The sequence below is a fragment of the Paenisporosarcina sp. TG-14 genome (assembly GCF_000297555.1).
Classification (GTDB): domain Bacteria; phylum Bacillota; class Bacilli; order Bacillales_A; family Planococcaceae; genus Paenisporosarcina; species Paenisporosarcina antarctica.
In genome coordinates this window covers 1-48,350 of record NZ_AMGD01000041.1, presented here as the reverse complement: position 1 = coordinate 48,350, position 48,350 = coordinate 1, and the positions used below count along the sequence as shown (strand labels likewise).

Annotated in this window: 42 protein-coding genes and 5 pseudogenes; 26 read left to right on the top strand and 21 right to left on the bottom strand. The window is 35.8% G+C overall.

Annotated elements, in window-relative coordinates:
- Together C406_RS0112960 and C406_RS20770 are read right to left on the bottom strand one after the other, a co-directional pair.
- A pseudogene (locus C406_RS0112960) lies at positions 1–577 on the bottom strand (HTH domain-containing protein); the annotation flags it as partial.
- 119 nt (positions 578–696) lie between these two features.
- Positions 697–897, bottom strand: coding sequence for a hypothetical protein (locus C406_RS20770; RefSeq protein WP_017381064.1), 201 nt, complete (start codon positions 895–897; stop codon positions 697–699).
- 37 nt (positions 898–934) lie between these two features.
- Here C406_RS20770 and C406_RS0112950 point away from each other — a divergent pair, with 37 nt between their 5' ends.
- The 12 genes and pseudogenes from C406_RS0112950 to C406_RS0112895 all read left to right on the top strand — a co-directional run bounded on the left by C406_RS0112950 (position 935) and on the right by C406_RS0112895 (position 13,272).
- The gene (locus C406_RS0112950; RefSeq protein WP_017381063.1) at positions 935–2,719 is read left to right on the top strand and encodes a sensor histidine kinase; all 1,785 of its coding nucleotides are present in this window, start codon (positions 935–937) and stop codon (positions 2,717–2,719) included.
- Positions 2,720–2,726: 7 nt separating this feature from the next.
- A complete protein-coding gene (locus C406_RS0112945) occupies positions 2,727–3,905 on the top strand; it encodes a response regulator (protein WP_017381062.1) in 1,179 nt (392 codons plus the stop codon).
- 50 nt (positions 3,906–3,955) lie between these two features.
- A complete protein-coding gene (locus C406_RS0112940) occupies positions 3,956–5,236 on the top strand; it encodes an ABC transporter substrate-binding protein (RefSeq protein WP_017381061.1) in 1,281 nt (426 codons plus the stop codon).
- Between the two features lie 129 nt (positions 5,237–5,365).
- The gene (locus tag C406_RS0112935) at positions 5,366–6,832 is read left to right on the top strand and encodes a glycoside hydrolase family 68 protein (RefSeq protein WP_017381060.1); all 1,467 of its coding nucleotides are present in this window, start codon (positions 5,366–5,368) and stop codon (positions 6,830–6,832) included.
- A gap of 175 nt (positions 6,833–7,007) precedes the next feature.
- Positions 7,008–8,501, top strand: a complete 1,494-nt coding sequence (locus C406_RS0112930; protein WP_443146802.1) for a glycoside hydrolase family 32 protein — start codon at positions 7,008–7,010, stop codon at positions 8,499–8,501.
- Positions 8,502–8,821: 320 nt separating this feature from the next.
- Positions 8,822–9,097, top strand: a complete 276-nt coding sequence (locus C406_RS19945; RefSeq protein ID WP_026045698.1) for a serine hydrolase — start codon at positions 8,822–8,824, stop codon at positions 9,095–9,097.
- 147 nt (positions 9,098–9,244) lie between these two features.
- Positions 9,245–9,505 (top strand): annotated as a pseudogene (locus tag C406_RS21345) (nucleotidyltransferase domain-containing protein); the annotation flags it as partial.
- 1,242 nt (positions 9,506–10,747) lie between these two features.
- Positions 10,748–10,873, top strand: coding sequence for a hypothetical protein (locus C406_RS21270; RefSeq protein WP_017381057.1), 126 nt, complete (start codon positions 10,748–10,750; stop codon positions 10,871–10,873).
- 12 nt (positions 10,874–10,885) lie between these two features.
- Complete coding sequence (locus tag C406_RS0112910; protein ID WP_017381056.1) at positions 10,886–11,314, top strand: GatB/YqeY domain-containing protein; 429 nt, start codon at positions 10,886–10,888, stop codon at positions 11,312–11,314.
- 288 nt (positions 11,315–11,602) lie between these two features.
- The gene (locus tag C406_RS0112905; protein WP_017381055.1) at positions 11,603–12,007 is read left to right on the top strand and encodes a hypothetical protein; all 405 of its coding nucleotides are present in this window, start codon (positions 11,603–11,605) and stop codon (positions 12,005–12,007) included.
- Positions 12,008–12,215: 208 nt separating this feature from the next.
- Positions 12,216–12,398 (top strand): hypothetical protein, encoded by a 183-nt coding sequence (locus tag C406_RS0112900; protein WP_017381054.1) that lies wholly within the window; start codon positions 12,216–12,218, stop codon positions 12,396–12,398.
- A 343-nt stretch (positions 12,399–12,741) separates the two neighbouring features.
- The gene (locus C406_RS0112895; protein ID WP_017381053.1) at positions 12,742–13,272 is read left to right on the top strand and encodes a D-glycero-alpha-D-manno-heptose-1,7-bisphosphate 7-phosphatase; all 531 of its coding nucleotides are present in this window, start codon (positions 12,742–12,744) and stop codon (positions 13,270–13,272) included.
- 429 nt (positions 13,273–13,701) lie between these two features.
- On the opposite strand, the gene C406_RS20765 is transcribed toward C406_RS0112895, so the two are convergent.
- Together C406_RS20765 and C406_RS20760 are read right to left on the bottom strand one after the other, a co-directional pair.
- Positions 13,702–13,944 carry a hypothetical protein gene (locus tag C406_RS20765; RefSeq protein WP_017381052.1) on the bottom strand — a complete coding sequence of 81 codons (243 nt, stop codon included), beginning with the start codon at positions 13,942–13,944 and terminating at the stop codon, positions 13,702–13,704.
- A gap of 27 nt (positions 13,945–13,971) precedes the next feature.
- Positions 13,972–14,229 carry a hypothetical protein gene (locus tag C406_RS20760; protein WP_192812607.1) on the bottom strand — a complete coding sequence of 86 codons (258 nt, stop codon included), beginning with the start codon at positions 14,227–14,229 and terminating at the stop codon, positions 13,972–13,974.
- 334 nt (positions 14,230–14,563) lie between these two features.
- On the opposite strand from C406_RS20760, the gene C406_RS19605 reads away from it, so the two are divergent.
- On the top strand, positions 14,564–17,659 hold the full coding sequence (locus C406_RS19605) for a cell wall-binding repeat-containing protein (protein ID WP_017381051.1): 3,096 nt from the start codon (positions 14,564–14,566) through the stop codon (positions 17,657–17,659).
- Between the two features lie 189 nt (positions 17,660–17,848).
- Here C406_RS19605 and C406_RS0112880 read toward each other — a convergent pair.
- Both C406_RS0112880 and C406_RS20755 read right to left on the bottom strand, forming a co-directional pair.
- Positions 17,849–18,070 (bottom strand): annotated as a pseudogene (locus C406_RS0112880) (CAP domain-containing protein); the annotation flags it as partial.
- A 643-nt stretch (positions 18,071–18,713) separates the two neighbouring features.
- A complete protein-coding gene (locus C406_RS20755; RefSeq protein ID WP_017381049.1) occupies positions 18,714–18,863 on the bottom strand; it encodes a hypothetical protein in 150 nt (49 codons plus the stop codon).
- 685 nt (positions 18,864–19,548) lie between these two features.
- On the opposite strand from C406_RS20755, the pseudogene C406_RS20535 reads away from it, so the two are divergent.
- Positions 19,549–19,704 (top strand): annotated as a pseudogene (locus C406_RS20535) (YitT family protein); the annotation flags it as partial.
- Positions 19,705–20,850: 1,146 nt separating this feature from the next.
- Here the strand turns inward: C406_RS20535 and C406_RS0112865 are convergent.
- The 3 genes from C406_RS0112865 to C406_RS20250 all read right to left on the bottom strand — a co-directional run bounded on the left by C406_RS0112865 (position 20,851) and on the right by C406_RS20250 (position 23,402).
- Positions 20,851–21,843 (bottom strand): NADPH:quinone oxidoreductase family protein, encoded by a 993-nt coding sequence (locus C406_RS0112865; protein WP_017381047.1) that lies wholly within the window; start codon positions 21,841–21,843, stop codon positions 20,851–20,853.
- Positions 21,844–22,030: 187 nt separating this feature from the next.
- The gene (locus C406_RS0112860) at positions 22,031–22,642 is read right to left on the bottom strand and encodes a TetR/AcrR family transcriptional regulator (protein WP_017381046.1); all 612 of its coding nucleotides are present in this window, start codon (positions 22,640–22,642) and stop codon (positions 22,031–22,033) included.
- 589 nt (positions 22,643–23,231) lie between these two features.
- The gene (locus tag C406_RS20250) at positions 23,232–23,402 is read right to left on the bottom strand and encodes an aspartyl-phosphate phosphatase Spo0E family protein (protein ID WP_017381045.1); all 171 of its coding nucleotides are present in this window, start codon (positions 23,400–23,402) and stop codon (positions 23,232–23,234) included.
- A gap of 1,252 nt (positions 23,403–24,654) precedes the next feature.
- Between C406_RS20250 and C406_RS0112850 the strand changes: the two genes are divergently transcribed.
- Entirely contained in the window at positions 24,655–25,068 is a 414-nt protein-coding gene (locus C406_RS0112850; RefSeq protein WP_017381044.1) for a VOC family protein, read from the top strand.
- Positions 25,069–25,440: 372 nt separating this feature from the next.
- Here C406_RS0112850 and C406_RS0112845 read toward each other — a convergent pair whose 3' ends face one another.
- Entirely contained in the window at positions 25,441–26,310 is an 870-nt protein-coding gene (locus tag C406_RS0112845; protein WP_017381043.1) for a GNAT family N-acetyltransferase, read from the bottom strand.
- 264 nt (positions 26,311–26,574) lie between these two features.
- Between C406_RS0112845 and C406_RS0112840 the strand changes: the two genes are divergently transcribed.
- Positions 26,575–28,029 carry a DUF2157 domain-containing protein gene (locus C406_RS0112840; RefSeq protein WP_017381042.1) on the top strand — a complete coding sequence of 485 codons (1,455 nt, stop codon included), beginning with the start codon at positions 26,575–26,577 and terminating at the stop codon, positions 28,027–28,029.
- Positions 28,007–28,549 carry a GDYXXLXY domain-containing protein gene (locus C406_RS0112835; RefSeq protein ID WP_017381041.1) on the top strand — a complete coding sequence of 181 codons (543 nt, stop codon included), beginning with the start codon at positions 28,007–28,009 and terminating at the stop codon, positions 28,547–28,549. Before C406_RS0112840 ends, C406_RS0112835 begins: the two co-directional genes overlap by 23 nt.
- Before the next feature lie 297 nt (positions 28,550–28,846).
- Here the strand turns inward: C406_RS0112835 and C406_RS0112830 are convergent, their stop codons facing one another.
- Positions 28,847–30,259 carry a hypothetical protein gene (locus C406_RS0112830; protein ID WP_017381040.1) on the bottom strand — a complete coding sequence of 471 codons (1,413 nt, stop codon included), beginning with the start codon at positions 30,257–30,259 and terminating at the stop codon, positions 28,847–28,849.
- 128 nt (positions 30,260–30,387) lie between these two features.
- Between C406_RS0112830 and C406_RS20900 the strand changes: the two genes are divergently transcribed.
- Both C406_RS20900 and C406_RS20895 read left to right on the top strand, forming a co-directional pair.
- Positions 30,388–30,534: an ADP-ribosylglycohydrolase family protein gene (locus tag C406_RS20900; protein ID WP_202802083.1), complete on the top strand. Its 147-nt coding sequence runs from the start codon at positions 30,388–30,390 to the stop codon at positions 30,532–30,534.
- A 389-nt stretch (positions 30,535–30,923) separates the two neighbouring features.
- Positions 30,924–31,277, top strand: coding sequence for an ADP-ribosylglycohydrolase family protein (locus C406_RS20895; RefSeq protein ID WP_081503767.1), 354 nt, complete (start codon positions 30,924–30,926; stop codon positions 31,275–31,277).
- 74 nt (positions 31,278–31,351) lie between these two features.
- Here the strand turns inward: C406_RS20895 and C406_RS0112810 are convergent, their stop codons facing one another.
- On the bottom strand, positions 31,352–32,542 hold the full coding sequence (locus C406_RS0112810; RefSeq protein ID WP_017381036.1) for a M14 family metallopeptidase: 1,191 nt from the start codon (positions 32,540–32,542) through the stop codon (positions 31,352–31,354).
- 340 nt (positions 32,543–32,882) lie between these two features.
- Positions 32,883–33,698, bottom strand: coding sequence for a MerR family transcriptional regulator (locus C406_RS0112805; RefSeq protein WP_017381035.1), 816 nt, complete (start codon positions 33,696–33,698; stop codon positions 32,883–32,885).
- 474 nt (positions 33,699–34,172) lie between these two features.
- On the opposite strand from C406_RS0112805, the gene C406_RS0112800 reads away from it, so the two are divergent.
- Positions 34,173–34,445 (top strand): DUF1292 domain-containing protein, encoded by a 273-nt coding sequence (locus tag C406_RS0112800; protein WP_017381034.1) that lies wholly within the window; start codon positions 34,173–34,175, stop codon positions 34,443–34,445.
- A 374-nt stretch (positions 34,446–34,819) separates the two neighbouring features.
- Here the strand turns inward: C406_RS0112800 and C406_RS0112795 are convergent, their stop codons facing one another.
- The 3 genes from C406_RS0112795 to C406_RS0112785 all read right to left on the bottom strand — a co-directional run bounded on the left by C406_RS0112795 (position 34,820) and on the right by C406_RS0112785 (position 37,966).
- Positions 34,820–35,791, bottom strand: a complete 972-nt coding sequence (locus C406_RS0112795) for an NAD(P)/FAD-dependent oxidoreductase (RefSeq protein ID WP_017381033.1) — start codon at positions 35,789–35,791, stop codon at positions 34,820–34,822.
- Between the two features lie 359 nt (positions 35,792–36,150).
- Complete coding sequence (locus C406_RS0112790; protein ID WP_017381032.1) at positions 36,151–36,546, bottom strand: hypothetical protein; 396 nt, start codon at positions 36,544–36,546, stop codon at positions 36,151–36,153.
- A 751-nt stretch (positions 36,547–37,297) separates the two neighbouring features.
- On the bottom strand, positions 37,298–37,966 hold the full coding sequence (locus tag C406_RS0112785; RefSeq protein WP_017381031.1) for a peroxiredoxin: 669 nt from the start codon (positions 37,964–37,966) through the stop codon (positions 37,298–37,300).
- A gap of 330 nt (positions 37,967–38,296) precedes the next feature.
- Between C406_RS0112785 and C406_RS0112780 the strand changes: the two genes are divergently transcribed.
- Positions 38,297–39,808 (top strand): multicopper oxidase family protein, encoded by a 1,512-nt coding sequence (locus tag C406_RS0112780; protein ID WP_017381030.1) that lies wholly within the window; start codon positions 38,297–38,299, stop codon positions 39,806–39,808.
- Between the two features lie 298 nt (positions 39,809–40,106).
- Here C406_RS0112780 and C406_RS21340 read toward each other — a convergent pair whose 3' ends face one another.
- The 4 genes and pseudogenes from C406_RS21340 to C406_RS20245 all read right to left on the bottom strand — a co-directional run.
- On the bottom strand, positions 40,107–40,268 hold the full coding sequence (locus C406_RS21340; RefSeq protein WP_337471558.1) for a four-helix bundle copper-binding protein: 162 nt from the start codon (positions 40,266–40,268) through the stop codon (positions 40,107–40,109).
- A gap of 364 nt (positions 40,269–40,632) precedes the next feature.
- The gene (locus C406_RS0112770) at positions 40,633–41,313 is read right to left on the bottom strand and encodes a hypothetical protein (RefSeq protein ID WP_017381028.1); all 681 of its coding nucleotides are present in this window, start codon (positions 41,311–41,313) and stop codon (positions 40,633–40,635) included.
- A 21-nt stretch (positions 41,314–41,334) separates the two neighbouring features.
- Positions 41,335–42,762 (bottom strand): MATE family efflux transporter, encoded by a 1,428-nt coding sequence (locus C406_RS0112765; protein ID WP_017381027.1) that lies wholly within the window; start codon positions 42,760–42,762, stop codon positions 41,335–41,337.
- Positions 42,763–43,120: 358 nt separating this feature from the next.
- A pseudogene (locus tag C406_RS20245) lies at positions 43,121–43,421 on the bottom strand (IS3 family transposase); the annotation flags it as partial.
- Positions 43,422–43,530: 109 nt separating this feature from the next.
- On the opposite strand from C406_RS20245, the gene C406_RS0112760 reads away from it, so the two are divergent.
- The 5 genes from C406_RS0112760 to C406_RS19930 all read left to right on the top strand — a co-directional run bounded on the left by C406_RS0112760 (position 43,531) and on the right by C406_RS19930 (position 47,893).
- Positions 43,531–44,184: an ArsR/SmtB family transcription factor gene (locus tag C406_RS0112760; protein ID WP_017381026.1), complete on the top strand. Its 654-nt coding sequence runs from the start codon at positions 43,531–43,533 to the stop codon at positions 44,182–44,184.
- 134 nt (positions 44,185–44,318) lie between these two features.
- Positions 44,319–45,533, top strand: a complete 1,215-nt coding sequence (locus tag C406_RS0112755) for an MFS transporter (protein ID WP_017381025.1) — start codon at positions 44,319–44,321, stop codon at positions 45,531–45,533.
- Between the two features lie 274 nt (positions 45,534–45,807).
- On the top strand, positions 45,808–47,115 hold the full coding sequence (locus tag C406_RS0112750) for an MFS transporter (RefSeq protein WP_017381024.1): 1,308 nt from the start codon (positions 45,808–45,810) through the stop codon (positions 47,113–47,115).
- 116 nt (positions 47,116–47,231) lie between these two features.
- The gene (locus tag C406_RS21410) at positions 47,232–47,501 is read left to right on the top strand and encodes a DUF695 domain-containing protein (protein WP_081503766.1); all 270 of its coding nucleotides are present in this window, start codon (positions 47,232–47,234) and stop codon (positions 47,499–47,501) included.
- A gap of 125 nt (positions 47,502–47,626) precedes the next feature.
- Complete coding sequence (locus C406_RS19930) at positions 47,627–47,893, top strand: ribonuclease E inhibitor RraB (RefSeq protein ID WP_192812606.1); 267 nt, start codon at positions 47,627–47,629, stop codon at positions 47,891–47,893.
- Between the two features lie 146 nt (positions 47,894–48,039).
- Here C406_RS19930 and C406_RS0112740 read toward each other — a convergent pair.
- Positions 48,040–48,350 (bottom strand): IS3 family transposase (locus C406_RS0112740; protein WP_017381022.1); only part of this gene is annotated, 311 nt, incomplete at its 5' end.

The following is a 48,350-nucleotide window of genomic DNA, read 5'->3' as shown; positions in this document are numbered from 1 at the left end:
TCTTCACGAATCGCACGACTCTCAATATTTTCGATCCACTCATAATATCCACTTCGGCTGACATCGGCCATTTTACAAAGATGAGAAACCATATTCTTCAGCTGATATTTTCGAATGACATGATTTATGATTTCGTATTTCTCATGTGATTCTAGAACTATTTCTTCACCTTCCCTTCTAGTTCTTCTAGCTTTTTTAGCAGCTCCAGTTCGGCCTCAAGGTATTTGATCCGCGCTTCTGCCTTCTCTAACTGTTTTTCTGCAGATACGTCTTTAGTAGAAGGTCGACCAGTACTAGCTTTTCCGCGGCGCTCCTCCTGAAAACCCAATTCCCCATGAGTGTTAAATATTTTTCTCCAACGAGCTACTGATGATTGAATCTTCTTGGTTCCAATAACCTCAAGGTCAAATCCATTTTCAGTAAAGATTTGAACAGGACCTTTTCCAGCCAAATTTTCTTTCACTGCACGAACTTTAAAGTCATAAGTGTATTGGATTGTACGATCAGACACAGAGGTCACATTAGGATTTGATTCAATTTGTCTTACTTGATGTTCATTGAATATAATTTTGCTCATCTGAAAAGCTCCCGTCCATAATAGGTATCTTCAAGTATAACGGGTCTATGAATAGAAAGAACCCCGGATAGAGTCACTTTTTTTAAAGTGTCCACTATTCGGGGTTCAGTTCATACCTATCATTGGGGTGTTTTTTTCATGCCTATTTTAAGGTCAAGCACCATACTTCTAAGACTACTAGCATTACAGTTGTATAAACTCATCACGTTTGTCCATGTCCGAAAGGCTGAATAATTACTATTATGTTCAGAATTCCAATCGCTAGATAGTGGATCATTTAATGTCATCCATACTTCTATTTCTCTTTCGTAAAAAGGCATGTTAATTTGGCTCCATGAACGAAAGGAGAATCTTCACTTGAAAAGCATTCAAAGTCGCTTATTTCTTATGCTGCTTACTTTTATCATCCTACCGTATTTTTTATCTGTTCTATTCATTTATGGATATACGAAAAATAGTGTTGAACAGCTTGAGCTCGAAATCAGTCACGATCAAATGGATAATTTGTCTGAAGAACTGGAGCTGTACTTTAAAGATATGATCAATCTTCCGTATATTTTATACAGGAATCCTGATTTATTCCGAATTTTTAACAATGGTTTTGAAGACTCGATTTATTTCAACCCAATTGCGATAGAAAAAAGCATAGAAACTTTTTATCTGATGAGAAACGAAATCCGTCAGGTTCGCTTTTATCTTGATAAAAATAAAGAATCGTTTACAGTTTATAATGCAATGATCAGTGCTCGTAAGTCTCAACCAGATTTAATGAAGCAAGATTTGATGAAAAAGCTTTATAACTCTAACTTAAAGTTCATAATTGAGCCTCCCAATCAGCTTGAGAATTATAATAATGCTGCGATTGTTCCCCAGTCGGACAACACAATGGTTATGACGATTCACCATAAAATAGTAGATGTGCCTTCAAACGAATTTCTTGGAATAATTACTATTGATATCGATTTGGATGCATATGCTTGCATATGTAACAGCCTTGTTCAGGAAGATGAAGAGTCTGTATTTCTTATTGATTCAAATGATCGTATCATGTACGCGAGTGATTCAGCCCTTATCGGTAAATCCATTAATCCTGATTTACTTAAGAGGATCAATGAGGCAGGCGGTGATACGAGTGAGGAAATTATCATATCCAAAATGTTATCAGGACCACTAAATCAATGGAAATTAGTTAAGATAACCCCTAGTCAGGTATTATTTAATGATGTCAGGCAGACCGCATATATAAACATATTTGTTGGGATAGGGGTAGGATTTCTAGGGTTATTAATGATTGGTATTATTTCGTACAGAATTACTCGTCCAATTAAACTTCTTAGCATGAAAGTGCGATCAATTGAAGGTGGAATTATGGATGTCCCCTTTGTTGACAACAGAGAAGACGAAATAGGTCATCTGGAAAAACATATGAAGGAAATGATGAACAGAATCACCCTTCACATTGACCGTGAATATAAATTGGAAATTGAGAATAGGGCAAATCAATTCAGAGCGCTAAAGTCTATTGTTAATCCTCACTTCTTATTTAACGCATTACAATCCATAGGTGCAGTTGCCTTACGATCTAATACTCCAAAGGTCTACCAATTGTTAACGTCCTTATCCAAAATGATGCGATACTCCATTCGGGCGGATCAATGGGTCTTGGTTCGAGATGAAGTGGATTATATAAAAACATACTTATCCCTTCAAATGGAACGTTTTGGAAACAATATAAACTATTCTATTAAAATAAACGACACGATTCTTGATATGACAATTCCAAGTATGATTCTTCAGCCGCTCGTTGAAAACTTCTTTAAACATTGTTATGAAGAAGGTTTCTATGATGCTCATTTATACATTTATGGAGATATAAATGGAGAATTTTTAAACCTTGTTGTAGAAAATGACAGTTCTAGTATGACACTCTTAGAGCTAAAAACACTAAGAGAAAATATCTATACAACTCCTTATGAAGGAACATATGCACAAGAGCATATAGGTCTAAAAAATATTCGTGATCGATTAGTTCTAAATTATGGACCAGGTGCTGGTTTAGAACTGGATACGAAACAGGGACAAGTTTTTTTGGTTCGTATCTTTATTCCTCTAGACGCTAATGACCAAATAAAAGGAGGATGAAGACTGTATGAAGACTTTAATTGTAGATGATGAATTTCATGTGCGAGATGTCATAAGGCATTTGGGACAGTGGAAGAAATACGGTATTACCGATATCTTAGAAGCAAGAAATGGAGAAGAGGCAAAAAGAATCATCGAAAGGGAAAATCCTGAAATCATCTTTACAGACGTAAAAATGCCTGGAATGAGCGGTATAGAATTAATCGAGTGGTTAAATACCATTTCTTATCCTGGCAAAGTAATCTTAATCACAGGGTTTGACGACTATTCGTTTATGCGTAAAGCAATTCAGTGCGGTAGTTTCGATTATTTATTGAAACCGATTGAAGCTGATGCATTTAATAAAACATTGGAGGAATCTGTTAAATCCTGGACAAATGAAGAAGAGGATCGCTGCTACAAAGAGGCAGGCGTTTATGAAGATGTTAAGAGGTTGCGTATGAATCAGGTAGTTACGAATGCTTGTATAGGGGAACCTTTCGACACGAACGAAATTACTTCATGTCTTCCCCAAACTGATGAATACGACCTTACACTAATTTCCTTTTACCAAATGCACCATTCTGATCCCTACATTCAGTTACTAGCTGACGAGCTTGTTGATCGGGGATTGGGAAATGCATATGCGCTTCAGAACGATCATAGTCTTTGTCTGGTCATTACAACACAAAGACTATGGTTATCGGTTGAGGAATGGATTAGTCATCAATTTGATATCCCTGTTCATATTGTTAGCTGTGATCCATTGAAATCATTGGAAGAAATCCCTAAATCTTTTCAGTCTTTGCAAAAAGCAGTGAAGAATCAAAACTTCAGATCCATACACAGTTTGAACAATTTGGATGATGCACGTCGTATGCAGGACATTGTTTCCTATGTAGAAACGTATTACATGGAGGAATTGAGTTTGGAAAAACTGTCAACCCGGTTCTTCTTGAGTCGTGAACATATCTCAAGAAAGTTCAAACAAGAAATTGGTATGACCCTGTCCAAATACATCATGAACCTAAGAATTGACCAGGCAAAGTATTGGTTAAGTGAACAAGACGAAAGTATTTACTCAATATCCTTAATGCTAGGCTATCGGGATGAAAATTACTTCTCAAAGCTATTCAAAAAAGTAGTTGGAATGACACCTTTTGAGTACCGAAACGGTGAGAAAAAGTTGCAAATCGAAAGTAAATAATATATATACTTTTCTGCCTTATATCATATGAAAATTACTGGGGTGAAGAGATGAAAAAAAAGATATTATACATGGTTTTGGTCGGAATAATGAGCCTATCTCTTTCGGCATGTCAAACAAAGACTGAGACGCTAACAAAAGAAACGGAGATAGCCGAGCAAAAAATCACGTTGAATGTGCGAAACCCGAAAGTTGAAATTTCCACGCAGTTCGAACAAATGGTAATAGCTTATGAAGAGGGAAATCCAAACGTAGATATTCAGATTCACACAGTAGGAGGAGCTGCTGATGACCTTGCCGATCTGAAAGCACAGATTGCTGCTGGAACAGGCCCTGATATTTTCACGAACAGTGGATACGAATATGCCAAACTGTGGAGTAAATATCTGGAGGACCTTACGGACCAACCCTGGATTGAACATGCATATGAAGATGCGTTATTACCGATGGAAATCGATGGGAAAATATATGGGATGCCGATTAACCTGGAAGGGTATGGATTCATCTATAATAAGGATTTATTTAATAAGGCAGGCATTGAAACGTTACCAAAAACGCTAACTGAATTAATAGAAGTGTCAGAAAAATTACAAAAAGCAAGCATTACTCCTTTTGCAACTGGCTATTATGAGGAGTGGAAATTGGGTGTCCATCTACTGAATATCGCTTTTGCACAACAAGAAGATCCATCTACTTTTATAGAAGGCCTAAATGATGGGACGGAAAAAATCGATAGCAATCAAAAATTCAAAGACATAATCAAGTTGTTGGACGTAACAATAAAATATGGAAACGATAATCCGTTAACAACGGATTACAATATGGAAGTAAATTCGTTTGCCACGGGAAAAGCAGCGATGATTCAACAAGGTAATTGGATTCAGCCGATGATTGATCAAATATCACCAAATATGAACATCGGGTTTCTGCCAATACCAATTAATGACGAACCTATGAATGATGCCTTGATGGTCAGCGTACCGAATTATTGGGTTGTAAACAAACAAACTACACCAGAGAAGAAGAAAGAAGCAAAGAAATTTTTAAACTGGATGGTTTCTTCAGAGCAAGGCCAAACGTTTATGACGGAACAGTTCAAGTTTATTCCTGCGTTTGAAAACATAGAGGCTAACAATTTAGGTCCGCTCTCGAATGAAACGATCCGGTACTACAAAGAAGGGAAAACGTTGTACTCTAACTGGTTTAATTTTCCTGTTGGAGTACGAGAAGAGTTTGGATTTGCCATGCAATTGTACGTGGGAAAACAACTTAATCGCGATCAATTACTACAAGAATTTCAGAAGTCTTGGGAGAATGCTTCAAGCAAATAATTCTGAAAACTAAAGGTCTCCCCCTATATCAATAAAAAACTAAATTCCAATCAATATATACCATATCCATAGAATCAAGACTAACCTATAATTTAATTTGTTACTAAAACACATTATAGGAGGAAAATTATGAACTTTAACAAACTTACCAAAAAAGCAGCAGTATTAACGCTTAGTACAGCTATATTATTAGGTGGCAGTGGATCGCAAACTTTTGCGAAACAAAAAGATACATTAGATTACAAAGAAACGTATGACACTTCACAAATCACTCGTTCAGACATGCACAACATGATTGATCAAAATGGCGATGCAAAATATACGGTCCCCGAGTTTGACGCATCAACAATAAAAAATATTCCTTCAGCAATAAAAAAAGATGAATCAGGTAACTTAATCGATTTAGATGTGTGGGATACTTGGCCATTACAAAACGCTGATGGAACAGTGGCAGAATATAATGGCTATCATATCGTTTTTGGATTAGCTGGAGACCCTAAAGATGCCAATGACACGTTTATTTACATGTTCTACAAAAAAGTAGGCGAAACATCTATTGATGCTTGGAAAAATGCTGGCAGAGTATTTGATGATAATGATAAGAATCAGCCAGACGATCCTTATTTAAAACATCAAGCAGAAGAGTGGTCCGGTTCTGCAACTTTCACATCTGATGGAGAAGTTCGCTTATTCTATACAAACCGCGAGCCGTACACTCCAGATTCAGGGCATTACGGTAAACAAACTTTAACAACAGCTCAAGTAAATCTATCAGAGCTAGATGCTGGGAAACTCCAAGTGGATGGTGTAGAAGATTACAAATCAATCTATGAAGGCGGAGACGGCACGATCTATCAAACAGTTGATAAATTTGCCGCTGATGGCGCTTCCGATGATAATCATACCTTAAGAGATCCACATTACATTGAAGAAAATGGCCGTAAGTACCTTGTTTTTGAGGCGAATACTGGGACCGAATATGGTTACCAAGGAGAAGAATCGCTATATAATCAAGCTTACTATGGTAAAAGTAATAAATTTTTCCAAGATGAAAAAAACAAACTGTTGCAAAGCCCTAAAAAGGATCTAGCTACTGTAGCAAACGGTGCAATAGGTATCATTGAAATAAATGATGATTATACATTGAAAAACGAAATGAAACCCTTGATTGTTTCGAATACAGTAACAGATGAAATTGAACGTCCGAACATATTTAAAAAGGATGGGAAATGGTATTTATTCACAAGTGCAAGAGGGTCAAAAATGACCATTGATGGACTTGATGATGAAGATATTTACATGTTAGGTTACGTGTCAAATTCCTTAACTGGAGAATACAAACCTTTAAATAAAACTGGAATTGTATTACACCAAGATCTTGATCCTAATGATATTACTTGGTCATACGCTCACTATGCTATCCCGCAAACGGAAAGTGATAATGTAGTTATAACAAGTTACATGACAAATAGAGGTTATTTTGAAGACCATAAATCTACCTTTGCACCAAGCTTCTCACTTAACATTAAAGGGGGAAAAACATCGGTGGTAGAAGATAGTATTCTTGAACAAGGCCAAATAACGAATAACGAATAATCTAATTAAAAAAAGAAGAAAATGCCAGTGGCATTTTCTTTTTTCTTTTATTACAGGAAGTTTTACTTTTAAAAAAATTGGAAAAGCGCGGTGAGTCTACTTGGCTAAAATAGTTTTTAATAAGAAAGGATATAAGTTGTTGGGTTTATTAATAGTTGGATTATTTTTAGTTATTATTATCGGAGTATTGGCCCATCTAGTCACAAAATCGGGGGAATCAACAGTGGAGCATGAAGAGCAATCGTATCGAGCTAACTACCATTTCACTACGTCTGACAAATGGAAAAACGATCCTCAGAGGCCGATTTATTTGGATGGAAAGTATCATTACTTTTACCTCTATAATGGGGATTATCCGAATGGAAACGGAACAGAATGGCGGCATGCAACATCAGAGGATTTGGTTCGCTGGAATGATGAAGGGATAGCCATTCCGAAATATACAAATGAAAATGGGGATCCATGGTCGGGATCAGTCGTTGTAGACGAGGAAAATACAGCAGGCTTTGGAAAAGACGCTCTTGTGGCGATTGTGACACAGCCCTCTATGGATGGCGGTAAACAGGAACAATTTCTATGGTACAGTACTGACAATGGAAATACGTTTACTTCCTACAGTGACGATCCTATAATGCCAAATCCAGGCACAAAGGATTTTAGAGACCCGAAAATCATCTGGGATGACAGTAAAAATAAATGGGTAATGGTTATGGCAGAAGGAACGAGAATAGGTTTTTATGAGTCTTACAACTTGAAAGATTGGGATTATACGAGTGGTTTTTCTACGGAAAATATCGGACTTGTGGAGTGCCCAGATCTTTATTTGATGCGTGCAGATGACGGGACATTAAAATGGGTACTAGGTGTCAGCGCAAATGGGAAATCGATTGGTAAGCCAAACACTTACGCCTATTGGACTGGAAACTTTGATGGAATGGAATTTTTCCCGGATCACAATGAACCGCAATGGTTAGATTATGGCTTCGATTGGTATGGTGGAGTAACGTTTGAAGATGGAACAGAAAGCGATAAATACAACAAACGTTATGCTCTCGCTTGGATGAATAATTGGGATTATGTCCATAATACCCCGACACTACAAGAAGATTTTAACGGAATGGATTCCATTGTTCGTCAAATTGAACTAAAGCATGAAGGCGACGAAATATATCATTTAGTCTCACAACCAATCGATGAATTGAATGAATTGACAAATTCAACGGACACTTATGAACAAATCGAAGTGAATGGTTCCGAAACACTTGATGTAACAGGTGATGTTTATCAATTAGAGACAGATATATCTTGGTCAGAGACCAATAATGTAGGCTTAAGACTTCGAGAATCAGCAGATCAAAAACGCCACGTTGACGTAGGAATCTCTGTAGAAGAAAAATACTCTTATGTCAATCGAGCTTTTACAGGACACCCTGATGAAAGCAACCAATATGTTGAAAGTAATGCACCATTTGACGCTAGTAAGCAATATGTTCACTTGAAGATCCTAGTTGATAAAACAAGTATTGAAGTCTTTGTGGATGATGGAAAGATAACTTACTCAAGTTTGATATTCCCGGAGTTTGATGATAAAGGAATTACCATCTTCTCTGAGGGCGGCACAGCAATCTTTAACAATGTTAAGATCAAACACCTTGGTTCGATTAATTGAAGTTCATTGTGGCGCCCAGATTTCGTAGATCAATTCAAAACAAACAACAATCGAATAGATTAAAAGGAATCTATAACTATACAGACTTATGAGATTCTTCTATATAGAGTGGAGCCATATCCAACACGACAAAATTAGTGCTGAATGTTTTGTATGGTCATTAATCAGAAATTAGTTACGATATTAGGGAAGGGAATTGTCGTAACCAACCTTACTTAGTCGATTTGATGCTTCTGTAGTTTAACAAAAGCTGTGGGATAGTCAGTGAAATACGTAGCTATGGATGATTGATATTTCCAATAATGAAAGACAGATCATGATTGAACCACATAATCAAACCTTATACACAATTCCATATTGCGTCAGTTAGGAAAAGTTACATCGGCTTTACTGTTGCATACGCTATTTATAAAGGATACATAGAATCTATAGATGATTTAGTAACAAAATATTATTCTACAAGTGAGCCGCAATTATTCGAAGATACAACTCTTAGACATCTGTTAACTCATACACATGGACTAAAATATGGTGAAGGGAAAATACTGCGAGAGTTCTTGCCGGGGAAAGTTGGGCTTATCGTGGTATTGGAATAGATACGTTGACGAAGATTGTAGAAAATGTAACTGGAAAAACAGTTGCAGAAATTAGGTTTTTAGGGAATCGAATTTCAGAGAGACTGGCTAATACGCAGAAACGAACAAAAATCTAGTTGAGGTAATTAGAGATCCCAATGATTCAATAATGATTGGAAATTCAGAAGAGATTTAAGAATTGCCTACCCACTCAATTCAGTTTGGAGTTATTCTGAAACAGGTATTCCCTATCTAAATCCAGAAATTGTACTTTTATATAAGGCGAGGAACGCAAGAGAAAAAGACCAAAAAGACCAAAAAGACTTTATGACGATTAAGGACTATCTAGATAGTGAGAAGAAACAATGGCTTCGATATGCACTTGAATTACACGAACCAGAACATAAGTGGCTTAAATATTTGTTCTAATGTCTACTCAATTAATGGTCTTATTCCCTAAAAATAGAAAATTTAAACTGGGATTGCAATATTCCGAAATACTTCAAGTATTTAGTAAACCTAAAGGAATTTAATGTGGGTCACTATAAGTGGGAATGCAATAGCAGCTATATAATCCAGTCCAAAAATAAGGGGATTAAATTGTAGGACATATTGAATTCCTATGAAAATTTAAAAAACTTTTTTATAAAAGGCTGAGCCTTGTAAGATTTAAAAGCTGTTAGCTGATCTGATCAAAATTCTCCCCTAGTAAAAAGTATAGGGTAAAGAAATTAAATGAAAAAATATGATGAAAACGTATCATTCAGTTCAGCGGATTAATCAATGTTTCTGTAACAAAAAAACCCCTATGAGAAGGCATTAGGGGTTACAAATGATATACACGGTAAAAGAAAATGAACTTTATAAGATGTACAGCTAGTTAATGTTTGGTTATACGCTTACTAAGGATGGATCATCCGAATTCTAATATCGAAAGTCTTACTTTTTTGTTTTTCTCTTTTCCATTTCTTTTTTCACCAATGGGAGAACCTTTTCTTTGACTGTCTTTTGTATTTTTGGATTATTTATTAATTTCTTGAATTTATTAAACACTTTCATCCCTCCGATTTATAAAATTTGGACCTAATTAATATGGAGTTTTTAAAAAACCTAATTCGTCTTTCATTGCTATTGTATATAAAATGATGGATTAAGTCTTGTATGTTGACCAGTAACTCGTTCGGCATTTCAAGATATGGCCGTGTTTTTTATTATTGTTATTTTCCCTTAGTGTAACGTCTGTGGGAGCCATACAGTGAATAGTGTTGATTTTAAATAAAGTCACGATGCTTATAACACGTTGTTTCATATCTTGCAAAAGGGTTTATATAATCCCATTAATAATGGGAATAGATTTACTCTGGAATTGAAGGAGGCAGTTCTTGCAATACACTTCTATGGCGTTAGATAGGTTATTACATCTACATCGTCAAATCTTTGTGGTGCGATTACAGATAAGATTTCAATATAAGCAGTTAAAATTGGTGAGGCATGGATTAGTAAAGATGGAATCAAGAAGTTAATTCAATAAATGGATCAGTAATATCCTGAAATAGAATCAGGCTTTTTTTATGTGTGGCGCCAGACTCGAGCGCATTAGATGTTCCATGATTCGCCATCCTGTTCGAGATTACAAGAACTTCTGGTTATACCAAAAGGATGCAACAGGCAATGCACATTACTGGAACTACAAACAAACGAAGAAGTGAAATTCGTCGTCTATCAGGAGCAAAGTATCCTCGAAATGGCGAAACAGGCAATATTGGCTTAAACTTAAAACTAATAAGTAGGGAATAGGACGTGATACAGATGTTAAAAGAAAAACTAAAAGCAGAATTCAAGTCTGCCATGCGAAACAAAGAAGTATTGAAAAAAGGAATTTTGACCATGATAATTTCCAATATCACTACCGCTGAAAAGGAAAAAGGAACGGAATTGACGGAAATTGAAGTGTTGGCTATCGTTCAAAGAGAACTCAAGCAGACAAAACAAGCGTTGGTAGATGCTGAAAAAGTTGAACGCCAGGACAATATCGACTACGGGAAAGAAAAAATCGCCATCATCGAAAGCTACTTGCCACAAATGATGACTGCTGATGAAATTCGTGCGTTGCTTGTTGAGAATGGTATTGGTTCTGGTACGAACATGGGTGAAGCCATGAAGGTCATCAAACCACTTGTAGCTGGTAAAGCAGACAATGCGTTGGTTTCAAAAACGGTCAAAGAAGTTATAGCTTAATCAAAAACAAAATGGGATTGAAGTGTGAAGAAGGACGGGGCTAAACGCCCTGTCTTTTTTTGTTTTCATAGAGCAAAAAATCTTGTTTTTCTTCATAATGTGTAGCCGAAGGTCGTATCAATTAAGTGCACACTTAGAAGAATTAATAGTTAAAGTTAAAAATTTTAAATATAAAGTATATTTTTTTCATACTCCACAAGATATTGATGATTTAGTAATGATAGCAAAATTAATTGAAAATATCAGTATCATTAGAATTCATCTATCGGATGTCAATTCTTTTATTACATGCTTGCTAGCGCAGAACATCAGAAAGCTGTATCACTCCAAGGAAAAGTTGGATCTATTAGCGTTAGTTTTGAATCTGCTGTTCAAAAAACACAAAAGATGCTTGTAAGAAAAGATCAGAATGTTTGGAAAGCATTGGTAGATACTGATGTATTAAGCAACTATAAATTCATATTAAATGAATGGCGGCAAAAAGGTCGATTGCAATTAACTGAGTATGAAGAGAATTTAGTGTCTGATCTAATGGCTGATGGTTATCATGCCTGCGGACAGTTTTATAGTGCACTTGTTAATGATATAAAAGTGGATGTTCCAATCAACGGTGAATTAAATAAATTGTCAGTAGGTCAGGTTCTTGGATGGAGAAAAGGGCTGAATGTTTTTAACTGTATTTCGTTAAATTAATTTTTTTAAAAGTATGTATAAAAGTCAAATTAGTTGCTAATAATAAAACAAATGACCATTTTCTTCATTATTGAATTAATAGTTTTATTAATAGACTTGTCCTTAAACTTATCAAATAGTAGATACAGTATATAAATTAAATATGTAATAGGGTTATTTATTGAGTTGCTATATGAAAGAGAAAAGAAGAAAGGAGGAAATAACTCTTATGAAAACGTTTATAAACAAATTTGCAGAAGCAATTGGCATAGGTATCATTTTACTATTATTTAATCCTGAGTTAATGGTGTTAGGATCTAGTATTAGAGAAAATGCATATGAGACGATTGTAGTTAGCCTATTAGTAATAATAATCGTTTTGATTTTAAGAAAACCCAGATCACGAGCATAATGATTGAAAAAAATAAAAGTCGTCTATTCTAAGCGAACATAACCCAACTTATTATAGGGTTAATTAATATGGAATGCTTGGGATATCTTCAATATAAGGAAACAACAATTTTAATGCTGAGTTCGGTTCAGAATTCGTACAAGAGAAAAATCCATTCAATTTCATTTTAAAACAGGATCCAGAAATGAAAAAATTCTCAAAATTAATGGATGGTAATAAAATAGAAGATTAAAAAAGTTGTTCATCAAAAAAGTGATGGACGAAATTTTGGAGATATCCCACGAAATCGCCTAACCTTGTTCATATTTGAACGGGTTTTAATATATAAAAAGGTGTGATGTTAATGAAGAAGGCTTTATTTTTGGATCGTGACGGAGTAATAAATGAAGTGCTAACGGAAAGGGTTAAATTTGTAAATAAGCCACATGAGCTATACTTCTTACCAGGTGTTCCAGAAGCAATTAAAAAATTGAATCCTTTCTTTGATTTCATATTTGTAGTAACTAATCAAGGCGGTGTTGGATTGGGATTCATGAAGGAAACTGAGCTCAATAAAATACATGACCATATGATTTCTGAATTAAAGAAGGAAGGGGCAATTATTCATGATGTGGCTTATTGTCCTCATAAACCAAAATCGGGCTGTGCCTGTCGCAAGCCAAACAGCAAATTAATTACTGACCTCAGTAAAAAGTATGATATTGATTTATTCCAATCCTACATGGTAGGAGACACCGATACAGATATTATCGCAGGGAAGAAGGCAGGTACAAAGGGAGTATTTTTGGGTAAGAGTGATCCGCTTGCAGATGCTGTTTTCCCTGACTTATTAAGTGCAGTGGATTGGATTATAGAAGATACAACAGCGAAGTAGAGCGTGCCTATGGTATTCTCTTTTTATTAAAGCCTATAATTGGTTCTTTTAAATTAACGGGTGAAGCAAAGGCTGCCTTTAAAAGGCAGCTTTTCACATGGGGTAAGAAAGTTGAATACTTCCTAATCCGTGGGTTATGTCAACCTAGGAGGAATAAGTGACACAATTACATTAAAACTATGATTAGACTGTAGGGATAGGAATGACAAGATTTAATAATGATTTTGCAGGGGCTATAAATGTTATCTTGAAATTTATTTTCACAAGTATTTGTTACCTTTTATCAGGGGCGTTAATTGTCGGTATCCCGTCTAATTGCGTTAGTGTTTGATAAACTTAATTAAATGTGAATTATTGTACTTAAATTAACAAGGGACAGTTTAGTGGAACAACAGGCTGCCTTTACAAGGCGGATTAGAAACTAATTATTTAAATACAAGAATGGTTGTATGATATAATCAGATGTTTTTCAATCACTTCACGTAGATAATCAATAGAAAAAGCGCTCATGAAAAGCTGATCTACTAGCTCTTTCATGGGCGCTTTACAATCTTTTTTCTTATATTGTCCACGCAAGTAATCGATGACTGAAAACGTAATTTGTTCTTCAAGAATTCCGTACTGCAAATAGAAATCCAATATATTTTTGTTATCAAGAGGTAAATGGTCCATACAATCCTGGATAAATCGCTTCTTAAATTAGTAACGAACTTCCCAAATGTTACGGGAAGTGATTTGTTGCCACATGTCGATACGTCTTTCTTCTAGGTACAACTCGATATCTCCAGTGCTATAACTTGGGATTTCAATTGGTAGAACGTTCGTAGGTAAGTAAAGAGCTTCAGGTACACGTTCTTTTATAAAGGCGTGTAAATCTCTTATTAAATGCTCCACCCGTTCTTTTGGGGTCCACCGCCTTAGTGTCCTATCAATTCCCTCTGGGCCATCGTTTGACACATTCTTTATGGGATGTGGGGAGTGTCTATACCTACCTTACATAGTCAATTTGGAACTGTCCCATGATTACAGGAAAGGTTACAAATTAAATAGGTGAGACGTGGATTTGCAATGAGGGAATGAAGCAGTTAATTTCAATATATAGAGCAGTAAAAGCCTAAACCTATCGGTCTATAATTTATTAGGCTAAGTCCGTCATTCCGCTTAACCTCACAGTCCATGAATTGTATGGAATTATAGTTCATGAATTCAGAAAAATTGATTGACATATATTAGTCTTTTATAGTTTAATGGAAAATGTAGGTATTTTAATATGCTAAGTGGAGGTTTTCATATGAACAAAAGAAAGTTTACAAGATTAATGGTTTTCATTTTAATTTCAGTATTATTCTTCAGCCAAATTCCGTTGAAGGAAATTAAGGCAGCTGAAGCACCTGTGCCTAAAGAGGAAACAACATTAACTAACTCAACTCCAGTAGAAGGTGTTTTTGAATCTTCAGAACAAATTCATTGGTATACAGTAGACCCAACTGAAGGTGAAATTACTGATTTTACCCATTTACGCATGAAGCTTCAATCTGAAAAAGAGTTAAACATAACAGTTTTCTCTAGTCTAGAAAATGCGATAGAAAATCAAGCATTTGATAGATACATGGGTTATTCATATCAAAATCAACCTGCAATTATTGATTTTCCAATTGCATGGATTGGACCTTATTACATAAAGGTTGAATATTATGGTGAAGAAAATAGTGAGGGTGAAATAGAACAGCTGCAAGATGTGATTACCCCTTACACGATTAGCTATGATGGCGTTACACTCCCTCCAACTAATCAAGTCGCAGAAGGCACAGAAGAGTGCCCTGTGGAACTAAGCACTAAACAAAGAGAAAATGGCGAAAACATATTAAAAGATTTAAGAACTATCCGTGAAGACATTCTAGCAAAAACAGATAAAGGAAAAGATTTGTCTGCTATGTACTATAAAATTGCTCCATTCTTAAGTTCAAAAATGGTATTCAGTAAAACGATAAGAGACAACGTTTATAATGATTTAATGCAATTGAAAGGATTATTTACTGACGTTTCAACAAATGGCAGTGCGAGTGCCTACAAAATTACAAAAGAAGATCAGAAATCAATCAACAATTTGTATTCAATTTCTCTAGATTCTGTTCCAAATTTCTTAAAAGATCAAATCTTGAAAACTGGAAAGAGCATAGATATTTCGAATTTAACAAATAAAACGGTCTCTTCGATTCTGACAAAGGGCGGATTTGCTAAATCAAATGTAAGTAGCATTGAAAATCGTTTAATTGTCAAAATTAAAGATGGTAAAAAACTAAGCAACATCCTACCGAAAACGAAGTCATTTGGTATTGAGTCAATTACTCCTTTTGAAGCGAAGGGTTCAGTCTTCCCGAATATGTATGTGATGGAAGTTGAAGGTAGCTCATCTGATTTTAATGTATCATCTAACTCTTTAAAAGCAACATCTGAACAGGTTTCAAAGCTTTCTGATGTAGAATTTGTTGAACCTGTTCAGCAATATCATGCATTATCAGCAGATTCACAATACCCTTATCAATGGTCATTAAAGAACGATGGAAGCAGTCAAGGAATACCAGATGCTGATATTCAATTTGAAAAGCTTCAGGAATCATTAAAAGGAAAGCAAATGAAAGATTCGATTATTGCAGTGTTAGATACCGGGGTTGATCATACGCTTTCAGATCTAAGTGGCAGTGTATTAGCAAATTCTGGCTATAATTTTATTAATAATAGCTCAAATGCAATGGATGGTAATGGCCATGGTACTCATGTTTCAGGCATCATTGCAGCTGAAGCAAGTAATCAGTATTCAATGGCTGGCATCAATGCATACACTAAAATTCTACCTGTTAAAGTGCTTGACGATAGTGGTAGTGGCGACACGGAACAAATTGCGTATGGCATTAAATATGCTGTGGACAATGGGGCTAATGTCATTAATCTTAGTCTAGGGGGATCGTACAGCAGGGTGCTCGAATATGCGCTCAAATATGCAAATGATCATGATGTAACCGTTGTAGCAGCAAGCGGAAATGATGCATATGAAGAAATCTCTTATCCTGCATCTTCTCAATATGCTATTTCAGTTGGAGCAACTAATCGTCTTGACATTGTTTCGGACTATTCCAATTTTGGAAGTGGACTAGACCTTGTTGCACCAGGTACAGAAATACCGAGTCTTATGCCTGATGGCAATGTCACAATTATGAGCGGAACTTCTATGGCAACTCCTCATGTGGCTGCAGTAGCAGGACTTCTTCTCTCGCGAAATTTAGATTTATTACCAAGTGAAATAGAAAAGATTTTGTCAAAAACTGCACATGACGTTACATTTGATGAGCAAGATAATCCGGGAGATGACATTGGTGATTATCCATATGATGAAGAGGATCCTTACCCCATTGAACAGCCTGTACCAGGATACGATAATGTTTCCGGCTGGGGGAGACTTGATGCCAACGGTGCAGTAAGTTATCTTGATAAAAAGGAAGTCTCAATGGAACGTATTTTTGGGTCAGATCGTTATAAAACAGCAGTAAATGTGTCAACTAAAGGCTGGGATAAATCAGACGTTGCGGTCATTGCGACAGGACGAAATTATCCGGATGCATTAAGTGCAACACCGCTTGCCTATAAAAATAATGCACCTCTTTTATTAACAAATACAAACGCACTTCCAGCTACTGTGAAGGCTGAGCTTAAACGTCTAAAAGTTAAAAAAGTAATATTAGTTGGCGGAAAATCCGCTATTACAACTAATGTTGAAAAAGATATTAAAGGATTAGGTATTACGAATATCTCAAGAATCAGTGGGGCCAATCGATATGAAACATCTGTCAATATCGCTAAACAACTTGGAAGTACAGATCAGGCAGTAGTAGTGACAGGTGAAAGTTTCGCAGATGCTCTTTCAATCGCACCAATTGCTGCATCACTTAAAATACCGATTCTTTTAACGAAGAAAAATGAAATTCCAGATTCTGTTAGCCAATATGTGAAATCAAGTAAATTTAAGCAGACTTTTGTTATTGGTGGGACATCTGTTGTTCCAAATAAGATTGCCAATGGTTTCATAGACCATAAACGAATTAGTGGTACAACTCGTTATGATACGAATAGTAGCATTATTAATTATTTTGCTGATGAACTTGATATGTCCAGTCCATTTATTGCAACTGGTTCAAATTATCCCGATGCATTGTCTAGCTCTGCTTTAGCAGCTGTTCAAGGCAATCCGTTGATTTTAACAAATCCATCTGTTGCTCAGCAAACAACGAAAAACACAATTTCTAAGTATGCTGATTTAGCTGAAAAGTATTACATCATCGGGGGAGAAAAGGCTCTTCCTAAATCTTTAGTAGAATCATTATTTGAATAACATGTAGCAAAAAAGCCTGATTTCTTTCAGGAATTTAGCTCTAGATTGTTTGGGACAATTTGATAAAGGTTTTACAATGTTTCCATTTATTTCTTTACAATCATAGAATATTCTTATGTATATAAGGTTGCAAAAATATAGAAAAAACGGTCATCTCTAATAGTGAGATGACCGTTTTTTCTGATTTTATCATTTTTGAATAAATTGTTGTGTCCAGTAATGACCTTGTGCATCGTATCCAATTCCAATATGAGTGAAATTAGCATTCATGATATTTTCACGATGACCAGGTGAGTTCATCCATCCTTTTACAACTTCATCAGCTGATTTTTGACCGATTGCAATATTCTCTGCAGCTGCTCGGTAATCAATTCCAAGTGCTTTCATGCGATCGAATGGTGAGCCAAAAGAACACCACAAATAATGTAAATACCATTTTTGCACCAACGAACTTGTAACCGTTGAAAAAGAAGGGAATTATGCAAGCTTGATACCTGTCAAAGCCAATAAAGTAAAGGGGGCATTAGGGGTAACGAAATTACGTTTAAAGAAATATTAGAAGATGTAGATTTTCGTTATGGTGTAAATGGTAGCGCTGTAAAAGAAAATATTATTCTCAATCAATATCTAAATGAAAATAGATATTGAAAGCGAACAAGCTTTAGAGCAATTCATAGAGAAAAGGGAAAAACAATTTATGTAAGGAAAGCTTGCGGGAGGATTTCTATGACCATCAATAGACATTTGAAATCATTTATATATTATTAGATAGAAAAATAGTCACCGAAAAAGAATTAGCAGTTCATTTTGAGGTTTAGACACGAACCATATGTAGACTTATTTAGTGGGGCTGGGATTCCTATTTATTCCAGTAAAAGGAAAGGAGGAGGTATCTCTTTGCTAGAGGGGTACTCTTTTCATTACGAGATGCTATTATCCATCAATTTGTGATTCATTTTAGTTTGAATCGGTAGTTAGATCCTAATATAAGGCTAGAAGGCAAAAAAGCCGAGCGTGGCCAAGGCCCAACGCTCAGCTCTTTTTATTCAAACATTTAAGCAAATAAAGGATCATTATAATAGATGATTTGGGAAAGAATCTTGCTACTACCTTTAATATTCTTTAAAGCGTTCCTTGCTTCTTCTTCTTTATTAAATTCGTACATCTTAATATCATTCTTTAAAAAGAGTGTAATAACCCACATGAAAAATCCTCCTATTTTTTTACTTTGAAAATTATTTTATTCTTGTGTTCTCCAATAATTCTCAGAAGAATTAATTGATGCTAACATGTGGGATATCTTATAGTTTTTCTTTATAAATTCACCCCCCTTCCAAAATCAAATTCAATAAAGAAGACAACATGAGCAGTGTTTAGATGAGCCTTTTATAAGAATACTAAAAAAAAAGATTGAAAATGTTACATTCATAAGGCCTATTAAACGTATTATGATGATTTGGTTTACAGGAGTGTCTCCAACAAACACTATTTATTAAGAGCTTTTTCTACTCCTTTAAAACTGAATATAATAAATATACAGAATATATTCCGGGAATGCTAGTAATTGTGAAAAAATTCACAAAATAATTTATTGTTTGGACAAATTTTTGAAAATGGAGGGCAGATAACAACTTGTGATCAATGAATTGGTATTTAACACCAAGCTTGGACAGTCTCTACGATACCGAAAATGGATGAAGAGACTGATTATTTAACTGACATTATAAGGGGTATGCACTGCGTGTTGACATTACAACTGGAACAGAAAGTAATCACCATCGGCCCAAAATAAGAGTACATGAAAATAGATGGATGAATTAGGAGAGTTCATAATGGCAAAAAAACCGATGGCGCTAGAACGCCAACGGTTTCCAAAAATAGTGGGGTGCCACAGCAAAGCGGTTTGTTTTGGAATCGGCTTGGTTGTGATAGGATTAGGGACTGCAACTTATTTACACACGAATGTGGCTCCGTTTACAGTGGATCGATTAACATTGATCATACAAGAATTAACTAGGACCAGATGTCGAATGGACCGTCTGTTTAGGAGGGATGATACTAAGCAGCAACTGACCAAATCTATACAAATGAAGAACCCAGCAATCTTGTGTAAGAAAATTACTGGGTTTCTTCATTCAAATATAAAAATAAAGTTGTAAACTATCGAATAGATGGTGATCATCTATCAGAACTTTATGCTAAATTAGGATTAGAGATAAATTTAGAAAATATTAAAGTTTCTGAGATAACGGGTGATGTAGACGGTGAGTATGGTAAAAGCTCAAGCGAACCAATCAATAAGAGATAACCTTTTAAAATCTAAAAACCATCGTTTTTGAGATAGAGTATATATGAAAAATGGCAACCTCCAGATTCACTGAAGGTTGCCATTTTACTTTTGAGGGAGCAACTCTTTTGTAATGCCTTCATAGTTTAGGAAGACCTACTTATTATTTTTTCAAATCTTACAATAGGTTAAATTTTCTTTATATAGAAGAGGGGGAATCGGTAGTTGGATCCTACATCTAAAGGCTAGAAAGCAATAAGCAGAGCCAACATTGATTGAGTAATACGTCGAGTTCTTGACTACATAACTTTCTTTTTTGCCCTAATAAGATGTTGTCTCGTATTTTTATTTTTTGTGCGTTAGGTAATCTTAAATATGAAATGAGTTTCTTCTATTATATAGTTATAACAATAATGATTCTTCATACTCCCTGTAATAATAGTTGCCTTTTTATTCTCTAAATGACCACTAATCAGTAAAGAACCCATTAGATGTTAGTAAAATATTTGACACTCATATCCTAACCTCTTTTTATTTTCTATATTCTCTATTCAAGTAAATGATAAAAACACACTATTAAAGAAGAATTAATTTATAGCTTCTAATAGGTGAGTATAAAAAAGTCTTTTTGATGAGAAAAGGACAATGATTGGCTTATACAATTTGGCAACTCTGTGTTCACACTCAGGAACAAATAACCTTCCAATGACATTTAATTGGAAGGTTATTTACTATTTAGTTCGGTTCACGTATATATTTGAATTAAGGAAAGTTGTTTTTTGTAGAAGCTAATTGGTAAGCTAAGCACTTCACTTATAAAAGCGCCCTTAGCTGTTACCCATTCAAGCTGCGAGATAATCAAATCATGTTATTCTCGTAAAATAATCGAGGTGTATTATCCCTGCTACAGTTTCAATATTGTTCTTCCTTTTAATTTCCCCTCAATGATAAGTGACAATGTTGTTGGTAATTCATCTAACGTTGTTTCACTTGTAATTTTATCTAGCATATCCGGTTTGAATTCATTAGCCATTCGTTCCCAAAGCGCGACACGCGTAGTCATAGGACAATTCACTGAATCAATTCCAAGTAAATTAACTCCTCTTAGGATAAATGGGAAGACAGTAGTAGGGACACTGATTCCGCCTGTTAATCCGCTGACGGCAACGGAACCTCCATATTTCATTGTACTTAATATATATGAAAGAGTTTTTCCTCCAACTGGGTCAATTGCGGCAGCCCAACGCTGTTTATCAATTGGTCTTATTTTTTCGGGTTGCAATTCTTGACGTGAAATGACTTCCTTCGCTCCAATGCTGTATAAAAACTCATGTTCTGATTCTTTTCCAGTACTAGCAACTACATGATAGCCAAGTTTAGATAGAATGGACACCGCGGAACTTCCAACACCCCCAGTAGCTCCAGAAACCAGAATCGGACCTTTGTCGGGACCTACGCCATTCTCTTCTAATCGTTGAATTGAAAGAGCTGCTGTAAAACCTGCTGTTCCATAAACCATTGCTTGTTTCATAGTTAGCCCTTTAGGCAAGGGAACAATCCAATCGGACGGAATGCGAGCGTATTCACTAAATCCCCCAAAATGAGAAACACCAATCTCATAACTTGTCGCAATTACTTCGTCACCTTCCTTAAAACGAGCATTAGTAGATGAAACGACGGTACCAGCCATATCAATACCTGGTATATGAGGATATGTGTTAACAATTTGTCCATTAGGAATGACAGCGAGACCGTCTTTGTAATTGACGCTAGAATAAGCAACACGAATGACGATATCACCCTGAGGCAGATCATTTAAATTTAGACGAGTAACGTTTACAGAAATATTATTTTCATTATTATTTACTACTAATGCACGAAAGCTAGTATCTTTCATAGGAATTACCTCCAGTTTAATTGTATTCATTGTCTCTAAAACGGTTGTTCAAGTTGATATTGCCTGATTTGATAGCTGGAACTACGATTTATTCCTCATTTCATCAAAGTATTTTAAATTACTATATAACAGTAAGCAGTTATACGCAATAATAAAATGACCAGTCAATCTTTTTTATTTAAAAAAATTATATTTTTGAATCATTAGTAGGTGCTTTGTTTAAATAAGCAATGACTGTTTCATAACAATTCTCCCGGTACAAACTATGTAACTGTTCTTCATTTCTCATCAACCATTGAAGAAGATAGCCATCAATTGATGAGCGTATCATATAGCTTCCTTTTTCAATATCCACATTTGTAAAAATACCTTCAGATTGTCCTTTTTTAATAATTTCGCTTCCTATGAACCAACAATTTTTATAAAAATTGTTATTTATACTTCGTAATCGCTCACTTTGATTCACTTGCGCAAGAAATTCGAGATATACTCGGTAAAATACCCGATTTTCTTCAGGACTTTTGAATGCAGTGTTTACATAGGCTCGTAATTTGTCAACTGCTTTATCTTCTTTGTTAATTGCTGCATACTCATTCTGATAGATCTTCTCTGTCATCCAATCAAGCAGGTGATAAAAAACATCCTCTTTATTAGTAAAGTAATAACTAATTACTCCTTTACTAACGTCAGCATAGTCAGCAATTTCTTGAAGGGTAACAGCAGAAAAACCTTTATCGCAAATCGCATTAAGAGTCGCGCGCAATATTTGTTTTCGACGCTTTTCTGCTCGATTATTCATAAAATCACCATCCTAATTCAATATATAGTAGGTATGTTTAATAACACAAATACGTTTTAAAGATAATACCACAAACACCCCGGCAGTCCAAGGAGTTAAGACTAATGTTGTTCACGTATACATGGAGTGAAACAATAAGACGGCAGGCATCATCAGCTATGACTCTTCGGGCGGTGTACAGGAAGGCGAATCACTGGGCATCATAATATTAGCGGAGATGCAAGGTGGCTTCCGTCAGAACCCATTCCCCAGTTACCTGCACAGTACGAGTCACGCCGGGAGCGGTTGGTCAACTATCTTATTCCGGTAGAAGTCCGACCGCTCGATTAATAGAGATAAGTTTGCGAACTGGATAATCTGATGCTGCCCAATCTTTTCTGAAAAGGCTTCCTGATATGTCTGCACTTGAATTGCTCCTTATGATGAACGCCCAAGAAGACTCAAGTGAATCAGAAGTAGGATTTCTTTCATAGCAAAGTATATTTTCACTTACCTATTCCTGTGTACTCACTTAGATAATATAAAAAATCGCATTCACCCTGTTGTATGGTTGCGATTTTAGTTTATATTTAGTTAAAACTTAATCAACTCAATAGAATCCTTTTATTTCTTGGTATTGATTAAGTAATACGTCGAGTTCTTGACTACATGCAACTACATTAGCGTGCGTAAAACCAAAATGCTTTGCTCTATGGTACATAACTTTCTTTTTCAATATTATTCGCCCTAATAAGAACATTTTACTGTGCATATTTTTCATCATTCCTCTTTTTTAAAATCCAGCATTAAATCAATAGAACATATTATATCAACATATTATAACATTGGTATTGTAAAAAAATGTCGAATTGTGTACAAATGAAAAATAATTTAAATTTCTGTACTAGGGGTATCGGTTATTCAACTAAGTAACCGTTAGCCAAAACAAGGGATAAGTTTACTACATTAATCTTTCCGTCCGTAAAATCTCGATTCACATACTCAACTTGCATGCAACGCAGGTTGACATAACATACCGATTAGGAAGTAAACACCTTCAGAATTAATGATGAAATAAGGGAAATCAAAGCTTTGTTGAGAAAACTAGGAGTTAATGAACACCCTACATTTATAGTGTTCTGTGCGTGTCACTTTAGTTGGTATTTTACGCATTTAACGTTAAAACCCAGCTATCTTGAAATGAGAGGATTAGCTGGGTTTCTTCATTATTTTCGTCCAATCACCAAGCTATTCCGTGCAGCTTCTACGACTTCTGTGGTAATTGATTTCTTGAATACCATCCAGTCAAAAATGGAACCCCCTAAGACATTGCTTAGCAGAAGCTACATTTAACATTTTATAGAGAGAAGAAGTTGAACTATATCTGTTAGCAGAGTTCATTGCTTGAGAAGTCCATATCAGTCTACTAAGGTAGTTCAGTTTAAACAAACTAAAGAAGGTTATTTAAAGGCTTCGACTTGTTCGCTCATCACTTTTGTCATATTTGAAATCGTCTGTGGGTGGAGGGAAGCTCCATTTCTGTATTTTCCGCAACCTCTAGGTGTAAAGGAACACTTCTGTAATGTCTTTTTTTTACTAGAGCTTGCATGATATCTTATATAAAATGGTTCATAGGGAAGGCATCTTTTCTATGAATTGGTTGTGGTGACTTAATTCTAAAAGAAAAGGTCTTCCTTTTTCTATTTATTCATTTAAACAAGATAATTTACGCTCTCTCACTGATTCTTCCTGTGTAGATTTAGAAGTGTTAGAATTAAAAACAAGACTAACCGAATTGACACGAATAAGAAATCGTGGATTCTATAAAAGAATAAGTAAAATTTATGTAAGAGCGAAAGAAGAGGGAAAATGTTAATATAGCCGATATAATATTATAACAATGATTGTTTGTCTAAAAAAGAATGTGACAATAAAATACTGATAAATCTGATTTTTGTTCTTACAAAATTAAATTAAAGAATATTATTGTATCAATAAAAATAAAAGGTTATAGGGCAAAAGGAGGTACTAAATTGGAATATGTTTTAGATCACGTTGGAATTGCCGTTAGAAGTATTGATGACGCTCTTCCGTTTTATATTAATGTATTAAATGGTGTATTAGAGGACCGTTATACAAGTGATACATCTGGTGTTGAAGTGCACGTTGCTGTTGTCAGAACTAATGATAAAGTAATTGAATTACTGGCACCAACCAATAAGAACTCTCCAATGGCTCGGTTTATAAAGCAACGAGGAAAAGGGGTGCATCATATTGCATATCGAGTTGATGATTTGGACAAAGCAATACTCGAGGCAAGTAAAAGTGGAGTTCGTTTTCTAGAAGACACGCTACGTACTAACACACGTGGAAGAAGACTCATTTATGTAAATCCCTCATCAACTGATGGGACTTTAATTGAACTTTGTGATTATTCAAATATTTAAAGGGGGCCTAATTAGAATTATCATCAATGGTAGAAGTAAGTCGAAGAAAAACAATATGGAGAATTAACGTAAACGTTACATCAACTTTAAAGTTCTTCAACTAATGTGGAATGCATAAATAATAGTACAGAACTTAGTTACATTTAGTGCAACGGCTTACAGTGTTACAAGGTTAATTGAACTACTTATTATTATGAGCAAGCTACGAAAAAAAGATTACTTTTTAATACATGAAACGAAGGACACACATCACCGCAGGATGGCCAGTAAAAAAAGAGGATGAGCAGGGATTTTTGTCTCGCTTATCCTCTTTTTTAAAAGTAAATTTGGTTCAGACCTGGAAACCTGACCGGCTCAGAAAAAAGTCACTTGTTAGGTCTTTCTTTGCTCTCGATTTATTCCATATAAAATCCAGGGAGAGGGGAGTACGAAGGGATGGTCACTTGGTAGGGACTGTGTTGCTTCCTTGGTTAAATCCATCCAAATATAGGTTTCATACACAACATAATCAGCTAACTTTCGATATGCTGCAGCTATCGTTTCCCATAGCCCTTCCTGTTCCATTAGGTCATTCCACGGGTAGACCGTATGAAGGTAATAATGGTCTTTTAAATCGGATTTCGTAATCAGTACCCTTGTTGCAGTTTCATTTTCATAAAAGGACCACTTCATCAGCTTTTCCTCAGGAAATAATTCCTCTGAAGCAGGGAAAGCGTAATAGCATTCATATGGAAAAATAGCACCTGTTTTCACGTATAACTGATTAATCCATTTCTTCTTCCGATCAAGATCGTACACTTCCTGCCACGCACGTGCACCATTTTCAAGCGAGGAAACATTCTTTGTGGTGGCTTCCTGGAGAGTTGCAAGCTCTATAAGTCCAAGTTTTTGCAGGACACGCTGAGCTGGAAGATTTTCCTCCTGAGTATTCGCCCCGACCCACTGAATATCCGGTAGTTTAAACACGTCTTCTATGACTTGGACCATCAATTGTGAAGACAAACTGTTTCCTCTGTAGCGCTGGTCACTGCGCATTCTTCCAATCATGGCATATCGTTTCTCAAAAATCGTATATCCACCAATACTGACAAGTTTGTCACCCCAAAACAATCCATATAGTCGATTGTCGCCTGTTACGAGTTTATTGAAAATTCGTATGACGTAATCATCTTTTATTCCAGTTTCCATTGCTTCGAGATAAGACAAATCATCAATGGTTAAAAGTCGGATCAACTTATCCATTCGCTGACACTCCCTGTACGTGCTAAATTGTATGTATTTGCTTTACTATTATAAGCGTGTAGGGGTTTATTTGCATGTGATTACTAGTGAAATCAGTAATTACATAACTAGATACAGAATGTATTCCCATACTAATTACAACTTTTACTGCACAATTTATGAACCCACCATGGTTGAGAAAACATCAAAAGAATCTGAGCTAATAAAGTATATGAATATTCTCTAAAAATGGTAATATTATCATATGAGTAAGGAGGGTGTCATTTGAAGAGAAGAGTTTCAAGATTAACCTATGAGTTTCTTAAAAAGGAGTTTATTTTTCTAGAGAAAACAGGCCATTTAGATAAAGGGCAATCGAATAAATTGATTGATTTATACGAATCTCCAACAAAACAAGTGCAACCACAACTGGTTAAAATGAACGCAGTACAGATTCTATCCATCATTGGAGGTATCCTAATAGGTTTAGGCATTCTAAGCTTTGTGGCGAGTAACTGGTCAGAGCTTACGAAGACATTCAAATTTTCAATATTATTAAGTACGCTTATCGTGTTCTATGTTGTGGGCTTTACTTTAGAAAAGAAAAAACCGCATCTCTCTAGAGCCTTTTATTATATAGGGGCATTTGCATATGGTGCTGAAATATTCTATATCGGACAGATGTTTCATTTAGGTGGAAATTTAGAAGATGCCTTCTTAATGTGGGGAATCGGTATTCTGCCATTAGCGTTGTTTTTAAAAGATAAAATATTAAAAGTAGCAAGTCTAGTATTTGTTTATGCATTTATTGAAATAAAGTTTCTTTTTGCAGATGGGTTATTAGAATATGCACCTATTCTCATCATTCCAGCATTATTTGCATTTGGTTACTATTTCACGCGAAACAACATGTATGTAAAAGTGGTAAACTTCATTATTCTCTATCAATTTATTGAAATGACCTTCATGTTTGCAGATGACTGGACCAAGTATTTACCAATCGCCATTATTCCAGCACTTTTTGCACTAAATTATTTTGTAATGAATAAATCAGTTGAACTAATGATTGCAAACTTTGTTTTACTCTATCAATTCATTGCCATGCATTTTTTATTCGAACCTATATTCGAACATAACAATTTTCCTTATGTAGCTCTATTAGCGGTACCGATTCTTTTCTATATAGGACATGTAATTATGCATAAGTCACGACCATTATTCATCGTCAACTTCACATTTACACTAATATTATCAGCACTCTTATTTTATCACTTCGAGTATGAAAATTTTGCAGCCATAGCACTTTTCTACTTCACACTATGGATGCTCATAACTTATATACAACATACGGATTATAAAGATTTTATGAGGTTAACAGGGACATTACTACATTTCCCAACTGCTTTAATATTGTCAATTCCTGATGTATGGTTTCCTATGTTTTACAAGGGGCTAGGCAATTACATGGATGCGCCAGACTCCAAAGCTTTAATAGCGTCAGTTGTTTTCTCAGTCTTCTATCTAATCTATGCACTGACACTTGTTAAAAAAGAGAATCTGTTCGGAGTAGCAATTGTCTGTGTGTTCGTCTTACGTTTCTATGTAGATCTATCACTAGCATTTATGGACAAATCAATTGCTTTCATCATAGGGGGCTTATTATTACTAGGTCTAGGCTACTGGTTTGAAAAGACGCGGAGAAAGGAGATGGTTAAGAGTGAAGAATCTCTCAAAGAATAAATTATTTTTAATCTCTCTTCTTCTTCCAGTCATACTTTTGTTAAGCATGACAGTAAAACCATTGATCACAATCTATTATGGCGAAACAGTAAGGCTACAAACAGTGCCGGTAGATCCTAGTAACTTGTTCTACGGCGACTATGTGGATTTAGACTTCGAAGCGGAAAACATAGCGATTGATGTTGTCGAAAAGTCTTTACGCAAAAGACTTGAGGACAACACAACCGGTAGTTACCCTCAAGATGACTTAAAAGTGTATATACTCTTAGCATATAGTAATGAAACGGAAACCCACAAAGTTACTAGCTTAACAGTTAGTAAGCCAAAATCAGGTACCTACATTAAAGGCATACTAACCCCATACATTAACGAGGGTAAAGTGAGAGTGTCAATTCCTATTGAGCAGTACTATCTAGAGGATGACACTGGATCAAAGTTGGAAGACCAAGCACGCAAAGGGGAGCTAATAGCAACAATTAAAGTACACAAAGGATACGCAATCTTAAGGAGTGTAGATTAATTTCTGTTATTTAAAACTCAACTTAATCTGGATTGATATCAAAATTTAACATGGCTGACACCAATTAAGAAGGACGCACATGACGCGGCACGATTCGACATAGTAAAAGAGGATGAGTGAAGGCTTTTGCCCCGCTCATCCTCTTTTGTTATTTAGGTTATATTGCTTCAGATTGAGTTCGAGTGCGCCCTAAAAACATGATAGATTAATTGTCAATCAATTACTATAATGATTGTGAATTTGTAGTTTAAATTCGCCATTGCAGTCACTTGACTATTATATCCTTCAACTCAAAAATTATAAAAGAACTATCGTTTGAATAAACACCTGCACTAGAAAATAAAATGCGATAGCAAATTTCAAATTGAAGCGGAGTCCATTTTTTATGCCACTGAGTCCATTGACGCTGCTTAAAATAATAACCGGCATGACAAAAGGCGATAGAATAATTGAAATGACGCTTCCAGAAGTGATGGCTAGCACAATCAATTCAGGTGGATAAGGCAGTTCAACTCCATTTAATATCCCCGCTACTAAGACGATGACAGGCAACGGGCCTAACCCAATGAATCCAAGGAAAATAACGATAAATGGAATCAAGAAAAGAATATTGATTACCGGCACGATATCAGTCAAAAAGTTCATGCCACCAATCACGTAAAGTCCGACAGTAGTCTGATTCAAGGAATAAATTAGTAAGCCAGCCGACAGTAAAATACTGAATTGCTGAGCCTGTTTTGCAATCCCTTGAGACAAATAGAATGTATTATTAGTAAGGAAACTCTTTTTTCGTCTTTTGATGAGAAAGTAAAGACAAGTCCAAACAAGAATAACCATTGGAATGACCAGTAAAAATTCCAGTCCTGAAATTTCATGGGCAAGAAAAATCGTTCCAAACAGTGAGATAAAAAGGAAAATAAATTCTGCTACATCTCGATTCCAATAGCCTGGATTGCGAGAGTTTTTTACTGCTTTGTCAATTTCCAACTGTAAAGTTGTTGTAAAATCGGCGTTGTAATCCTTTTCCTTAAAGTAGGAAAAAGCAACAGCAAGCAGTGTTCCAGCAAACGCGAAAATGAAGCCCAACAGCATCGACTTCCAAAGAGTTGCTCCAAGTGCCTCTACAGCAAAGATAAAACTTGGAATACTAATGACCCACATTGTAGATAAAGCAAAGCCACGCAAAATGGCGGTTCCTTTAAAGTTTTCCCATGCTTCATCTTTATGTTCACTCAAAAAAGAATCGATAAAACGATACATCATCGGTACTGCTCCGAATAGCAAAAAGTGAGAAATTACTTGTGTCATAGCCATCAATCCAAAATAAAAACGTTGGCTTTTATTAAGCAGGTTATGGAAAAAGCTCATAATTTCTTCTATATATGGCTCTTCTTTTAATACCCAACTGATCATTGGCACAATGAGCAATAGTCCAATTAATTCTCGCATTTGTGTTAATCCTTCAATTAAATCGTTCCACATTGAATCACTAGTAAAAAACAGCACAAGTAAAGACATTATTATCAAAAATAGCTGCAGTTGAAAATTTTTCACTGGCAATAACCAATAGGCAAAAATCAAGGTAAGGAAGCCGAAAACAGAAAGCAAAAAAACGAAAAAGGCAGCATCATCATAGAAATATGTAATGAAGTGCAATAAAGCATAAAATGATACGGAAAAGGTAAATCCTCTAGCTGCGAATAATTTCAAATGGGATCCTCCTCTTACTAAGCCTTTCCGCTTTTGTTTTCTATTTTACACCTTATTGTACAAGCAATGAATTAAATTGTTCTAAAATCATAAAATCTTTAAAAGACAAGAGTTTATAATTTCAAGACTTGCAACTATCATCATCAGGGATTTCGGAAATTACAGACGACACACAAATGACTCTATTCACAGTTGAAGGAATCTTAAAAGCTGAAAATAGAGGAATGTCAAAAGGGGTTTGTCATCCTCCGTCAGTCGTATCAGATGGCTGCTGAAACAGGGGAACCCAAGAATCGAAGAATATGAATGGGTTTATGATGGTTGGCTGCTGGGGTAAAAAGAACTTCATGCAAGGAGAGCTCCTGGAAATACTTGTTTATTTCGCTCTTTCAAGCGGGCAACATGGGACTATAGATGAACAGCAAGGACTGTGGCGGGGTTATGCGGGTTGCGCCTACAGGAATATTTTATGAAAAATCACTTGCTTTTAATATGGCAGTAGAGTTTGCTGCTCTCACTATGGACATCCATCGGGTTATCTTTAAGCCGGGGTTCTATCATTTATGATTTCTTCTATTATAAAAGGTCAGAACATTGAACCCGCGGTCAAAGATACACTAATGGAGCTTGAAAGACATAAAAATCTTGAGAGTGCGGAGAAAGCATTGAGAAGGCTCTGGAGCTTTCTCACAATGATATTTCTGATACTGAGGCGATTACACAAATTGGTGAGGGGTGGGGTGGGGGAGAAGCACTAGCGATTTCAATTTATTGTGCATTGAAGTACAGGGGGGATTTTAAGAAGGCATTAACTACAGCAGTAAATCATAGCAGGGACAGCGATAGTACTGGTGCTATAACGGGTAATATTCTCGGATTTTTTTTGGGTTTGAACAGTATTCCTTCTGAATGGGTAGAGAATGTTGAATTGAGTGAGAGTATTCTACAAATTGCTGATGATCTGCTAATAAAGCATCAAGATACTCAAGAATGGTGGGAGCGTTATCAGTGTTATTAAGAGGTAGTAGAAATACAGGAGCGGCAGAAATTGCATCTTCGGCCGCTATTCATTTTTAAACCAGAAGCTTCACTTCACATATATAAACTAGCTAGAAAAATGCCGAGATTTTCTTGATATATTTCATAAAATTGATCAATCGGTAAAGGATTTATTCCTCTACCTAATTCGATAGTGAATCCCGGTCTTCGCCATTCTTGGATAAACCAATCTTTATAGCCAGCATAGCTATCGACATATTGAATAGGGAGGTAACCGCTCACTCTAGAAAATTCATTTACAATCGTTTCAGACTCTGTTGGTTCAAGCCCTTGGAAGCCCCAATAAATCTCTTTTCCTTGTGTATGGTATGTTAAAGCACGACCAAAATTTGATTCTGTTGTTAAGTTCGCGATAGCGATTGATTCTGGCTCTGTTAAAGGACTTTCTCCTGGAAAGTCTCTTGGTGAAGGCTTAGTAGGTCTCCCTTGAGCTTCTTCTTCCCAAAGAGCTGGGAATTGATTATTTAAGTCAACACCTCGTATATTTGCTTTCCATCCGGAAAAATCCATACTGCCATTATTGATGGCTAATACATCACTGCGAAACGGCTCCTCATCAGGGGCACCGTTAATCACTAAATCGACACCATCAGGATTAATCATAGGTACAATCGATAAAATAACAGAATCATAAAAAGGGGATATATCAAGTCCTCTTATGTCTTCTGAATTTGTTAGTGCTAACAAATATTGATTTAATGTTTGCATTAATATAGGTGTCGTCATCCATTCATTTGCATGGATTGAACCATTCAAGTGTACTCTTTTTTCTCCACGACCGATTCGTAACTCAGTAATTTCCTTCGCCATAACTGAACTTCCTATTGAACGTGCCCATACAAACGGATAAATCTCAATGAGATGACGAATATCATTCATTAACGCACTGTAAGTATAATTTCTATTTCCTTGAACGATTGAACTCTGTACTCTAAAAGGAACATTAATGGACTGTCCAATCTTTAGGGAGTTAGGGGTTATTGTTGGGTTTAAAATATAGAGCGTATTAATATTGAAACCTAATTGATTAGCGATCCCCCACAGGGAGTCTCCAGGTTTAATGGAAAAAAAATTAACGTAATATCCTGGTATTCGAATATTTTGACCTACTTGTAACTTGGATGGATTTACATCTGGGTTAGAATCCGCAATCAATTTTAGAGGGATATTAAAAAGCTGGCTATAACTCCAAAAGTTATCGCCTTGTCGTACTTGAATATTCATTCCTTATATCTCCCTTATTAGAAGTTATTAATAAATGTATGATGTAAAAAGTGAGATTATCATTTAGTCGTTAAGGAAAAGTGAGATTGTTTCATTTGAATGACTCATCGTTGGAGGGTGGCAACCAATATGAAGGGAAAGTTTACAAAGAAACGAAGGACGGACTTTCATCGGAGGCCACAAAAAAGAGACGAGAGGTTGCCTGCTCGTCTCTTTTGCATTTAAGGTTATGGTACAAGTGGTTGTGTTCGTAAGACGAACTGTAAACTTGATTGGTAAATTTCAATCGACTCACTACTAATAAGTGGGTATACGCATTTCAATCCGTAAGGACATTAATTTATTGGGTGCTTTTCTCAACGGGAACTTGAAGTTCAGTTAACCAGTCATCTTCGTTGTCTTTATTCCAAATGCCATCAATGTAGCTTTCTCTCGGGTCACCGCTAACGGAGAAGTTATTGTCCTCAATCCATTTAAACACATAGGAATATGCTTCGCTAAGTTTACTGTAGGATCCTTTATGTAGGACAGTTACGGCCTGGTCACTTTCAATTTTTTTGAATGTAATTGAGTCAGTTTCAACTCCAAAGTGGTCTACTGCCTCACAGAATTCTACATGAAAATCCTTTTCTTTATATTCACCATCCAGATAGACGATAAAGGAGTACTCAGGTTTGGACAGCTTCATTAACGGGTTTGCGGCCATCACTTCCACTCCGAGGGCTGGAATTAACTCGAAGTAGTCGTCATAACTAGAGATGTGCATTTTTTTCGAGTAAACGATGCATTCGGGTAAATCTTTGATTACTGCCTGATAACTCATAGTAAAACCCCTTTTAAGTTCGTTCTTATAGTTTTTGATACGAGAGAGCTTGTCAGCGAAGGCCATTATTTCTCTCTCTAGTTCAGCTTCTTTTTTGTCGAGGATCTGATGAAGATTATTCCGGCCTTTCACCGACGAGATGTCGTCAATCGAAAAGCCCATCTGCTTCAAAGCGATAATCTGATGAAGCTGGATTAGCTGTTCGGAAGTGTAGTATCTGTAGCCATTGGTCACATCGATGTGGTCCGGTTGTAAAAGCCCAACTTCATCGTAATACCTGAGTGTTTTGATGGTCGTTTTTGAAATCTTAGAAAATAATCCAATTCGATACATTTACTTGACCTCACATTCTCTCGTTCTGTTCAATCATAAGTACTCCCCTAACTGGAGGGTCAACATTAATTTAACTAGTTTATTGTGAGCTATGAATTATTTGCCATGAAGACCTTCATGACCTTTTGTACATTAGTTTAGCTGCTACAAATTGTATTGGAAAGTGCTTCGGTAAACTTGAAATTAAAAGTAAGGGAAACATTTAAGGGTTGTTAACGGAAAAAATGACAGGAATATGAATGAAAACCTGTTTGTATGAAATACTAGGTAAGTCAATTTACTTATACTACATGAATAATCAATTATTGTGACTAAAACGAAGATGGAGTAAGATTGCAATTAGTGCACGTGTCTTTCTATTATAAGCTTATTAAACCAAACATAAGTAAGGAAAAGTGGTTTTAAAAAGCTTATTAGTGGTATTAAAGGAAATAGGAAAACTTGAGTGTAAAAAGATATGGAGGGGAAAGTAATATGGAAAAAATAGAGGTTGGTAACATATTTACGTTGATTGATGATAAAGACGAGGAACAAGAAATTGAAGTACTTGGCTTGTTAAGCATCGATGAGATAGAATACGCTGCTGTCAGTTTCGCAGAAGAATCTCAAGAAGAATCGGAAGAAGACATTGATGTCTTCTTTTTAAGAGTTGAAGAAGATGAGGAATTATCTATTATCGAGAGTGACGAGGAATTTGAAAAGGTATCCTTGGCATTTCAAGAAGCACAAGAAGCACAAGAAGAGTAAAATGTTGATCTGAAATGATGCCGTTTTCCGTTGAAAAGAAAAATACTAAAAAGAGACCCTCAAAGTGTACGCTAATTTGAGGGTCTCTTTGTGAATTTAGTCTAATTCATTACCTGCAATGGTTAGAGGGGAGGGGAGAGAAGATCGTACACTTCAACAAAATTACCTACAGAAAAATAGAGTCGAGCCGTGGCAGTGCTCAACTCTATTTTTCTTTAGTTATGGTGCTACAGGTTGCGTTCTAAAGCGACTCTATATCTCAAATTAAAGATGAGTTAAATGTAGGAATAATATAAAATGAAATTATTAATTAACTCTGTATTTATCTTGGTTCATGTCCCGAAATTGCAGGGGTATTGCCTCATTTTTTAATCTCATTTTAAAAACTCACGGTGAATCGCTTCCCCAACATTAATTCCAGATAAAATAGCACTTTCAACTCGCGTTCGGCCGCTAGTGTCCTGCTCAGTCAAAAAACTGTCGCCCGCAAGGAAAATAGGTAAGTTTTCAAGCTGCATAAACGGCTTTTTATATACATGAGTTGCTTCTGCATAGCGCCAACGCTTAAGCTGTTGACCCACGATGAGTGATGTATCAATCACATCATGTGTTAGTGCGGCAAAGATTTGTTCAAGCACTGTTTCGTCTTGCTGCTCAAAATATTTCGCACTCCAGTCTCCAGTCATATAAACTGATAGAATAGGACAAGCAGAAATACCTTTTTGGTCATTAGCTATAATCTTATCAATTCCAGGTGGTAATCCTTCTGAAACGATACCATCTTTTTCAATCGATAGTGGTTTAATAAGAGTGAGTAGGGCGACAAAGCATGGTTTAAAGCTTGAAGCAGAGAGCGTTTCTTTCAATTGATTAGATAAGATGAGTGGAGATTCTTGAAGCAATTGAAGCGCTTGTGGAACTGGAGCTGTAATCACAACAGCGTCGCTGAAATAGGCATTGCCATTTTGAGTCGTGATGGTTACCCCTAGTTCACTTGACTTCACTTGAAGAACTTGTTCTTCAAGCTTAATATTCAAGCCCTTAGCAAGATTTTTGACAAAAGAATTCATTCCATCTGTTCCCGAATATCTTGGAAAGTCATCTCCAAACCAGCGTTTGATCAATTTTTGCTCTAGCCATTCGTTCGTCAATGTTTGTAATTGTGGAGAGCGCACAGTGAAGAACTGAGCTCCGTGATCAGCACGTCCATTTCCGATTCTTCTAGTAGCCATGCGTCCACCGGTACTTCGACTTTTTTCTATAATCGTAGGATTGTGGCCTAGTTCAAAAAGTGTTCTAGCAGCAAAGATACCACTAAGACCTCCACCTATAATTGAAATATTCATAGTATGTAAATCTCCTCTCGTTAACCTATGTTCCTATTTTAAACTTTTTTTAATCGTTGAACACTTTCTGGCTCTAAAAAAGTCGATAAAGTTAATAATCGATACCTAAAACAGTGTGAAAAACGCTATGTAATGGATTAGTAGTTTATTATATTTATTCCTTTTTATCTTAGTGTGGTTGTAGGGGAACGACGGACGCAGTCACACTAAAGGATTGCTTACATAAAAAGAGGACGATCGGGGGCTTTTGCCGCGCTCGTCCTCTTTTTCCTTTAGGTTAGGTAATGGCGCTAAGAGTTGCGTATAAAAATAACCCGGAATTCTGTTCGATAAGTTTAAAAGGTCGATCTTGATACACATTACATTTCATCTTCTATATCAGTGTAATATTGCTTGTCCATGCTCCTTTTTACAAAACTTATTAATGACGCTAAAATGAATCCTATGATACCAATAACATATGATAATGTAATTTCTCCACCAGTAATGCTAACTAAATATTGAAATAATTGAAAACCTACAACTCCCCAAGCTACTGAAAATATGACAATAAGCAAATGATTAAGACGAGTATAAAATAGAATCATTGAAATAATAAAAGTAACAACAAACGTTGCAATTACATTTAAGTTAAATTTCTCAACACCAATCCATGTGATAAAACCACATAATATTAATAATAGTTCAAATGTATTACAATTGGAAAACCTTTTACTCTCTTGATAACTACCTTTTTTAAATCCCATTGAGCTCATTATTCTCCTCCTTTTTTACTGCTTCCTATTATCTATGTTAATAGGTCTTCTATTATTCCTTTTATACAATATAGAACTAGCGACTTATCTATCGATTTAAAATTAAGTTAGTAATACTGATAGTGACTGAACTTGTATCTTCATTTAAGTAATCGGTCGATATGAATCGGAAGATAGTAGGGAAGCGATGGACGTAGGATTGGAGTGAGAAAAAGAGGAAGAGCAAGGGCTAAATGGAACAATTAAGTTTCAAATGAAATCAGGTATATGCTCCACGATGTCAGAACCTTAACCTGGAAATTAGAAAAAGTCGAAATATTTGAGAGATTTCGACTTTTATTATTGTCTTCCCGTGAAAGATTGACTATTTTTCATGTCTATCTAAGAGAAATTCAAATTTCTTTCACTGCGATGCCATCATTGAGGTTAATCTTCAGCTTATACGAACCAATATTGACGCCTTTTGTACTCAAGTTTAAAAAATACTGGTAATCTGTTGAATCATATCTGAATTTATTTCCAGTAGATGCTAAGCATATGTCATCAATATAACTATATACTACTCATCATTAATATTTTTTTATGATACGCATTATAACTATTCCATTTCATAATAAAATAATCCTGCCTTTTAATCTTAAGGCTAGTATAGTGATTATGGATATAACTAAAGTTATAGCTTACAAAAATTTCTCTTTCTTTTTATCGGAGAATTTACCGTATTACAGTTATTCCAATCATTCCAAAATCTCTATTTTTCTAGTGATTTATAACAGAACCACCAATCCAAACATTGAATATCGCCTTGTTTCGCTTCCTCTAAACGCTTCTCTACAGCCATCACATTTCGTGGGGGTGGAATGATGACTTTATCACCTAAGTAAGCGTTTTGTGGCCAGTCTACTGGAGTAGCCACTTTAAATTCTGCAGCAACTTGCAATGCACGAACAACTCTCAATATTTCTTCGATGTTTCTACCTACCACAGGAGGGTAATTCATCATTAATTGGATAGTCCCTTGAGGATCTATGATATAGACTGTTCTAACAGTTGAAGACCCTAGCTCTGGTGATATCATACCTAATCTCAGAGCCACTTTCCCAAGCTGATCTGCAATGATTGGGAAAGTAATCAAGACATTAAAATTATCCCTAATCCATTCAATCCATTTCATGTGAGCAAAAACATCATCTAATGATAATCCAATCAATTCCGTGTTCAACGCTGTAAATTCTTCACTTCTTCTTTGAAACTCTACAAATTCCGTTGTGCATACAGGCGTAAAGTCTCCTGGATGTGAAAACAACACAAACCATTTTCCTGCGTAATCACCAGGTAACATCTTTTTACCTAACGTAGTTTCGACCTCTACAGTAGGGAATTTTCCCCCTAAAAGAGGTGCACAATCTTGCTCCTTCATACTCAATATTTCCTCCTCGTATGTGAACAGATTCTTAAATATGTATATGCACGCAAGTATCCTTAGGTGAAAGACAAAAATTTTACGAATCAAATCGAAAAGTTCAGAGAAAACACTTAACAAACTAGGAGCAAACTGATGATATTTGTATGAAAAGATTTTTTTCTTCTATTATAACTAAAAATGTGAGGTGTTCTATAAGGTTGAGGGAAGTTAATCCTATAAATTGTGGAGATTCATAAAAATAAAAGTCTCTATCAAATTATCTGCACTAATTCTCCATACTTTGGGTGTAGTCTTTAGTTAGTAATTAAATGGAGGTGTGTAACTATGATAAAAAGATTAATCCAGTTCATTAGCATTGCCTTATTCATTTTAATACTTGGTGCATGTTCAAATTCAATGAATGGCATGAATTATAATAATATGAATATGGATGAGGAACGAGAAGTAACATCTGAAGATACAACGACTAAGGGATTGCAACAAACCGTCTCCACAGAAAAAATAGAATTAAATGAATTCACCCTAGTTGCACAAGAACGTAAACACACATTAACAGAAGGAATAGATATACAGGCATGGACTTTCAATGGTTCGGTTCCAGGTCCAGAGATTAGAGTTCAAGAAGGGGAAGAAGTCAAAATAATCCTTAAAAATGAATTGAAAGATCCTGTTACAATTCATTGGCACGGTATTCCTGTTCCAAATAATATGGATGGAATACCTGGAGTAACAATGAATGCAGTACAACCTGGGGATAGTTTTATATATGAGTTTAAGACTACTGTTCCAGGAACATATTGGTACCATTCCCATCAAGATGGAGTTAATCAATTAGACAAAGGACTTTATGGTTCATTTATTATTGAGGGTAAAAATGACGAGGAAGTCGATAAAGACTACACACTAGTATTAGATGAGTGGATGAGTGACACTGACTCCGATCGTTTTAGAATGGGACATGACATGGGTAACATGTATGATATATTTACTGTAAATGGAAAAAACGGAAAAGATGTTCTTCCTTTACTTGTAAATGAAGGTGATAAAGTGAGACTACGTCTAGTTAACGCTGGTTTTATGTCCCACAAGATTCACTTACACGGTCATGAATTTAAAGTAACCGGTACAGATGGTCAAGAAATTAATGATCCAGAATTAATAAAAGATCAATTAATATCAATAGCACCGGGTGAACGGTATGACATTGAATTCACCACAGATAACCTGGGTGAATGGCTTCTAGAGTCTCATGGTGATATGGAAGGTACTGATGGAATGAAAGTGCCTATCAAATATGAGAGCTTTGATGGAGCTTCAACAGACAAATCAAATCAACAGGAAAAACTGAAACTATTCGATTTGACATCTTATGGCAAGGAGGGAAGCGGGGGATTTACATTAGATCAAGAATATGACTTGTCTTATACGATGGACCTGAATACGGGGATGTCTTCACGCGGTATGGTATACACCATCAATGACAAGACTTTCCCCAAAACAGAAAACATTAAAGTAAATGAAGGGGATCTCGTAAAAGTGAAACTAGAGAACAACTCAACGATAGATGATCACCCGATGCATTTACATGGACACTTCTTTCAAGTACTAAGTAAAAATGGAAAACCAGTCCAAGGGTCACCGATTATTAAAGATACATTGAATTTGAAACCTGGGGATGAATATGTTGTAGCTTTTAAAGCAGACAACCCTGGTAACTGGTTGTTCCACTGTCATGATTTACATCACGCGAGTGCAGGAATGGTAACGCAAGTAACTTACGATGGATTTAAGCCGCAGTTCACCCCTAATCCTAATGCCAATAACCAGCCAGAATAGTCGCATTTGTTAATGAAATAGCCTTTACTATTCAAACAATAATGACAAATAGGGTTAATTGTCTCAGATGTTCGAGAAATCTTTGTGTTATATTTGAGCTCACTTTTATAAATTAATTTTACCTAAAGGGCAAGTCTAAAGCTTTAATAGGGGGATCTTTAAGATGAAAACCACTATGCATTATAAATGCATAGTGGTTTTTATGTTTTGGTACTTATATGTCCAATAACTTCGTATGAATTTGGGTTTCTTCTATTAAGAAGAAATCTTAAATCCAATTATTAAATACTGATTTATTCTAAGATGCCATTTTTCTGCATATTTCAGCACATGAACGGCAAATCTTAGCACATTCTTGGCAATGATCATCTTTGAATTTTTCGCATTCAACAGCACACGCTTCGCAAATTGATGCACAAAGTGCGCAAAGTGCTTTTGAATTTGCACTGTTTCTAGCCATATACCCTGCTGCTTCAAAGCAAATGTCAGCACAGTCGTGTAAGTGTTGCAAACATGCAATTCTTGCTTGAACATCTGGTTCCTGCAAGCAGGCCGTATTGCATTCTTCACATGCACGGGCACAGCGCAAACATTCTTCGATGCATTGATCCATCGTTGTTGGAGTAGTTGAAAGAATCCCCATTTAATCCATCTCCTTATAAATTTTTTTGTACTAACATATTGTTTCCAACCAATCCATTTTTTATTCTTCTCAATTGTTCTACCACGGAGAGTGCTCCAAAACTTTAAATAGTATTTTAAAAATAGTCGATTGGAGGATTATATGATTTTTTGTAATTTACTTAATAGTGAAATTATTACTGTTAAAATACTTTGATTACAAACGGATAGACTGTGACTGCTCCATCAAATTTAAATTCAGCCCATAATTTATATAATCCCGGCTTATCAAATTGTGTTTGAAACAATGTACTCTCATCTGAAATGGGGTGAACATGAATAAATTTTTCTACTTTTTCATCAATAATTACCACATGACCTAATGCTCCTAAGTAAGGTTCAGCTATAGCGTTTTTGATGTTAAAATTAAGTTTAATATCCTTTCCAGTCTCAAATGAATCATGCTGGAATTCAACTATTACCCCGTTAATCTCTTTTCTCCCTTGTTCATCTATATTTAAACCAGTACTCATGTTATGACGAGTATCAATGTTATCACCTGTTGGCACCGAAATCCCTTTAATAGTGTAATTTTTCCTTTTAGGTTTAATGTCCACAAAAGCCTTATATGAGTGACCTGTTAATTCAATATCGATTTCGAATGCTTGATTATTCTTTTGAACAGGGTGTAGGTGGAAATATTCATTTAAATCTTCACTTACAATAATAAGGTGTAGTAGTTTCTCATGATTAAGCTCTAATTCCGGTCCATTTCTCTCATCATCTTCTAAATACAATTTAATGACATTATTTTGATAAGAAATAGTTACCTGAATTTCATTTTCCACTGTTGTATCTAGATGATTTTTATGATGTTGTTCCATCACACATTCCTCCAATTTTATTTAATAGTTATTAACGCATCCGGACATAGTTTCTTTTGACGTCTGAGGATGACATTCATCTTCTGCATCCTTTTTAACAGAAATCCATTTCCCACGTGTGAACTGTATAGTTAAGACCACGGCTCTAAAAGCAATATCTATCCCAATTGCTATCCACACACCGAGAAGTCCCCATCCAAGTTGTATTCCTAGTACATATACAAGTAATGTTCGAATCATCCACATGCCGACTGCTGTCAGATACATGGGGAACTTAGTATTATTTGCTCCTTGAAATGCGCCAGTAAGAATAAGTAGTAAAGCGAGGAATGGTTGGAAGACACCTGATACTTTTAAGGAGGTTCCTATATTTTCAATTACCTCAGCATCATTTGTAAATATGCTGCCTGCCCAGTCTCCTAGAGTAAAAAGCAGTACGCCTATAATAGTCATTAAACCAATACCGATCGCTGTACAAAGAACTGCATATTTCTTTGCTTCACCTATGTTTCCGGCACCAATTTGCTGTCCAACAAGAATGGTTGCTGCGGTCGCAAAACCGTAGCCAATCATATAGGAGAACACCTCCACGTTACCAGCGATTTGATGAGCTGCAAAAACATTTGTACCAAGTGCGACAACGAATCCAAAGTAAACGATTTGTCCAAGCCTCATGACTAGCCTTTCACCAGCAGCAGGGCCACCGAGAGTTACTAATTCCAGTATGTGTTGTTTATCTGGTTTCCAATAATCCTTCCTAAAAGCAAGAACAGGAGAGCGCTTTATATAAGAATAGAGAGCGAGGCTACCAATAATTCTTGAAACAACAGTTGCTATTGCGGCTCCCGTAATGCCCATTTCTGGAATTATCCAGAATCCGAAAATTAAAATATAGTCCAACACACCATTAACTATGTTAATTAAAATACTGGCTTTCATTGGAGCACGTGTATTACCAGCTCCTCTTAAGACCGCACTTAGTACAAACATTAATGACATAAATACAGAGGGAATTGCTACGATTTTAAAGTAAATAACCCCTGCCTCTAGCACATTATCTTCGATTCCCATAAACTTTAATAATGGTTCTGCAAAGAACATAGTCATAATTCCAGTCAATATGCCAAACAAAATAGCCAATATAACCGATTGTTGTGCAATATGTCGGGCTTTTTCTGGCTGTTTCGCTCCAATAAAATTTGCAATCCGTACATTAGCTGCAACGCCAATTGCCATAAACAAAGCAAAATAAATGGCTAGCAAAGCATTAGTGACACCAACTGCTGAAACTTCAGCAAGACCAATTTTCGATACAAAGTAAGTATCAACAAAACCGAGAATCGTCTGAAAAAAATTTTCTATCACTGCTGGCATTGCCAGCACTAAAATAATCTTAATTTTATCCTTTGTGTTTTCTGAATTTGGTATGGTTACATCATTATTTTTCACGATAATCCCCCCAAGATTGTTAGTGTTCCCGTTAATAAATTCCTTAATCTTTAGTGAGATCATTTATATATTTAAGAAGAAAGTATTTTTCATAGGATTCACTCAATTTTGAAAAGAATAGGTCGAAAGACGCCTTAAATAGCAAATACTATTCGGTAGAAATCGAAATGGAGTTTGATTTGGTAAAGTGTAATTACTAAATAAGGGAAGAAAAAGACACCTATACTATGGATCTTCATCATTTCTCTTAACGGTTCTCAATTTACATAGTTAATTGTAGAGAGTTGTTTTTTCTGTAAACGAAAAAGAGATTATGCATTTTAAAATGGACTTTGTAAAGGACATTTTGATAAAAACTCTAGGCAACTTGAAGAAGATGTTGTCTGTATTTTGCAGGTGGCATCTTTTTTAAATTCCATTGCCCACGATAATGATTGTAATACGTCATATAACTTTTCACTTCTAGTCGTATTTCTTCCAGGGTCTTACAATTCCTTTAATTCCGTTTCTTCTTTAAAATGACCAAAGAATGAATCTTGTAGCGTGTTATTCCAACAGTTACAACGACGTGACATCGATTAGCCTAACTTCATTTTCTTCACAAGTTTCTGGTAGGTTGAATTTGTATAATGATAGCCTTGATCCAAATAAGAGTAGGAATGAGGAAGGAAAGGAGTACTTTTATAGGTAATTGTAATAAATTGTTTACAAATTAAATTAATTAATATACTATTAAACCAATTAGTTGAATAGAATGGTTGTGAATTTATGAAGCATAGGGAGTTCAAAGATTTTATTTATAGTCATTTCACTAAAGTAAGTAAGGCTTTTTCAAGTCCGAAAAGGTTTGAATTATTGGATTTATTATCACAAAGTCCAAAAACAGTTGAAGTTTTGGCAAAGGAAACCACTATGAGTGTAGCCAATACTTCTAAGCATCTTCAATCCTTATTGGAATCAAAATTGGTTACATTTAAAAAAGAAAAAAATTACGTGATTTATGAATTAGCGGATGAAAGTATTGATAGTATCTTATCGAGTATTAAGGTACTTACGGAGAAGCAGATGATTGAAGTTAAACATACACGAGTTGATTACATTTCAAAAGCTTCTGAAATAGAAGCAATATCTATTGAAGATCTTTCTTCATATTTAGAACAAAATAATTCACAACTGATTGATGTGCGACCAAAAAGAGAATATGAAGCAGAGCATATACCTAGGTCAAAATCTATTCCAATTACTGAATTGAAAGCAATGTTCGCGTCACTTCCAAAAGATAAAACAATCATCGCTTACTGTAGAGGACCATATTGTATATATGCTACTGAAGCTACAGAATTTTTAAAAGAGCAAGGCTATACAGCTTATTTATTAGAAGCAGGCGTTCATGAGTGGAAGCAATTAAATCAACTTAATTAAATTTTTAATCTATGTTTAACGATGTTCTTCATAGATCTTATGATTTTATTAAAAGGAAAAAGATTAATCAAGGTCATTAAAGGGGAAAATAACCTAATATTATTAAGGCTTTTCTTTACAACGGAGGAATAAATATGGATACTGTGAAATTAGGAATAAAAAATAATATTGTCCTATTTTCGTTATTAATCATTATCAATCTATTCGTAGGATTTATGGTTGGATTGGAGAGAACCATTCTTCCTATTATTGGTGAAGAACATTTTGGTTTGACATCTGTAAGCGCTGCTCTGTCTTTTATTATTAGTTTTGGTTTTTCAAAAGCAATAGTAAATTATTTTGCTGGACAAATTGCTGATAAAATTGGCCGGAAACGAGTCTTACTACTAGGTTGGGGTATCGGTTTGTTTGTCCCAATACTTGTAATCTTTGCACATGCATGGTGGGTTATTGTCTTTGCTAATGTATTACTAGGTATTAACCAAGGTTTGACTTGGTCCATGACGTTAAATATGAAAATTGACTTAGCCAAAAGTAACCAAAGAGGTTTCGCTGTAGGATTAAATGAGTTTGCTGGTTATGTAGGGGTTGCCTTAATGGCTGTGATTTCAGGTTATATTGCTTCAACCTATTCCTTGAGACCAGAACCATTTTACTTGGGAATTGTTATTGTAATAATTGGATTTTTATTATCTTTATTTGTTAAAGACACGAATAAGCACTTACAAATAGAGGCACAAAAAAAGAAAAAGTCTGATGTTATTAGTTCAAGAGAAGTATTTAAAAGGACTACTTGGACGGATAAAAACTTATCTAGTATTAGTTTTGCAGGCCTTTCAACAAATTTAAAGGATGGAATGTCGTGGGGTCTATTTCCATTCTTTTTCATATCTGCAGGATTAACATTCAATCAAATAGGTGTTATTGTAGCTATTTATCCAGCTGCATGGGGGTTTTTTCAACTATTTACTGGTGCGTTAAGCGACCGTATTGGCCGGAAGTGGTTAATAGCTAGCGGGATGTGGGTTCAAGCTTTTTCCCTTTGGTGGATATTATTTGTTGATATCTATGCCTTATGGATTGTGGGAGCACTAATGCTAGGAATTGGGACAGCCATGGTTTACCCAACTTTTGCAGCAGCAATAAGTGATGTCGCCCATCCAGAGTGGAGAGCTTCATCAATGGGAGTATTTAGATTTTGGAGAGACAGTGGCTATGCATTTGGCGCATTGTTAGCAGGCGTATTAGCCGATATGCTTAATATTAGTTGGGCGATTGGATTAGTAGCGATTTTACCTTTACTAGCAGGCGTTGTGATTGCAACTCGAATGAAAGAAACGCTAGAATAAATTCTATAAAAATATAATTTAAACGATGGTAACATGTACCAAATTGGAAGAATTTCATGTAATAGAGAATATAAAGCGGAATTTTCACACCCTGCAGGGTATATTGATTGACTTGTAGAATGGGGAACTTAAAATGAAATAGTAGTTATGCACTCCTTTGTATACATTGAAAATCATGAAAATATTTTGGGATTTTGTATTAGTTAGGAGGATATAATGATCACAGTAATTACTGAATATATAAAAACATATCCTTGGAGAAGAGGTCTGAGTAGTGTCGCAGAAACCTGATAATCCAGTCGTAAATAAAAGTCAACCAGACTGGGTGAAGAGTTACGTTGATTCTCCAGAAAAGCAACAAAAGCTATATCGACGGACGTTATTAATTGTTGTCATTTCACAAATTTTTGGAGGAGCAGGACTTGCAGCAGGTATAACTGTTGGGGCACTTCTCGCTCGGGATATGCTAGGAACTGATAGTTTTGCAGGAGTTCCCGTTGCACTGTTTACTCTTGGTTCTGCTGGGGCTGCGCTAATTATAGGGCGACTATCTCAACGTTTTGGACGTCGTTCAGGACTCGCGACAGGATTCTTGGCTGGCGGTATTGGCGCAATCGGAGTAGTGATAGCAGCATTAACCAATAATATTTTCCTGCTTTTTGCTTCACTGCTAATCTATGGTTCCGGAACTGCAACAAACTTACAAGCGCGCTATGCAGGGACTGACTTAGCAAGTTCTAAGCAGCGAGGAACTGCCATTAGTATAGCAATGGTATCAACCACATTCGGTGCTTTTGCGGGTCCAAACTTGGTTGGTGTAATGGGCCGCTTTGCTACGTCAATCGGTGTTCCTTCTTTAGCTGGTCCGTTCATTTTAGCGGCCGCAGCCTACATTATTGCCGGATTGGTCTTGTTAGTCTTACTTCGTCCAGACCCTCTTACGGTTGCACAAGCCATTGCAGATGAGCAGAAAACAAGTGATATTAATCTTCTTAATGCGGATTCTAAAACACTTGAAATCAACAAACGAGGAATCATTTTAGGAGCCTCGGTAATGGTCATTACTCAAATAGTCATGGTTGCCATTATGACTATGACACCCGTACATATGCTAAATCACGGACATGATTTGAGTGATATAGGGTTGGTTATCGGCATCCATGTCGCAGCTATGTATCTCCCATCCCTTGTGACAGGAGTTCTTGTTGACAAGCTTGGCCGAATTGTCATGGCAATAGCTGCAGGTGCCACTTTAATGGCTGCAGGATTGGTAGCTGCTTTTGCACCTGCCGATTCCATGCTGATGCTTATCATTGCTCTAGCTCTGCTTGGACTTGGCTGGAACTTTGGTTTGATTAGTGGTACAGCGCTTATCGTGGATACAACTCATCCATCCACCCGTGCAAAGACACAGGGATCTGTAGATGTTTTGGTAGCCTTGGCTGGTGTATCTGGAGGGGGACTTTCAGGTATAGTGGTAGCACTAACAAGTTACGCAACCCTCTCACTTACTGGTGGCTTCCTATCGTTGTTGCTGATTCCAGTCGTTATTTGGTCTAGGAATAGAAAAAATAAAAAATGAATATGCAAATGCTTCAATTGTGTTTAAAGTTTAAATAGCTATCCTTGAAATCAATAGATTTCTAGGATAGCTATTTTATTGTTATTAAATCTGTATAGTCTTAATAATTTTATTCCATTTTTCAAAAGAGAAAGCATGATAAATATAATTTTTCCCAAGTAATTAACACGGAACAATATAAGCATTCGTTTCCAGTCAGATTTGGGTTAAAGTCGCCAAATGAAAATGGGTTTCATGTCGGTGCAGAAGCAGATGAATTGAACGAAATAGAAGAAGCTTTTAAAGAGTCTGCAGAACTCAAAAAATATATAAATATAGGAAGAATTACTACTGTTGGTATCAGAGATATTATTTTTTTTCGACTCAGGAGAAAGAGGAAGGTCTGACTATAGAAGCTAATGCTTACTATCAATCATTAGGATATGAAGTGGAAGTTTTTAAAATTGAGGAAGAAACAAATTGGGAAATTCTATTTCGAATTTATTTATCCACTTATTACCATATAAAGTATATGGGCAACCACAGTGTATTAGAATCCTTGGTAGAGTCGGGTGATAAGTTAAAAATTCCGCGAAAGGTAGAGCATATTGTTTTGTTTCAAAATGAAAAAATGATGAAGTTCTTCACTATAGCCGTTAAAAAAGATGGGTTCACGATAGAAGAAGAATCATCTGAAAAGGATGAAGGCGATTATGTTATTTGCATATCCAGGATAGACTCTGTTGATTACCTTGCAATTGATGAATTTACGGATTTACTAAATTGCAGAGAAGTTTGAGGAAGAGTATGACGGTGGGGAAACGATGGTTATTGAAGGGTATAGGTATGGAGTAAGTAACTAGTGTAGCATTCAAATAAAATAGGCATAACACAACATACAAAAAGGACCCCCAAGGTAGTGACCCCTAAAAGTTAGAGTTTTATTTATGCAGCTGACTGGTTGGCATGAGTTCGGTATTTTACTGGACTCATGCCGGCCAGTTTTTGTTTAATCCGTTCATGGTTATAGTAATGGATATAACCTTCAATTTTCTTCTTCAATTCTTCATACGACATTAATTCTTCACCGTAATACATTTCTTGCTTTAGTAAGCCAAAGAAGTTTTCCATCGTCGCATTGTCTGCACACGTTGCTTTTCGAGACATGCTTTGAAAAATTTTGTTCGTTTTTAATGTTTTCACCCATTTACTATGCTGGTAATGCCAGCCTTGAATGTTGGTCTTTTCGAAATCCC

What these genes read in the sequence shown, in the direction of transcription:
- C406_RS0112790 (WP_017381032.1), bottom strand. Translation starts at nt 36,546, where the DNA reads ATGAGCTCAATGGGATTTAAAAAAGGTAGTTATCAAGAGAGTAAAAGG.
- C406_RS0112795 (WP_017381033.1), bottom strand. Translation starts at nt 35,791, where the DNA reads ATGAATATTTCAATTATAGGTGGAGGTCTTAGTGGTATCTTTGCTGCT.
- C406_RS20765 (WP_017381052.1), bottom strand. Translation starts at nt 13,944, where the DNA reads ATGGACCATTTACCTCTTGATAACAAAAATATATTGGATTTCTATTTG.
- C406_RS21270 (WP_017381057.1), top strand. Translation starts at nt 10,748, where the DNA reads ATGCACATTACTGGAACTACAAACAAACGAAGAAGTGAAATTCGTCGT.
- C406_RS20250 (WP_017381045.1), bottom strand. Translation starts at nt 23,402, where the DNA reads ATGAAAAATATGCACAGTAAAATGTTCTTATTAGGGCGAATAATATTG.
- C406_RS0112940 (WP_017381061.1), top strand. Translation starts at nt 3,956, where the DNA reads ATGAAAAAAAAGATATTATACATGGTTTTGGTCGGAATAATGAGCCTA.
- C406_RS0112900 (WP_017381054.1), top strand. Translation starts at nt 12,216, where the DNA reads ATGAAAACGTTTATAAACAAATTTGCAGAAGCAATTGGCATAGGTATC.
- C406_RS0112845 (WP_017381043.1), bottom strand. Translation starts at nt 26,310, where the DNA reads ATGGATAAGTTGATCCGACTTTTAACCATTGATGATTTGTCTTATCTC.
- C406_RS0112860 (WP_017381046.1), bottom strand. Translation starts at nt 22,642, where the DNA reads ATGAATAATCGAGCAGAAAAGCGTCGAAAACAAATATTGCGCGCGACT.
- C406_RS0112805 (WP_017381035.1), bottom strand. Translation starts at nt 33,698, where the DNA reads ATGTATCGAATTGGATTATTTTCTAAGATTTCAAAAACGACCATCAAA.
- C406_RS0112785 (WP_017381031.1), bottom strand. Translation starts at nt 37,966, where the DNA reads ATGAAGGAGCAAGATTGTGCACCTCTTTTAGGGGGAAAATTCCCTACT.
- C406_RS20770 (WP_017381064.1), bottom strand. Translation starts at nt 897, where the DNA reads ATGCCTTTTTACGAAAGAGAAATAGAAGTATGGATGACATTAAATGAT.
- C406_RS0112895 (WP_017381053.1), top strand. Translation starts at nt 12,742, where the DNA reads ATGAAGAAGGCTTTATTTTTGGATCGTGACGGAGTAATAAATGAAGTG.
- C406_RS0112935 (WP_017381060.1), top strand. Translation starts at nt 5,366, where the DNA reads ATGAACTTTAACAAACTTACCAAAAAAGCAGCAGTATTAACGCTTAGT.
- C406_RS19930 (WP_192812606.1), top strand. Translation starts at nt 47,627, where the DNA reads ATGGGCAACCACAGTGTATTAGAATCCTTGGTAGAGTCGGGTGATAAG.
- C406_RS19605 (WP_017381051.1), top strand. Translation starts at nt 14,564, where the DNA reads ATGAACAAAAGAAAGTTTACAAGATTAATGGTTTTCATTTTAATTTCA.
- C406_RS0112910 (WP_017381056.1), top strand. Translation starts at nt 10,886, where the DNA reads ATGTTAAAAGAAAAACTAAAAGCAGAATTCAAGTCTGCCATGCGAAAC.
- C406_RS21340 (WP_337471558.1), bottom strand. Translation starts at nt 40,268, where the DNA reads ATGGCTAGAAACAGTGCAAATTCAAAAGCACTTTGCGCACTTTGTGCA.
- C406_RS0112800 (WP_017381034.1), top strand. Translation starts at nt 34,173, where the DNA reads ATGGAAAAAATAGAGGTTGGTAACATATTTACGTTGATTGATGATAAA.
- C406_RS0112945 (WP_017381062.1), top strand. Translation starts at nt 2,727, where the DNA reads ATGAAGACTTTAATTGTAGATGATGAATTTCATGTGCGAGATGTCATA.
- C406_RS0112770 (WP_017381028.1), bottom strand. Translation starts at nt 41,313, where the DNA reads ATGGAACAACATCATAAAAATCATCTAGATACAACAGTGGAAAATGAA.
- C406_RS0112760 (WP_017381026.1), top strand. Translation starts at nt 43,531, where the DNA reads ATGAAGCATAGGGAGTTCAAAGATTTTATTTATAGTCATTTCACTAAA.
- C406_RS0112755 (WP_017381025.1), top strand. Translation starts at nt 44,319, where the DNA reads ATGGATACTGTGAAATTAGGAATAAAAAATAATATTGTCCTATTTTCG.
- C406_RS0112780 (WP_017381030.1), top strand. Translation starts at nt 38,297, where the DNA reads ATGATAAAAAGATTAATCCAGTTCATTAGCATTGCCTTATTCATTTTA.
- C406_RS0112865 (WP_017381047.1), bottom strand. Translation starts at nt 21,843, where the DNA reads ATGAAAGATACTAGCTTTCGTGCATTAGTAGTAAATAATAATGAAAAT.
- C406_RS0112905 (WP_017381055.1), top strand. Translation starts at nt 11,603, where the DNA reads ATGCTTGCTAGCGCAGAACATCAGAAAGCTGTATCACTCCAAGGAAAA.
- C406_RS20755 (WP_017381049.1), bottom strand. Translation starts at nt 18,863, where the DNA reads ATGTGGGTTATTACACTCTTTTTAAAGAATGATATTAAGATGTACGAA.
- C406_RS0112810 (WP_017381036.1), bottom strand. Translation starts at nt 32,542, where the DNA reads ATGAATATTCAAGTACGACAAGGCGATAACTTTTGGAGTTATAGCCAG.